This is a genomic window from Nostoc sp., assembly GCF_036917375.1.
In the GTDB taxonomy this organism is placed as follows: Bacteria; Cyanobacteriota; Cyanobacteriia; order Cyanobacteriales; family Nostocaceae; genus Nostoc.
Genome location: NZ_JBALDN010000063.1, coordinates 115344 through 171462 on the forward strand (window position 1 = coordinate 115344; position 56119 = coordinate 171462).

The 56119-nt window shown below is 39.9% G+C and carries 53 protein-coding genes (1 of these 53 running past the window's edge); 25 read left to right on the forward strand and 28 right to left on the reverse strand.

From position 1 onward, the window contains the following. The 4 genes from V7K45_RS17510 to V7K45_RS17525 all read right to left on the reverse strand — a co-directional run. Positions 1-819: the 5' portion of an O-antigen ligase family protein gene (locus tag V7K45_RS17510; RefSeq protein ID WP_335005528.1), read on the reverse strand. 396 nt of this gene lie to the left of the window's left edge; the window shows 819 of its 1215 coding nt (coding positions 1-819); it begins with the start codon at positions 817-819; the stop codon falls past the left edge of the window. A gap of 10 nt (positions 820-829) precedes the next feature. Beyond that, positions 830-1933: a glycosyltransferase family 4 protein gene (locus V7K45_RS17515; RefSeq protein ID WP_335005530.1), complete on the reverse strand. Its 1104-nt coding sequence runs from the start codon at positions 1931-1933 to the stop codon at positions 830-832. Between the two features lie 81 nt (positions 1934-2014). Continuing rightward, positions 2015-3448 carry an oligosaccharide flippase family protein gene (locus tag V7K45_RS17520; protein ID WP_335005532.1) on the reverse strand — a complete coding sequence of 478 codons (1434 nt, stop codon included), beginning with the start codon at positions 3446-3448 and terminating at the stop codon, positions 2015-2017. Between the two features lie 242 nt (positions 3449-3690). After that, complete coding sequence (locus tag V7K45_RS17525) at positions 3691-5133, reverse strand: sugar transferase (RefSeq protein WP_335005534.1); 1443 nt, start codon at positions 5131-5133, stop codon at positions 3691-3693. A gap of 1354 nt (positions 5134-6487) precedes the next feature. On the opposite strand from V7K45_RS17525, the gene V7K45_RS17530 reads away from it, so the two are divergent. Both V7K45_RS17530 and V7K45_RS17535 read left to right on the forward strand, forming a co-directional pair. Next, complete coding sequence (locus V7K45_RS17530) at positions 6488-12466, forward strand: amino acid adenylation domain-containing protein (RefSeq protein WP_335005536.1); 5979 nt, start codon at positions 6488-6490, stop codon at positions 12464-12466. Between the two features lie 37 nt (positions 12467-12503). After that, positions 12504-12629 (forward strand): hypothetical protein, encoded by a 126-nt coding sequence (locus V7K45_RS17535; RefSeq protein WP_335005538.1) that lies wholly within the window; start codon positions 12504-12506, stop codon positions 12627-12629. Here the strand turns inward: V7K45_RS17535 and V7K45_RS17540 are convergent. Next, positions 12613-13728: a hypothetical protein gene (locus V7K45_RS17540; RefSeq protein WP_335005540.1), complete on the reverse strand. Its 1116-nt coding sequence runs from the start codon at positions 13726-13728 to the stop codon at positions 12613-12615. The two genes, V7K45_RS17535 and V7K45_RS17540, sit on opposite strands and share 17 nt — an antisense overlap. An 846-nt stretch (positions 13729-14574) precedes the next feature. Here V7K45_RS17540 and V7K45_RS17545 point away from each other — a divergent pair. Further along, a complete protein-coding gene (locus V7K45_RS17545) occupies positions 14575-15756 on the forward strand; it encodes an aldo/keto reductase (protein ID WP_335005542.1) in 1182 nt (393 codons plus the stop codon). A gap of 42 nt (positions 15757-15798) precedes the next feature. Here V7K45_RS17545 and V7K45_RS17550 read toward each other — a convergent pair whose 3' ends face one another. Then, positions 15799-16839, reverse strand: a complete 1041-nt coding sequence (locus V7K45_RS17550; protein WP_335005544.1) for an acyltransferase family protein — start codon at positions 16837-16839, stop codon at positions 15799-15801. A 367-nt stretch (positions 16840-17206) separates the two neighbouring features. Then, on the reverse strand, positions 17207-18535 hold the full coding sequence (locus tag V7K45_RS17555; RefSeq protein WP_335005546.1) for a hemolysin family protein: 1329 nt from the start codon (positions 18533-18535) through the stop codon (positions 17207-17209). A gap of 240 nt (positions 18536-18775) precedes the next feature. Between V7K45_RS17555 and mfd the strand changes: the two genes are divergently transcribed. The 3 genes from mfd to V7K45_RS17570 all read left to right on the forward strand — a co-directional run bounded on the left by mfd (position 18776) and on the right by V7K45_RS17570 (position 23047). Next, positions 18776-22336: a transcription-repair coupling factor gene (mfd, locus tag V7K45_RS17560; protein WP_335005548.1), complete on the forward strand. Its 3561-nt coding sequence runs from the start codon at positions 18776-18778 to the stop codon at positions 22334-22336. Between the two features lie 125 nt (positions 22337-22461). Beyond that, the gene (locus tag V7K45_RS17565) at positions 22462-22725 is read left to right on the forward strand and encodes a hypothetical protein (protein ID WP_442942004.1); all 264 of its coding nucleotides are present in this window, start codon (positions 22462-22464) and stop codon (positions 22723-22725) included. After that, positions 22709-23047: a type II toxin-antitoxin system RelE/ParE family toxin gene (locus V7K45_RS17570; RefSeq protein WP_335005550.1), complete on the forward strand. Its 339-nt coding sequence runs from the start codon at positions 22709-22711 to the stop codon at positions 23045-23047. The genes V7K45_RS17565 and V7K45_RS17570 overlap by 17 nt, the downstream gene beginning before the upstream one ends. Positions 23048-23051: 4 nt before the next feature. Here the strand turns inward: V7K45_RS17570 and V7K45_RS17575 are convergent, their stop codons facing one another. Together V7K45_RS17575 and V7K45_RS17580 are read right to left on the reverse strand one after the other, a co-directional pair. Next, a complete protein-coding gene (locus V7K45_RS17575) occupies positions 23052-23234 on the reverse strand; it encodes a hypothetical protein (RefSeq protein WP_335005552.1) in 183 nt (60 codons plus the stop codon). A 107-nt stretch (positions 23235-23341) separates the two neighbouring features. Continuing rightward, on the reverse strand, positions 23342-23602 hold the full coding sequence (locus V7K45_RS17580; RefSeq protein WP_335005554.1) for a hypothetical protein: 261 nt from the start codon (positions 23600-23602) through the stop codon (positions 23342-23344). Between the two features lie 171 nt (positions 23603-23773). Between V7K45_RS17580 and V7K45_RS17585 the strand changes: the two genes are divergently transcribed. The 6 genes from V7K45_RS17585 (at position 23774) to V7K45_RS33005 (ending at position 26602) form a co-directional block, all read left to right on the forward strand. After that, entirely contained in the window at positions 23774-25390 is a 1617-nt protein-coding gene (locus tag V7K45_RS17585; protein ID WP_335005556.1) for a helicase HerA domain-containing protein, read from the forward strand. 188 nt (positions 25391-25578) lie between these two features. After that, positions 25579-25782: a type II toxin-antitoxin system HicB family antitoxin gene (locus tag V7K45_RS17590; RefSeq protein ID WP_335005558.1), complete on the forward strand. Its 204-nt coding sequence runs from the start codon at positions 25579-25581 to the stop codon at positions 25780-25782. After that, positions 25779-25988 carry a type II toxin-antitoxin system HicA family toxin gene (locus tag V7K45_RS17595; protein ID WP_335005561.1) on the forward strand — a complete coding sequence of 70 codons (210 nt, stop codon included), beginning with the start codon at positions 25779-25781 and terminating at the stop codon, positions 25986-25988. Before V7K45_RS17590 ends, V7K45_RS17595 begins: the two co-directional genes overlap by 4 nt. Positions 25989-26118: 130 nt before the next feature. Continuing rightward, positions 26119-26337 carry a hypothetical protein gene (locus V7K45_RS17600; RefSeq protein WP_335005563.1) on the forward strand — a complete coding sequence of 73 codons (219 nt, stop codon included), beginning with the start codon at positions 26119-26121 and terminating at the stop codon, positions 26335-26337. Beyond that, positions 26334-26531: a hypothetical protein gene (locus V7K45_RS17605; RefSeq protein ID WP_442942005.1), complete on the forward strand. Its 198-nt coding sequence runs from the start codon at positions 26334-26336 to the stop codon at positions 26529-26531. Before V7K45_RS17600 ends, V7K45_RS17605 begins: the two co-directional genes overlap by 4 nt. Next, on the forward strand, positions 26498-26602 hold the full coding sequence (locus V7K45_RS33005) for a ParE family toxin-like protein (RefSeq protein ID WP_442942006.1): 105 nt from the start codon (positions 26498-26500) through the stop codon (positions 26600-26602). The genes V7K45_RS17605 and V7K45_RS33005 overlap by 34 nt, the downstream gene beginning before the upstream one ends. Positions 26603-26680: 78 nt before the next feature. Here the strand turns inward: V7K45_RS33005 and V7K45_RS17610 are convergent, their stop codons facing one another. The 3 genes from V7K45_RS17610 to V7K45_RS17620 form a co-directional block, all read right to left on the reverse strand. After that, a complete protein-coding gene (locus V7K45_RS17610; RefSeq protein ID WP_335005565.1) occupies positions 26681-27112 on the reverse strand; it encodes an NUDIX hydrolase in 432 nt (143 codons plus the stop codon). An 8-nt stretch (positions 27113-27120) separates the two neighbouring features. Next, positions 27121-27573 (reverse strand): DUF3531 family protein, encoded by a 453-nt coding sequence (locus tag V7K45_RS17615; RefSeq protein WP_322673316.1) that lies wholly within the window; start codon positions 27571-27573, stop codon positions 27121-27123. A 112-nt stretch (positions 27574-27685) separates the two neighbouring features. Next, a complete protein-coding gene (locus tag V7K45_RS17620) occupies positions 27686-28618 on the reverse strand; it encodes a Sll0314/Alr1548 family TPR repeat-containing protein (RefSeq protein ID WP_335005568.1) in 933 nt (310 codons plus the stop codon). A 307-nt stretch (positions 28619-28925) separates the two neighbouring features. Between V7K45_RS17620 and V7K45_RS17625 the strand changes: the two genes are divergently transcribed. Both V7K45_RS17625 and rsmG read left to right on the forward strand, forming a co-directional pair. After that, positions 28926-29600, forward strand: a complete 675-nt coding sequence (locus tag V7K45_RS17625; protein ID WP_335005570.1) for an ABC transporter ATP-binding protein — start codon at positions 28926-28928, stop codon at positions 29598-29600. A gap of 98 nt (positions 29601-29698) precedes the next feature. Then, a complete protein-coding gene (gene rsmG, locus V7K45_RS17630; protein ID WP_335005572.1) occupies positions 29699-30433 on the forward strand; it encodes a 16S rRNA (guanine(527)-N(7))-methyltransferase RsmG in 735 nt (244 codons plus the stop codon). A 62-nt stretch (positions 30434-30495) separates the two neighbouring features. On the opposite strand, the gene V7K45_RS17635 is transcribed toward rsmG, so the two are convergent. From V7K45_RS17635 to V7K45_RS17650, 4 genes are all read right to left on the reverse strand, one after another. Beyond that, a complete protein-coding gene (locus V7K45_RS17635) occupies positions 30496-31275 on the reverse strand; it encodes a superoxide dismutase (RefSeq protein ID WP_335005574.1) in 780 nt (259 codons plus the stop codon). 111 nt (positions 31276-31386) lie between these two features. Continuing rightward, on the reverse strand, positions 31387-32484 hold the full coding sequence (locus V7K45_RS17640) for an ABC transporter ATP-binding protein (RefSeq protein WP_335005576.1): 1098 nt from the start codon (positions 32482-32484) through the stop codon (positions 31387-31389). Between the two features lie 311 nt (positions 32485-32795). Continuing rightward, positions 32796-32966: a type II toxin-antitoxin system HicB family antitoxin gene (locus tag V7K45_RS17645; protein WP_335005578.1), complete on the reverse strand. Its 171-nt coding sequence runs from the start codon at positions 32964-32966 to the stop codon at positions 32796-32798. Positions 32967-32991: 25 nt separating this feature from the next. Next, entirely contained in the window at positions 32992-33720 is a 729-nt protein-coding gene (locus V7K45_RS17650; RefSeq protein ID WP_335005580.1) for a GUN4 domain-containing protein, read from the reverse strand. 366 nt (positions 33721-34086) lie between these two features. On the opposite strand from V7K45_RS17650, the gene V7K45_RS17655 reads away from it, so the two are divergent. The 3 genes from V7K45_RS17655 (at position 34087) to V7K45_RS17665 (ending at position 37907) form a co-directional block, all read left to right on the forward strand. Continuing rightward, a complete protein-coding gene (locus tag V7K45_RS17655) occupies positions 34087-35508 on the forward strand; it encodes an NADP-dependent isocitrate dehydrogenase (RefSeq protein WP_335005581.1) in 1422 nt (473 codons plus the stop codon). 629 nt (positions 35509-36137) lie between these two features. Continuing rightward, complete coding sequence (locus V7K45_RS17660; protein ID WP_335005583.1) at positions 36138-36545, forward strand: VOC family protein; 408 nt, start codon at positions 36138-36140, stop codon at positions 36543-36545. Positions 36546-37001: 456 nt separating this feature from the next. Next, positions 37002-37907: a bestrophin family protein gene (locus tag V7K45_RS17665; protein WP_335005585.1), complete on the forward strand. Its 906-nt coding sequence runs from the start codon at positions 37002-37004 to the stop codon at positions 37905-37907. 19 nt (positions 37908-37926) lie between these two features. On the opposite strand, the gene V7K45_RS17670 is transcribed toward V7K45_RS17665, so the two are convergent. From V7K45_RS17670 to V7K45_RS17680, 3 genes are all read right to left on the reverse strand, one after another. Then, the gene (locus V7K45_RS17670) at positions 37927-38970 is read right to left on the reverse strand and encodes an XcyI family restriction endonuclease (RefSeq protein ID WP_335005588.1); all 1044 of its coding nucleotides are present in this window, start codon (positions 38968-38970) and stop codon (positions 37927-37929) included. A gap of 5 nt (positions 38971-38975) precedes the next feature. Beyond that, on the reverse strand, positions 38976-40424 hold the full coding sequence (locus V7K45_RS17675) for a site-specific DNA-methyltransferase (RefSeq protein WP_335005590.1): 1449 nt from the start codon (positions 40422-40424) through the stop codon (positions 38976-38978). A 120-nt stretch (positions 40425-40544) separates the two neighbouring features. Beyond that, positions 40545-41393: a M28 family peptidase gene (locus tag V7K45_RS17680; protein WP_335005592.1), complete on the reverse strand. Its 849-nt coding sequence runs from the start codon at positions 41391-41393 to the stop codon at positions 40545-40547. Positions 41394-41711: 318 nt separating this feature from the next. Between V7K45_RS17680 and dnaK the strand changes: the two genes are divergently transcribed. Both dnaK and V7K45_RS17690 read left to right on the forward strand, forming a co-directional pair. Beyond that, positions 41712-43781, forward strand: coding sequence for a molecular chaperone DnaK (gene dnaK / locus V7K45_RS17685; protein WP_335005594.1), 2070 nt, complete (start codon positions 41712-41714; stop codon positions 43779-43781). Between the two features lie 196 nt (positions 43782-43977). After that, positions 43978-44973: a J domain-containing protein gene (locus tag V7K45_RS17690; protein WP_335005596.1), complete on the forward strand. Its 996-nt coding sequence runs from the start codon at positions 43978-43980 to the stop codon at positions 44971-44973. A gap of 55 nt (positions 44974-45028) precedes the next feature. Here V7K45_RS17690 and V7K45_RS17695 read toward each other — a convergent pair whose 3' ends face one another. Further along, a complete protein-coding gene (locus V7K45_RS17695) occupies positions 45029-45331 on the reverse strand; it encodes a type II toxin-antitoxin system RelE/ParE family toxin (protein ID WP_335005598.1) in 303 nt (100 codons plus the stop codon). After that, on the reverse strand, positions 45328-45687 hold the full coding sequence (locus V7K45_RS17700) for a type II toxin-antitoxin system Phd/YefM family antitoxin (RefSeq protein ID WP_335005601.1): 360 nt from the start codon (positions 45685-45687) through the stop codon (positions 45328-45330). Before V7K45_RS17700 ends, V7K45_RS17695 begins: the two co-directional genes overlap by 4 nt. 139 nt (positions 45688-45826) lie before the next feature. Between V7K45_RS17700 and V7K45_RS17705 the strand changes: the two genes are divergently transcribed. Continuing rightward, complete coding sequence (locus V7K45_RS17705; RefSeq protein WP_335005629.1) at positions 45827-46351, forward strand: J domain-containing protein; 525 nt, start codon at positions 45827-45829, stop codon at positions 46349-46351. Positions 46352-46382: 31 nt separating this feature from the next. Then, positions 46383-46655 carry a DUF3143 domain-containing protein gene (locus V7K45_RS17710; protein WP_322668492.1) on the forward strand — a complete coding sequence of 91 codons (273 nt, stop codon included), beginning with the start codon at positions 46383-46385 and terminating at the stop codon, positions 46653-46655. Between the two features lie 70 nt (positions 46656-46725). Here the strand turns inward: V7K45_RS17710 and V7K45_RS17715 are convergent, their stop codons facing one another. Next, positions 46726-47844, reverse strand: coding sequence for a glycosyltransferase family 4 protein (locus V7K45_RS17715; protein WP_335005604.1), 1119 nt, complete (start codon positions 47842-47844; stop codon positions 46726-46728). A gap of 141 nt (positions 47845-47985) precedes the next feature. Between V7K45_RS17715 and V7K45_RS17720 the strand changes: the two genes are divergently transcribed. Next, positions 47986-48213 (forward strand): hypothetical protein, encoded by a 228-nt coding sequence (locus V7K45_RS17720; RefSeq protein ID WP_335005606.1) that lies wholly within the window; start codon positions 47986-47988, stop codon positions 48211-48213. Between the two features lie 225 nt (positions 48214-48438). Here the strand turns inward: V7K45_RS17720 and V7K45_RS17725 are convergent, their stop codons facing one another. The 3 genes from V7K45_RS17725 to V7K45_RS17735 form a co-directional block, all read right to left on the reverse strand. Beyond that, positions 48439-48996, reverse strand: a complete 558-nt coding sequence (locus V7K45_RS17725) for a methylmalonic aciduria and homocystinuria type D protein (protein ID WP_190240939.1) — start codon at positions 48994-48996, stop codon at positions 48439-48441. A 382-nt stretch (positions 48997-49378) separates the two neighbouring features. Then, positions 49379-49585 (reverse strand): glycogen debranching protein, encoded by a 207-nt coding sequence (locus tag V7K45_RS17730; protein WP_094351122.1) that lies wholly within the window; start codon positions 49583-49585, stop codon positions 49379-49381. Between the two features lie 147 nt (positions 49586-49732). Next, the gene (locus tag V7K45_RS17735) at positions 49733-50386 is read right to left on the reverse strand and encodes a MotA/TolQ/ExbB proton channel family protein (RefSeq protein WP_335005609.1); all 654 of its coding nucleotides are present in this window, start codon (positions 50384-50386) and stop codon (positions 49733-49735) included. Positions 50387-50565: 179 nt separating this feature from the next. Here V7K45_RS17735 and V7K45_RS33010 point away from each other — a divergent pair, with 179 nt between their 5' ends. Further along, positions 50566-50742, forward strand: coding sequence for a DUF6888 family protein (locus V7K45_RS33010; protein WP_442942007.1), 177 nt, complete (start codon positions 50566-50568; stop codon positions 50740-50742). Next, positions 50739-50963, forward strand: coding sequence for a DUF6887 family protein (locus V7K45_RS17740; RefSeq protein WP_335005612.1), 225 nt, complete (start codon positions 50739-50741; stop codon positions 50961-50963). Before V7K45_RS33010 ends, V7K45_RS17740 begins: the two co-directional genes overlap by 4 nt. A 3-nt stretch (positions 50964-50966) precedes the next feature. Here the strand turns inward: V7K45_RS17740 and rsmH are convergent, their stop codons facing one another. Then, a complete protein-coding gene (gene rsmH / locus V7K45_RS17745) occupies positions 50967-51851 on the reverse strand; it encodes a 16S rRNA (cytosine(1402)-N(4))-methyltransferase RsmH (RefSeq protein ID WP_335005614.1) in 885 nt (294 codons plus the stop codon). Positions 51852-52022: 171 nt separating this feature from the next. Beyond that, complete coding sequence (locus V7K45_RS17750) at positions 52023-53939, reverse strand: M48 family metallopeptidase (RefSeq protein ID WP_335005616.1); 1917 nt, start codon at positions 53937-53939, stop codon at positions 52023-52025. 330 nt (positions 53940-54269) lie between these two features. Between V7K45_RS17750 and V7K45_RS17755 the strand changes: the two genes are divergently transcribed. After that, on the forward strand, positions 54270-55454 hold the full coding sequence (locus tag V7K45_RS17755; protein WP_194041009.1) for an NAD(P)H-quinone oxidoreductase subunit H: 1185 nt from the start codon (positions 54270-54272) through the stop codon (positions 55452-55454). 317 nt (positions 55455-55771) lie between these two features. Here V7K45_RS17755 and V7K45_RS17760 read toward each other — a convergent pair whose 3' ends face one another. Next, a complete protein-coding gene (locus V7K45_RS17760; RefSeq protein WP_335005619.1) occupies positions 55772-56032 on the reverse strand; it encodes a hypothetical protein in 261 nt (86 codons plus the stop codon). Between the last annotated feature and the right edge of the window lie 87 nt (positions 56033-56119).

Genomic DNA, 56119 nt, shown 5'->3' on the forward strand with positions numbered 1-56119 from the left:
CAGCGTCGCATCTTTACCAATTGCATTGAACAGGACATTCGCGTTACTAGAGAACCAAAAATATAAGCTTTGGCTGATAGTAGCTATCATTATTAGGGTTGGTACCATGAACTGGTAAGACCAACGCCAAATTTGAAAAGCAAAAAATGTCAATATTATGATTAATAGGTTAACTAAAGATGAACCGGAAGCAGAAAGCCGTAAGAGTAGTATTGACAAGCCAAACCCTGCCCAGAAAAGCCAACTACGTCTTTGAGTTTGATAACCAAGTATAAAAAAAGTCATACTACTTGTTACCATTCTTGCTCCCAGACCGTTTTTGTGCGTGAATACTCCACGCCACTTTGAACCATCCAAATCGCTTTGTATTCCGTATTTAGGCAAAGCTATGGCAAAAACAAAACTGAGTATTATAATAATTGCAAAGTTACAAGCGAGTAAATGTAACTGCTGTTTTAAGCTATATCGCGAAGCAAAATATAGTCCAAATAAACTGGAATTAATCAGGGAAAAACTATTTTTTAATGTTGTTGATGGTTCAAAAGACCAAAGAATAGAAATAGCTGCCAATAAAATTAAAAAATAAAGCAAAAAGTCTTTACTAAGTAAATAAAGAGTTTTCTTCCAACGTAAAACTAGTAGTGCTACTGTAACTGCGTAGATTAAAGAAAAAATAACCCGGATCGCAGAGCTATCATATTCTACTAAATCACTCTGTCCTGCTCCTCCTGACAGTATGAGAACAAAGATTGCCCCTGAATACATCAGTAAGCTCGCAATTGTGAATCCCTGTTCAGCAAAAATTAGTATTTTCCTCATAATAGTTAAACTAATATTTATTTTGCATATTCAGTTCTTTATAATAAACTTGAGCTGTTTGAGCGGCAATATTTGACCAATTTAAATCTTCTTGACAACGAGCTAATGCCGCAGTTCGCATACTTTGTTGCAAATCGCGATCGCTTAACAAATAAATAATGGCATCAGCTAAAGATTGGACATCACCAGGTGGGACTAACAACCCATCTTTTTTATGCTGAATTATCTCACTTAATCCCCCTACTTCAGAGGCTACAACTAAGGTTCCCATCCCATAAGATAAGGCTGCTACACCACTTTGAGAGGCTTCTATGTATGGTAGAACTGTTACCGTACTGCGTTGAAATAGATTACTTACTTCTTCAAGGGGAATAAAGTCATTGATAATTTCGTAGCGTTTCTCATCATAACCATTAGGGAAATATTGCTTTATGTTTTCTCCCCGTCCAGCGATAATCAGCTTGACTTCAGGTATCCGTTCAGCAATTAAAGGCATAGCCTGAAGTAAATATTTCAATCCTTTGTAGGGCCAGATGCGTCCAAAGAATAGTAATGTATTTGGCTCGCGAGTCTGACTATTCCGCCTACCCCGACGCTGATACAAACTACCAAGTTCCCCATGCGGTAAAACATTGACTCGCTCTTGAGGTATGCGAAATTGTTCAGTTAGAATCTTTTTTAGTTGATGAGTATGGACAATCAATTGTTGGGAACGATAGAAGGCAATACGCCTGGTATACTCTGAACCGAATACAGCCATCCTATCTCCTGGGTGACGGAATATGTCGTGGATAGTTGTCACCAATGGCGGCATTTTGTTAAGTAACAAAGTCCAATCATACCAAGGATCGTTGGTTTCTTGTACATGCAAGACATCCGGCTGTATGTCTTTGATAATACGCATCATGGCGTACATTGACAATAGGTTTCGCGGGTCGCGAATCCGTGGTTTTTTAAAGCTAATTACGCGAATACTGGGATCTAGAACATTGCTACAGACATTTGAGACATTTTCCGGGTGAATTAGTGTTAAATCAACATGTTTAACCAGGCTGTTTGCTAATTCGATGGTGTAATCTTCAAAGCTAAAATGTAATAAAGCAACTTTAATCATAATTTAAATTATACCCTCCCTCTTAAATTATTTATTTCATCAGTTTTTATGAGTTAATGATAATAATTTATTGGAAACGAATTACTGCGATCTTACTAGTTTTAACCATAAAAAGCGAAACCCTCCAAATGCACGAATACCTAAATAAATCACAAATAAAGTATAAATAAAAGTTGCAATAATTAGAGTTAATATAAAGTCTAAGCTAAGTTTTTGTAATAATATTAATACAGGTAACATTACAATAGTTATTATTAATGGTCGGCGAATAATTCGCCATAAATTTAATGAAAATAGGCGAGTATAAGTGAAATAAATATACTGGGTAAACCCGGAAATAGTCATGAATAATGCCATTAAAGCTGCACCTAGTAACTGATAGTGCGAAACTAATATCACACCTCCTAAGCTCCCTAATGTACTGGTAATAACTACTTCACGTAGGTTCACTATCTCGAAACCATTGGCTACAAGTAAATAACTCAGTGAACGTGTAAACGGCAAAAAAATGAGTGACGCAGCGCTGATCGTAAGAGCTATATTTGCTTCGGCAAAGCTAGCATTATAGAGAAAAACTAATAAATCTTTGCCAAACAATAAGATCCCAATAAATAAGGGTAATGCAATTATTAGTAGGATTTCGATAATATTTTCAGCTATCTGCTTCTGCTTTTCCTTTCCTTGCTCTACTGCTTTTGAAAGTCTTGGAAATATTGCTAAACTCATACTGTTAGCAATAATCATAAAGGGTTGTAATAATTGTGTTATTCCGCCAAATAAACCTACTAAAAACTCATTTCCTAATAATGAAAGGATCAGTATTTGAATTCTGCCAATTACTACAGCTATTGCTTCAATAGCAAAAAATGTGCGTGCATTTTTGATTGTATTAAAAACAAAATTCCGATCGATTTGCCATTTTATTTTTACTAAACGAGCGATAAAAATCCATTCAATTACCCAAATTAGTGTTTCAGAAAAAACTAGGATTGCACTCAAATATTCAATTCCATATTTTAGTTGCATCGCCCAAATCATCATTATTAGGCGTAAAATATAAACTGGCACTGTAGCGATCGCAATCAGATGCATCTTTTCTTTCGCTTGAAAAATTGCCTCTGTAATATTAGAAAGCGCAAAGGGGATGATTGTTAAACCCATTATGTAACAAACAGTCGAGGTTTTTGCACTATAGGGAAGTAAAAAGACTACAATCACCAATGCCCCATAACTGAAAAAACTAAATATTAGCTGTAAGCAAGTACCACTCATTAAATAGACTGCTGTTTTTTGTGGCTCACGAGCTAGTTCTCTAGTAAACAATGTTTTTAGCCCTTGTGAAGCAATGCCTACAAAAATAAAATAGTAGCTATATGCTAGTAGATACTGCCCTAAAGCCTCAGCTCCTAGAGTGCGAGCAATCGAAGCGGTTAACACAAAGGCTGTAACACTTTGTGCTAACCGATTGAGTATCATTGAAAAGGAATTACTTATGAATTTGTACTTTTCTACCATTCTTATAATTCTTAGTTCAGCTTAATTCTTTCATTTTGAATCACCATGATTTTATCGGATATATCCTTATAGATTTTTCTAGAGCGTCCTCATGCAAAACAAGTAACTAATTACTCAGTCTAATGTAGAAAAATCTAAATTTAATCCGCCGCAAATTAAACTGAAAACTGCAATAAATTTATTGGTTGATACGGAAAGTCAATTTTCTAATCATAGCTTAACAGCGATGGATTTTCTTTATGTTAGTAAGCACCATCTTTGTTCAAAACCACCATAACTGTTTTAAGAAGAATTTCAAAGTCCAACCCAAGCGACCAATTTTCGATATAGCTAATATCGAGATGAATCACTTGTTCAAAATCTAAAATATTTGAGCGACCTGAAACTTGCCAAAGACCGGTAATACCAGGTAGAATTTCATGTCGAATAAAATGATGTTCAGAAAACTTTTCAACATCTCTGGTAGGTAAAGGGCGAGGTCCTACTATACTCATTTCTCCAAAGATAACGTTAAAAAGTTGAGGTAATTCGTCTAAACTGTAACGACGGAGAAATTTTCCAACACGGGTAATGCGAGGATCATCTTTAATTTTAAAGATAATTCCATCTTTTGTTTCATTTAAAGCTTCTAATTCTTTCTGTAACTTTTCCGCATCAGACCTCATTGTTCTGAATTTCCATACTTTAAACTGTTGACCATGCAAACCTATACGCGTTTGTTTATAGAACACTGTGCCTGGAGAGTCAAGTTTTATAGCTATAGCTATAGCTATATAAATGGGGAATAATAACATTACAAATAAAGTCGCAAAACAAAAATCACAGCTACGCTTTATCCAAAAATCTTTACCTGTAATTATCGGACAATCCAAACTTAGACAAGGCATTCCCCCTATTTTGTTGAATTGTACGTTTTTATAAATTGGTTTTAATTCCATCGGTAAAATATGTACTTGTATCCCAGATGCTTGAAATAACCAGCACAAAAACATTCTATTTTTTAGCGCATCCCAAGATATAAAAACCTCTGTCACTCCTAGCTGATTAAGCTGAGTCAATGTTTGCTGACGCTGATATCTGTCTAGTGAATTGGCATTCGCCGTTCCAGATATAATATAATGCTTTTCTTTTTTTATAAAACTTGCAATCTGCTCGCGATCTTGAGGATCGCAAATAATGAAAACAGAAGAACGAACTATTTTTTTTTGCTTGCGTAGATATTCAAGAGTAATATTTACAGCATACCTACCAGTACAAATAAAAAATATACTTAGCAACAAAGGTAATAATATTAATTTTGGACGTGTTATATCAACAACTGGTTTATACAAAAAACTAACTAAAAGGATTAATCCATGAGCAAAAGTTAGCGATTTGATAATATTGAAATAGTCATAACGTTTTTGACCTTCTCGATAAATACCTTCAACAGCTAGCGATCCTATTTGAATTCCAATAGCTGTTAAAATCGGGAAATAATGACTTGGTATATACCAAGTAAAGTGTTCATAAGTAGATTGATATGCGGCTAAAATCCAAGCTAGAAATAAAAGAGTACAGTCTACTAAGAATAATGTTGTTAATCTCAACCACCACGAACCCTTACGTACCGTGACAAATGTCGATGCACGTAAATCTAAAGGTACTTCGCTGAATTTATTTGTTGTAATGCTTTGATTACTCATAGTTAAGAACAGTTGGTGTAGGTAAAATTTGATAGGAGCTTAGGTATACAAGACAATTTGCGTATCTCACTATTTTTATTTACAAAGAAAGCTTGACTTTTTATTCTTAAATCTTAACCATTTTTTTGGGAGTAACTTTAAGTTCTCGAACAAAAGCATTTTTCCGGTCGGTTTTAGTGCTGTTTTACTACCGAGATACTTAGGTTTGATTGCACTCTATAATCACATTTTAGTATGTAAAAATTAATGTTAATGAAAAAAGGAGTTGTTGGTCAATTTAGATTTAGTAGTTAAACGAAAACGCTGATGTTAATGATATCAAGCAAGTAAGCGCAATAAAAATATTATAATTTTTGAGGTTATCAATACATCGACATGAATTAATTGTGTATATCGCACATATCTTGGAGAGTTTCACTTCTTAAAGGTATAGAATGATTTCTCTCACCTCAGAAATTACTCTAGCATATTTATTTATACTAATTCAGCTTTGAATATAAAGTTGTCTTATTGTATTTGTTTTACGCATAATTACTGATTAACAAAATCTACACATAACTTATAACAGTATGCATTAAAAATTTGCTCTTTGTAATAAAACTTAACATTTTGAATATTTCTGGTTAAATTTGAGTTAGTTTCATGGATATTTCTAAATGAAGTCTTAAAGGGGCAGCAACCTTAACGACGAGACTGTAGTTTACAGGAGAAGACTGATGTTACAAAGGTAGTTGGGTTTTATAAAGTTTGCCTAAATTCTTCAAAAAAATAATATTATGACTTTACATTAATTTTATATAATTCAAGACAAAATGAAGATTTTGTAAAAACTATTTTTCATTCAGTAGATTTTACTGAGATAGGATAATGTATTTTTAGAGTTGCGTGTAAGTTTTGTATTTATTGGCTAAAACATAAATTTGATCTTTTGGATTCAATTGTAATCATTTAGAGTTTCATTTAAATCAATAAAACATAGGGAGAAAGAAAGTTATTAGAGATGGAAAACCTGTGCAATACCTCAAAAAAATTATCATTAGCCTCTTATCAATGCTGAAATGAAGGCACTGGTAATAGTTAAAAGCTAAATAGCAACTTTTGATGGTAAGTATTATAGCAGTTTGCAATTGCTTGGAGTCAAAACAATTAGTAGGGGCGCACAACATATATGTGTGCTACTAGCATGTATATCAATCAAAATTGCTATCTGTTGGTATGTGAAAATAATAGTATTTTGCTTATTTTCTATAGATTGGGGGCTGTATTTGCTTACATTTTTTTAGTATAAACTTTTAATGATTTACGTTCTCATTAAACTTTAATTATTTTATGCCCACTGACCTTAATATAGAAAATGCAGATAAATAGTCAGACATCAGCATATAAGCAAGATATTACCTTAAATACCTTAAATAACATCATCGAAACTCAAGTTTTACAGGAGTTGAATGACACCCAAGTAGTTCATCATCAGGATCTGTGCATTCATCAAATGTTTGAAATGCAAGTAGAGCAATCGCCCCAAGCCATTGCAGTAGTATGTGAAAATACACAACTTACTTATCAACAGTTAAACCAGCGGGCGAATCAACTAGCGCACCATCTACGTGCTTTAGGCGTTGGGCCAGAAGTACTTGTAGGTATATGCTTAGAGCGCTCCTTAGAAATGATTGTAGGACTACTAGGCATTCTCAAAGCTGGAGGCGCTTATGTGCCTTTAGATCCGGCATATCCCTCAGAACGTTTAGCTTTCATCTTGGAAGACACTCAGACACCAGTATTGTTAACCCAAGAAAAATTGGTCAAGAACTTACCACCCCATCAGGCACAAGTGGTTTGTCTGGACTTAGACTGGCAAGGGAATATTCAAAATAGTCAAGAAAATCCTGTAAATGAAACTACGGCTGATAACCTCATCTACGTAATCTACACATCTGGTTCTACAGGACAGCCCAAGGGTGTAATGATCCCTCACCGTGGTATCTGCAATCAACTCCACTGGAAGCAAACAACTTTTGGATTAACTCACGCAGACAAAGTTCTACTGACTATTTCTTTTAGCTTTGATCCCTCAGTGTGGCAGATATTCTGGCCATTGTGCTTTGGGGGGCAATTATTTATGGCTCGCCCTGGTGGACATCAAGATACAGCCTATCTTGTGAAGGTGATTACTGAGCAGCAAATCACAGTTCTGGCTCTAGTACCTTCTATACTGCGTGTCTTATTAGAGGAGAGGGGAATTGAAAATTGTCGATTCATTAGACACATTACCTGCGGTGGTGAAGCTTTACCTAGCGAACTTATAGAACGCTTCTTTGCCCAACTGAATTTGGACAATGTTTTACATAATTGTTACGGCCCGACAGAAGCTTCTATTGATACCACTTTCTGGAGTTGCCAACGTGACACTAATTATGCTATCGCACCTATTGGGCGTCCGATTACCAATGCAGAGATTCACATCCTCGATGACAATTTGCAGCCAGTGCCTGTTGGTGAATCAGGTGAACTGCATATTGGCGGTATTGGTCTAGCGCGAGGCTATCTTAACCGTCCAGAATTGACCACAGAGAAGTTTATTTTTAACCCCTTTAGCTCTGAACCTGGGGCACGCCTTTACAAAACCGGGGACTTGGCACGTTATTTGAGTGATGGTAATATCGAATTTCTTGGTCGTATTGACGACCAAGTTAAAATACGTGGCTTCCGAATTGAATTAGGAGAAATTGCAGCTATATTAGCTCAACATCCGGCACTGACACAGACTTTAGTCATAGCCAGAGAGGATGTTCCTGGGGACAAGCGACTTGTAGCATATATTGTTGCCCGTCCAGAGCAAATTCCTAGCCAGGCTGAATTGCGTCGCTTTTTGGAAACTCAGTTGCCTGAATACATGGTGCCTAGTTTCTTTGTCTTTTTGGACACCCTACCATTAAATCCCAACGGTAAAATAGACCGCCGCGCCTTACCTGCACCGGATACATCTGATATTAAGCTGTCAACTAACTTTGTTCCACCTCAGAATTCGACAGAAGAAGTTTTAGCTGGCATTTGGGCGAAAGTTTTGCGTCTGGAACAAGTAGGAATCAACGACAATTTTTTTGAATTGGGAGGGCATTCACTGCTGGCTACTCAAGTGATGTCTAGAGTTCGCCAAGCTTTTCAAATAGAAATACCGTTGCAACTCTTATTTGAGAATCCCACGATCGCTACTTTAGCTCAAGCGATGCCTACGGCAACCCGAAGCGGGAACGCTCAAAACCAAACTCCAGAAAATGCTCCCCAAAATCAGACTATTTCTCAAATAGCCAATCGGCAATCAGCACCTCTATCCTTTGCCCAGCAGCGAGTCTGGTTTTTGGAGCAGTTGGAACCCAATAGCCGAGCGTATATTGTCTCCAATGCACAGCGCTTAACGGGCAAGTTAAACCTGGGTGTATTGCAACAGTCACTAGATGCGATCGTTGTCCATCATGAGGCATTGCGAACCAACTTTATGACATCACTTGATGGTAGCCCCATACAAGTAATTGGCACGCCTCGGCCAGTGGAACTTAAAATTATTCAGGTAACAAAGGAGCAAGTAGAATTTCTTCTAAATCAAGAGGTGCAACGCCCCTTCAACTTAGAATCTGACTTAATGCTGCGTGCTACTTTGCTCCAAGTAGAGGAGCAGGAGCATATACTCTTGTTAATGATGCACCACATCGCTTCAGATGGTTGGTCAATTGGTATTCTTTGGCAGCAGTTAACAGCGCTTTATGAAGCCTTTTTGAGTAGTAAGCCTTCCCCCTTGGTAAAATTGCCTATTCAGTATGCAGATTTTGCTGTGTGGCAGCACCAATGGCTATCAGGTGAAGTACTTTCCAGCCAAATTAACTATTGGAAAACTCAATTAGCAGGTGCTAATACTGTACTGGAATTGCCCACTGACCGACCACGGCCACCAGTGCAAACTTTCCAAGGAGCAGCTCAATCTCTGATGCTACCGCCGACTTTGAGTGCATCACTCACAGAACTCTCGCATCAGGAGGGTGTCACTCTATTCATGACATTGTTGGCAGCTTTTGGAACAATACTGCACCGCTACACTGGGCAAGAAGACATTCTTATCGGTTCTCCCATTGCCGGACGTAACCGTTCTGAGATTGAAGAGTTAATTGGATTTTTTATTAACACCGTTGTTTTACGGACTGATTTTGCCGACAACCCCAGTTTTCGTTCAGTGCTAAATCGAGTTCGCCAGATGGCATTAGCTGCTTATGCCCATCAAGATATGCCTTTTGAGAAACTGGTAGAAGAACTGCAACCAGAGCGAGATACCAGTCGCAACCCACTATTTCAAGTGTGGTTTAATATGCTCAACTTAAGGGACATCCAACTAGAACTACCTGGAGTGGCTATCGAACCAGTCTCGCTCCTAGAAACAGCTTCTAAGTTCGACTTAACCCTTTACGTTACAGAACAAAATCAAGGAATCCAACTTGATTTAGTTTACAACACCGATCTGTTTACTTCAGAACGGATGATGGAAATGCTTCATCAATTCCATCACTTGCTGAATCAAATTGTTGCTGCTCCAGAGAGGAAAATTAGTTTATATTCCCTGGTGACACCAAAAGCGCAACTTTTGCTGCCAGAACCAAGGGCAGTTTTGCCAGAACCACAGTATGAGTTGACGACAACAATGTTTACCTCTTGGGTAAATCGTACCCCAGAACATTCATCACTTCGTCAAGGAATTCGCACTTGGAATTATGGGGAGTTGGGCAAAACCGCTCAAACTTTAGCACAGGTTTTGTTATCTCACGGAGTAGAGCAGGGAGATGTCGTAGCCGTGTTTGGGGCACGCAGCTTTGGGCTGATTGCCAGTATGCTGGGCGTACTCTTGAGTGGCGGTGTGTTACTCACCCTCGATCCGAAACTTCCCAGCCAACGCCAGCGGCTCATGTTACAAGAAGCTAAAGCTAAATACATCTTATATATTGATGGTCAACATCCAAAAGACGGAAAGATATGGGAGTCTTTAACTAGTATCTGTGTAAACCCAGACACAGGAAAAACCATAAATTCATTTAACAAGAGCATTGAAGCAGTAAACCTGCCTGAAATCGCTCCTAACGATGCAGCTTATATTTTCTTTACTTCTGGCACTACTGGTGTACCAAAAGGGGTGCTGGGGTGTCATAAAGGGTTGGCACATTTTCTGAACTGGCAGCGACAGACTTTTGAAATTAATCAGCAAGACCGCGTTGCCCAATTAACTGGTCTTTCTTTTGATGTCGTTCTTAGAGATATCTTTTTACCTTTAACTAGTGGTGCAACCCTATGCTTGCCAGAAGAAGAGGATAACTTAGAACCTACGAGAATTCTGCGTTATTTGGAAAACGAGCGAATTTCTGTACTGCATACCGTTCCTTCGCTGGCGCAATTATGGTTAGCGAATGTGCCATCAGGCGTCTCTTTACGTAACTTACGCTGGTTATTCTTGGCTGGAGAACCTTTGAAAGAAACCCTTGTAGTTCGCTGGCGGGATGCTTTTCCTGAATCAGGTGACATTGTTAATCTCTATGGCCCGACAGAGACAACCTTGGCGAAATGTTATTACCAAGTACCTGTTAACTGTAGCCCTGGTGTACAGCCAGTAGGATTGCCGCTGCCGCAAACCCAAGCACTGGTTTTCACACCAAATCAACAACCGTGCGGTATCGGCGAACCAGGCGAAATTGTAATCCGAACTCCATTCCGCAGTTTAGGCTACATCAATACCCAGCAAGAAAACCGTTCTCGCTTTGTCAAGAATCCTTTTCGGAACGATCGCCACGATTGGCTTTATTATACAGGCGATCGCGGATGCTATCGTCCAGATGGCTCTCTAGAAATTCTCGGTCGCCGAGATCATCAAGTCAAGATCCGGGGGATACGCATTGAGCCAGGGGAAATTGAAACGGTGTTAGCCCAACATCCAGATATACTCCAGACTGTAGTGATTGCTCGTGAAGACGTTTCTGGCGATCGACGTTTGGTAGCTTACATTATACCGAATCAAGACTCAGTAATTGCAATTACTGATATCCGAGGCTTCCTCTCGACAAAATTGCCACAGTACATGGTACCTTCGGCTTTTGTGGTGCTGGACACCATGCCCTTAACCCCCAACGGCAAAGTAGACCGTCGCGCTCTACCAGTACCAGACTTATCGAGGCAAGAGCCAGAAGCCAGCTTTGTTGCTCCCCGCAATGAAGTGGAACGTCAATTAACCCAGATTTGGGAACAAATTTTAGGTGTCCAACCCATTGGTGTTAGGGATAACTTCTTCGAGCTAGGAGGACATTCTATCCTAGCGGTAAAACTGTTTTGGCAAATTGAAAAGACATTTAGTAAAAATCTGCCGCTTGCCATTCTTTTCCAGTCAGGGACTGTAGAGGCTCTAGCCAAAATAATCTGCCAAGAAGAAGATTTAACAACAAACTCGGTTTTAGTAAATACCTTAGACCAATCAAAATCTAGCTGGTCATCCTTGGTAGAAATTCAACCCAACGGCTCTAAGCCACCTTTCTTCTGTATTCACGGGCTGGGTGGAGAAGTCTTATGTTTCCGTGAATTGGCATTACATTTGGGGACAGAACAACCATTTTACGGATTACAACCACGAGGGCTAGATGAAAAATACCCTCTCCATACCCGCATTGAAGATATGGCAGCGCACTACATTCAAGAAATTCAAACCCTTCAACCTCATGGCCCTTATTTTCTCGGAGGTTATTCCTTTGGGGGTACAGTTGCCTTTGAGATGGCTCGGCAACTCCAAAAGCAAGGCGAACAAATTGGCATTTTAGTTATGCTTGATAGTTGCCGTATAGGTTATAGCTGGCAGTCGCCATTTTTCAAGCGAGTTTTTTTGCATTTAAATAATATTGTTCAACAAGGGCCTAACTACCTTTGGCAAAAGGTTGTGAGATGGAGTTATTGGCGTAAACAAGAACTGCAAAATACATATAACCGTTACTTGGAAAACGTACTTCACGTACCTGAAACTGATAAGCATTTAAAGGTTATAGATACTAACACTCAAGCCCTCAATGACTATATTTTTTCACCTTACCTTGGTCGAGCTATTCTTTTGCGGACAGAGGATAAAAATCGGGACGAAGCTATAGGCATAGAATACGCTCCTCAATTCGGCTGGGACGAGGTAATAGTTGGAGGATTAGATATCCATTACATTCCCGGATCTCACCTTGACATACTTAAAGAACCTCATGTACAAGTGTTAGCTGAAAAATTGAGAAATTGCTTAACTCAAGCGCAGTCTCAGTCTGCAAAGAATTAAAATGAAAAACCACAATGCAAAATAGTCAAAAATTTAAATGGCAACGGATTCTATTGTTGCTGTGGTGCTACTAGAAACCGTTTACCACGAATGGCAAAAGCGCTCTGGGCTGGTGTATACGTTTCAATTAGTTTGGTTTAAGAAAATTAAACAGCTACACTAATTGCAGCAGCGCTCGCAGCAGCAGCAGCAGAGAAAAAAGCCGTGCTAAACAGCCACCAAGCAGCAGTTTCTGCCACCTTTTGGGTAGCTTCCGCTTGCTGTCTAGCTTGCTGCTGGCTAATTTGGTTAATTAATTGCTCTAGCTTGGCACTCAGTCGCTCGGGCTTTAGCTCTTCTGGTTCGCCAGACTTTAGAGCGATCGGCAATCCATTAGTTTGCACTTTCTGGGGTTGCTGACCCCAAATTTGCTGCCAAAAGCCTTCAAAAGAGTCTACAAACCAATTAATGTCTTGTTTTGACAAATCTGTGCGGCTATCGACTATATCCACAAAGGTTTTACGACCGATATTGCGTAAGTAATTCTCCTTACTGAGAGATTGCATTTCTGGTTGGGCGACTAATTTTTCAAACTCATCTTCAATTTCTAGTCGCTCTTGCTGAGATAGTTGTAGCTGGTTTAAATAATTGTCTATTGCCTTGCGGATACTGGTTCGATCTACCGCTGAACCTAGTTCGTTACGGACTGCCGCTGCCGCTGCATCTGCTGTGGAAACAACGCGATCGCCGATCGTCTTCGCACCAAAGGCTATAGTTGCTGTACCGATAATGCCTTGCAAGCCAGAAGTTGCCCGATCTAAAACAGAACTAAGTACCGAGCCTACCGTAGTAGCACTGACCCATACCAGTAAAAAGAAGTAGGCTGCCCAAATGATCAGACCAATAATTGCTGCCAATAGCGGGTCATGTAATGGACAAAGTTTCACCGCTAAAAAACAAGCCAGAAATAATGTAATGCTTACAGTTCCTAACGTTCGCAACCCAACTATTATCCCAACTTGATTAATCTTATCGTCCATCAATGCTTGGCTGTTAGTATCTAATTCATGCTCTGGAGTGGAGTATGAAATTCCCAAGGCAATGAAAAAGTTAGCTAGCAGCAGCTGAAAGGCAAAGGCCAGTAACAGTCCAGCTATCAAGACTAAAAAACCTTGAGTGCCTGAGAAGAAAAGCGCAGCATCTTTTGAAGCCGTAAATTCTTGAGCGATGACAAGCTGTGCTCTCCAACCCTGCGTGCTGCACAGTCTCACTATTGTATCCATACCCACCAAAATAGTAAAATGTCAGTCTTGCTACTGTTTATTTATTTATTGTTAATATATTTGCTGTTGATTTTTATCTCTCTAACGGTCTAAGCTCGACTTTATCCATTTTTGATTCAATCAAGCAGCGTAAACAGCAATATCTCTCAAACGCTCGAATAAAAGACGAGGGACTTTTATCATTTGAGTGGTTTCGGGAGAAGTTGAAAAAGTGCTAGCCTAAAAAAATCGCCTAATTATAGCCTAATACGGTTCAGTTAGGACTACGCGGTGCTAATAACAAGAAAAACAGGAGGATTTGTTTTAGTACTAATACCTCGATGTTTAGGCTTTTTTGAGCGGAACTTTGATACAGGTTTTTTGATAACTCAAGGATTGGTTCGATAAACATGCTCAGGCAATAAAGTGTCGAGAATTTCGACAGTTAACCAACTTAGAAAAACTAGAGCGGCAAAGTTTGCTAGAGAATGTGAGATATTCAAGTAAACTAACTAGAGAACGCAGAGAATATTTGGTGTATGAATGGCAAGAAAAAGCCCTCAACCAAAAGCGACATTATCTGAAGTACTAGAATGCGTGCGGCAGAATTGTCCGATGATGCACGCATTAAGCTTAAACGACTCTATCCCTCGTTTCAACCCTGACAGACTACTAGGATGAGATAATTATTCTGCGGAACTGGAATATTGGTAGGTAAAAATCCAATAACCAAAGACCTGGCTGATTTAAGAATGCGATGAATATTGCTAGTGTCACAGATTGAACAGAGGAAATAATTGTGGCACTAAAAGCTGCAATGACTATCGTTTTTAGATTTTAAGTTGGTAATAAATCCACAATCCACTGATGCTATATAGAAGATTTGGACGCACAGAATTACAGATGCCAGTGTTTTCCTGCGGTGGCATGAGATATCAGTTCAAATGGGAAGATGTTCCCAATCATGAAATTCCTGCTGATAACCAGGCAAATCTGGAAGCGACTATTAGAAGGGCAGTCGAGGTTGGAATTAATCATATTGAAACTGCTCGTGGTTATGGCACTTCTGAAATGCAATTGGGGAGAATATTGCCCAAATTTCCCCGCGAAAAGTTAATTGTTCAGACCAAAATCGGCCCAAAGGCAGATGCAAAGGAATTCCGAAAGACATTTGAACAATCCTTGAAAAATCTCCAGCTAGATTATGTTGACCTTTTAGGGTTGCACGGCATTAATCATCCTGAGTCGTTAGATGAAAGCATCCGTCCCGGCGGCTGTTTGGAAGTAGCACAGCAATTGCAAGCAGAGGGAAAAGTTAGATTTATTGGCTTTTCCACACACGGCTCGACAGATATGATTGTGCAGACAATTAATACCAATCAATTTGATTACGTTAACCTGCATTGGTACTACATTAATCAATGGAATTGGGCGGCAATCGAAGCAGCTAAACGCCACGATATGGGGGTGTTTATTATTAGTCCATCTAATAAAGGAGGTTTGTTGTATGAGCCTCCCCAAAAATTAGTAAATCTTTGCGCCCCGTTGAGTCCAATGGTGTTTAATGATTTGTTTTGTTTGAGCCATCAAGAGGTACATACTCTGAGTTTGGGAGCAGCAAAACCACAAGATTTTGATGAACACCTGAAGACTTTAGAATTACTAGATCGAGCATCAGAAATTTTGCCACCAATTTTAGCAAGGTTGGAAGAAGAAGCGATCGCTACTTTGGGAGAAGATTGGGTAAAATCCTGGGAAACAAATCTACCAACCTTTGACGAAACCCCTGGTGAAGTAAATATTCGGGTGATTTTGTGGCTGCGGAATTTAGCGATCGCCTACGATATGGTAGACTATGCCAAAATGCGCTACAACCTGCTTGGCAATGGCGGTCACTGGTTTCCTGGTAACAAAGCCGATCGGCTAAATCAATTAGACTTGCGGCAATGTCTCGCTCGTCATCCCTACGCCGATAAAATCCCCCAACTTTTGGAACAAGCGCATGAGTTATTGGTGGGTGTAGAGGTGAAACGATTATCCCAGAGTTGAGGATCAAAAACTTAGTATATTTGATGATATACGATGTCTAACTTATACTTTTGATTTCTCTAGAGTTTTTACTACTGCATCGGTTGGAAAATCACCCAAGAAAAGCTGACGCATAATTGAATAATTGATGATAATTTTGTAGATAATATATGAAATAATCAATGCACCTATTACCCTAATTCCTGGAAATGCGAATATTGAATAATTTTTCATAGTTATTTGTATCGGTTGATGCAAATACATAATCAGCATAGAAGAATTACCAAGTTCACGCATGGCATTTCCTATGTGAGATATCTTATGCAGTAATACTGCCAATTGCTGTGTAATAATAATACCAGATAAAGCTATGACGAAATTCAAAATTAATACTCCATAGCTTGTATTTTTCATGTTAAAAGGGAAATGCAGCAGATTCCCTTCGTCTAGTAAAATTGCGGACAAAAATATTATTATTCCTAATATAAGGAGTTTATGATTAATTAATAATGATTTAGCTGCCATATGTCCTAACCAGTAATATGGAAGTGCCATTACAACTACATTGATATTCCAAGGAAAGACAACATTTTTTATCAAATAATAATTAATCATTGCTAAAGAATAACAGCAAAGCATAATTTTTAACATCAGCAAATTATTAGAGCCAAACTTTATATATATCAAGTTATATAACTGCTGCGTAAAAAACAAACAAGTTACAAACCAAAACACACCGAACCAAAGTACCAGATTTGCTCCACCATAGAATTTTTTACAGATAATTAAAAATGTAAATATTATAATTTTATCTATCGGCAAGAATTGTTTTTGCTGCCAACTATTCATTATTAATGGTAAATACTGAAATAGACTAAATAAAAAAAGAAATGATAAATAGGGTACTATAAGATTAAAAAACTTTTTTTTTAAAAAAGCAGAGTAGTCAGTTTTTTCTCTATAAAGATATCCACTGATAAAGAAAAAAAGCGGCATATGAAACCAGTAAATATATTTCGCTCCTGGGCTTACTATGTGTCCTACAACAACTGTAATTATGCCAAGACCTTTCCAACAATCAATCCATTCAATTCTTTGTGACATTAATGATACCTCTTATATAATCTGTCTCCTGTTTTAGTCTTTCTAAGAAATGTCTATTTAGTGTATAGAACTTAGTGACGATAGGAAAATACGCAAGATGCGACCGAAAACCTTATTCTTACGTAGTGGTAATTCATGAATTACCGCTACTTTCATTATCTTTTGCGTAAGTCTTGATAAAATAGCTCTCATTCGCCAAAAAACGGAGAAAAAGCTTATTTTAGCTGTACCACAAAAACTCTAAGTTACCGAAGCAAAAGTACAAGATACAAGGGTGCGTTAGGCTAAATCTGTAACGCACCATGTTACATTGAGCATGGTATGTGGAAAATAATCAACAATAATTACCAATACCCAATACCCGATATTAATCAGATTTTGCCGTATCCAATGATTTATTTCCCTTAGGTACAACTAGCACCTTATCAACGCGATTACCATCCATATCCATCACTTCAATTCGCATACTTTGCCATTCAAAATGATCTGCTGCGGCAGGAATACGACCTAGATGGGTAATCACAAAACCGCCTAATGTTTGATAACTGCCGCGTTCTTCAGATTCCCACTCTTCCATCCCAAAAAGTTCCAAAAACTCCTCTACAGGCAACATCCCATCCAAAAGCCAGGAACCATCTTCGCGTTGTACAGCTTGTGGTTGATCTTGTCCATCTGTTGAAGGAACGTCACCCACGATTTCACTCATGATGTCGTTGAGAGTGACTAATCCTTGAATTACGCCGTATTCATCCACTACCAGCGCCATGTGAGTGATCGTTTGCTTGAATAATTCCAAAACTTTCAAACCACGGGTACTTTCTGGCACAAATACGGGCTGTCGCAATCCGATGGTCAAATCTAGCGATTCTCCTCGGAAACTCCTGGCTAATAAGTCGGTAACTGGCATAACACCCAGCACATTGTCAAGTCCTCCCTGACAAACCGGATACCGAGAATAGGCACTATCAACCATTTTTTGGCGATTTTCTTCGGCAGTATCATCCAAGTCTAGCCAGACAATATCTGGACGGGGTGTCATTAAGTAGCTGACGGGGCGATCGCCTAAACGAAAGACTCGCTCCACCATATCCTGTTCGGCTTCCTCAAAGGTTCCCGCCTCGGTGCCTTGCTCGATTAAGATTTTAATTTCTTCTTCAGTGACTTGCGGCTCTGTAGAAGCTGTAATTCCCAGTAGGCGCAGGATCAAATCTGTAGAAGCGCTTAAGAGAAACACTACAGGAGAAGCGATCGCCGCCAAGGCTTGCATCGGAATCGCTACAATCGAGGCAATCCTTTCTGGGTTGTTTAATGCCAGACGCTTCGGTACCAATTCGCCAACAATCAGTGACAAATAAGTAATGATTAAAACCACTATTCCGAAAGATACAGGCTCACTATAAGGTGCTAACAAGGGCACAAGTTTTACATAGATTGCCAGTCGGTTGGCAATTGTTGCCCCTCCAAAAGCACCAGTCAGGATACCAATCAGAGAAATACCTACTTGGACGGTTGACAGAAAATGATTTGGAGATTCCGCTAGTTTCAATGCTGCCTTTGCCTTGGCATCTCCTTGATTGGCAAGCTGTTGTAGCCTAACTTTCCGTGCCGAGACAATCGCCATCTCAGACATAGAAAACACGCCGTTGGCAATAATTAGCACCAAAATGATTAAAATTTCAAAATTTATGGAGGACATGTTTAAAATTGCCGCTTATCAGAGCGAACGTAGCTCAGTACCTAGTATCTAGTATTAAAGGTGCTTCTATAAATGCTTTTACTGTACACAAAGTAATAGTTATAGTTCTTAAGTTTATTCGTCGCCGTGCATTATTCTTCCACCAAAAGAATAAGAAGGCTGTTAACACTTTTAAAATAGTTGAGATAAACTGCCTCAAGATTTCCCGATTCACAAAGACTCCCACCGCTAGTAGTACTTATGTCATTTTCTTCTATTGTGCGTGCCTTAGCGCGATCGCCGCTCACCACTGAATTTATTTCTAAGCTGAATCGACAACAAGAATTGCGGTTAAATGGCGTTCCCAGGCTGCCCAAGACTCTAGTGGCTTCGGCATTAGCGCAGTCTCAGGGCAAGGATTTGTTTGTGGTTTGCGCCACCCTAGAAGAAGCTGGACGCGTTTACGCACAACTGGAGGCAATGGGATGGCAAACAGTACATTTTTACCCCACCTCCGAGGCTTCTCCCTACGAACCTTTTGACCCGGAAACTGAAATGAGTTGGGGGCAAATGCAGGTTTTGGCAGATTTGGGAATGGGGCATTGGGCATTGGGCATGGGGCATGAGGAAGAAAAATCCCCAAATTCTAATTCTCAGTTACCCAAGATGGCGATTGTGGCTACTCAAGGGGCACTACAACCTCATTTACCTCCGCCAGAAGCTTTTGGGCAATTCTGTCTTACCTTAAAAAAAGGGATGGAATTAGACCTGAATAGTTTCAGTGAGAAAATAACTATTTTGGGGTATGAAAGAGTTCCTTTGGTGGAAATGGAAGGGCAATGGAGTCGGCGGGGCGATATTGTTGATGTGTTCCCAGTTTCCTCGGAATTTCCAGTCAGGTTGGAATGGTTTGGTGATGAAATCGAGCAAATGCGAGAATTTGACCCAGCAACTCAACGTTCCGCCCTCGACAAAGTTGACCAGTTAATTCTTACCCCCACTAGCTTTACTCCCATCGTGATGGCTGCACTGAAAAATAGTACTGAGTTTCGAGTGCTGGGTGCTGAGTTAAATTCTGACTCAGCACCCAGCACTCAGCACTCATCGCTGATTGAAGGTAGTCGTCGCTTTTTGGGGTTGGCTTTCGAGCAACCAGCATCTCTGCTAAACTACTTAGCAGAAAATACCTTGATTGCCATTGATGAGCCAGAACAGTGTCATGCTCATAGCGATCGCTGGGTAGAAAATGCTGAGGAACAATGGGAAATTGGGCATGGGGCAGTGGGCATGGGGCATGGGGAAGAATCTGCTCCCGTAACATTGCCGAAAATTCACCGTTCTTTTGATGAGTGTTTGGCTGATGTTGCCAGATTTAAAACATTATATTTGTCGGAACTGTCAGAGGAAAATGATGGGATCAATCTTGCCAGCCGTCCGGTTCCAGCCACGCCACACCAGTTTGCGAAACTAGCTGAAACTATCCGCCAAGAACGCGATCGCAATTTCTCGATCTGGCTGCTTTCTGCTCAACCTTCGCGTTCTGTCTCGCTATTGCAAGAACATGATTGTCCGGCTCAGTTTATCCCGAATCCCCGCGACTACCAAGCAATAGATAAGCTGCAAATTAACCATACTCCCATAGCTCTCAAATATTCTGGTCTTGCGGAATTAGAAGGTTTTATCCTGCCTACGTACCGATTAGTAATTGTCACAGATCGGGAATTTTTTGGGCAGCATTCCTTGGCGACTCCCGGCTATATTCGCAAGCGCCACAAAGCTACTTCTAAACAAGTCGATCCCAATAAGCTGCGTCCAGGCGATTATGTAGTTCACAGAAATCATGGTGTTGGTAAATTTGTCAAGCTGGAAAGTTTGACGATTAATAATGAAACCCGTGATTATTTGGTGGTGCAGTATGCTGATGGGTTATTAAGAGTCGCAGCCGATCAAGTAGGGGCTTTATCCCGGTTCCGTGCCGCAGGTGATAAAGCACCGGAACTTAATCGGATGACGGGTAAAGCTTGGGAAAATACCAAGAATAAAGTCCGCAAAGCGATTAAAAAATTGGCAGTGGACTTGTTGAAACTGTATGCAGCGCGATCGCAACAACAAGGTTTTAGCTTTCCAAGTGATATGCCTTGGCAGGAGGAATTGGAAGATTCTTTCCCCTACCAACCCACAACGGATCAGCTCAAAGCGGTACAAGATGTAAAACGCGATATGGAAAGCGATCGCCCAATGGATCGCTTAGTTTGTGGCGATGTCGGTTTTGGGAAGACGGAAGTGGCGATTCGTGCTGTTTTTAAAGCAGTCACCGCCGGTAAACAAGTGGCACTCCTTGCGCCAACGACTATTTTAACACAGCAGCATTACCATACACTCAAAGAACGTTTTGCACCGTACCCCGTAAATGTCGGTTTGCTCAACCGTTTTCGGTCTGCTGAAGAACGCCGCGATATACAAAAGCGATTGGCTACGGGTGAATTAGATGTAGTAGTTGGTACACACCAACTTTTAGGTAAAGGCGTGACATTCCGAGATTTAGGACTGTTGGTAGTAGATGAAGAACAACGATTTGGGGTGAACCAGAAAGAGAAAATTAAAAGCTTGAAAACTCAGGTGGATGTGCTTACCCTCTCAGCCACTCCCATTCCCCGGACTTTGTATATGTCCTTGTCGGGAATTCGGGAAATGAGTTTGATTACCACACCACCCCCAACCAGACGACCGATTAAAACCCATCTTTCACCAATAAATTCCGAAAGTATCCGCACTGCAATTCGTCAAGAATTAGACAGAGGTGGACAAGTATTTTACGTAGTTCCACGAGTGGATGGGATTGAAGAGACAACAGCCAATTTACGAGAAGTGATACCGGGAGCTAGGTTTGCGATCGCTCACGGTCAAATGGATGAAAGCGAGTTAGAATCAACCATGCTCACCTTCAGCAATGGCGATGCAGACATCCTCGTTTGTACGACAATTATTGAATCTGGCTTAGATATTCCGCGAGTCAACACCATTTTAATTGAAGATGCTCATCGCTTTGGATTGGCTCAACTGTATCAATTACGCGGTCGTGTGGGACGTGCAGGGATACAAGCTCATGCTTGGTTATTTTATCCGAAGCAACGGGCATTATCTGATGCAGCACGGCAACGATTACGAGCGATTCAAGAATTTACTCAGTTAGGTTCTGGGTATCAACTAGCGATGCGCGATATGGAAATCAGAGGCGTGGGTAACTTGTTAGGTGCAGAACAATCCGGTCAAATGGATGCCATCGGTTTTGATTTATACATGGAAATGCTAGAAGAAGCAATTCGGGAAATCCGAGGACAAGAAATTCCGAAAGTGGAGGATACCCAGATTGACCTCAACCTAACGGCGTTTATTCCGGCTGATTATATCACCGATTTGGATCAAAAGATGAGTGCATATCGGGCGGTAGCGACAGCTAAATCTAAATCAGAATTAAAACAGATTGCAGCTGAGTGGAGCGATCGCTATGGTAGTTTACCAGTGCCTGCAAATCAACTTTTGCGGGTTATGGAACTCAAACAGCTAGCGAAAAAACTCGGATTTAGCCGGATTAAACCAGAAAACAAGCAGCACGTCGTTTTAGAAACACCGATGGAGGAACCTGCTTGGAATTTGTTAGCGGCGAATTTACCAGATAATCTAAAGACGCGGTTTGTGTATTCTCCAGGTAAAGTGACAGTGCGCGGATTAGGAGTTTTTAAAGCAGATCAACAGTTGCAGAATTTGATTGATGCTTTCGGGAGAATGCAGGGTGCGATTCCAGAAGCGGTTGGTGTTTGATTGGGAGAAAAAGATTAGTCATTATTAAATGAAAACCTATGTCATTTTGAGAAGGCTGGAATTCCAGACCCAGCCTTTTGAGCCTATTTAGTAGAATTAAAGGAAATACTAACCAACTTCAACTCATGATAAAAACTATCGAAGGTATTTATCAGGATGGAGAAATTCATCTCACCCAGCTACCGCAAGATGTTAGCGATCGCTCCCAAGTTCTCGTCACCTTTCTAGACCCTGCCAAAATCGACCCCACGAAATTACGCCAACTGATCGATCAGTTAGAGACAATTGCTGGAATTGGACAAGGTTTCGAGGAACTCAACGCTGGTCAAACTCGCCCCATTGGGGATTTCGTCCAAGAAATGCAGCAAAAGTATGGCATTTCAGGTTGAGATTACTCCAATCGCAGAAACTCAGATTGAGCAAGCTTATCGCTGGTATCGAGAGCGGAATCCTGAGTTTGCCGATCGTTGGTTTCGAGGATTGATGAATGCTATTGCTACCCTACAAAAGAAGCCCCAACGTTGTACTTTAGCAGTCGAACATGAAATTTTTCCAGAAGAAGTACGTCAACTCCTTTATGGGAAAGCCAAAAACGTATACCGAGTACTTTTTACAATTCGAGGTACTACAGTTAATGTATTGTATGTGCGCCACAGTGGCCAAGCACCACTGACTGTAGATGACCTAGAGGAGTTAGAAGGTGGAGTTTAACATTTCAAGGCGATCGCAATCGGATCAGCAAGTTGCGTAGTACAACAAGTCGCCGCACCAGAACGTAGGTATTTGCACAACTGGAGTCTAACAATTTGGTTAGAGCGATCGCGATTATGTGAGTATTATCTAAAGCGATCGCTTTGTAGGATTTAGCCAGTAGTGAACGTTGCTCAACTAAATGCAAGATTGGATTAATGGCAGGAAATCCAACTGCTACTCAAACTCTACAACTTCTATTATTTAAGCAATGTATTTGCAAAAGTGTTGTAGGTATGATTGCGCTATTTGATTCTAGATATCTTTAAGTAGCTCAATTACATCAGTACTCCATTTCACTTGAAAGCCAGAATGCTTGTTTTTGCCAGTGTAGGGCAGAATTACGCTTAATTTCTGACCTAATATTGTGGGTTCCCATACATTACTAACTTTACACTGTAATTGTAATGCTTGCAGTAGTCTGTTGACCTGCATCCCACTCATTTTTTTACCTGTAATTTTTTCTAATTCTTTTCCTATCTCTGTGGGATTCAAGAATTGAGTTTCTACTGTCATTCACTTCGCCTCAGTATCAATAGTATGAGGTTATAGTTTGGGAACTTCCCAATGGAACACGGTGCTAGCTAAAGGATTAAAGTCTTTTAGAATATAGAGATAGAGTATTTAGGAACATATTTTTATTTGGGGCATTCCCAAACTTTTTTGGAAAATTATTATAGTTGACCTATGCCAAAAGTTAGCTGGAGTTTTGATGTTCAACAGCGCGTAAGAGGCTTGTTAAAAGAATTGCTCTGTTACGTCTTTGATTACCGCAATGACCTCCATCTGTTATATAGATGGGAGCAGGAGGAAACTGATAGACCTAAGTTAATTGTTGAAACTCAGAGAAGATTTCTTGTAGAACTAGCTTGCTTTGATCAACAAGGTCACTTTTATGAAGCTATCAACCGTCTTAAAGACTTGAATATTTTTGAAGACAAACGCTTTCACAAAAGGGGAAAAGACTACTGGCACTTTGCTTTAAAACTTTGGGATAAAGATCCGCAAATAAATATGAGGGAGTTTGATAGGGAATGGGAATACAGAAAAAGTGATAAATCTAAAAATTTGGAGGAAAAAAATAAGCCTAAACTTAAAAATTATAATGTCAGCTATCATGATTCTAAGTCTGTTTTTAGCAGAGAAGACAATATTGATCAGCGTAGCTTTGCAATAGGAACACACATTGATACAAATAGTATTATCTATTTAGATTTTGATCGCCTTTTACAAACTAGTGTTGGGGTATTTGGTAACTCAGGAACAGGTAAGACCTTCCTGACTAGATTAGTGCTATCGAATTTTATTCACCAACAAGCAGCTGTGAATTTAATTTTCGATCTCCACTCAGAGTACGGAAGGGAAGCTGTAGTGCGGGATCAACAATTTAGTACAGTTAAAGGTTTGTGTAATATGTTTCCTAGTGCAGTGGAAATTTATGTCACTGATCCTGACTCTATACTTCGCCCAGGTGTGCGTGATGTACAAGAACTCTATCTTAGTTATGACCAAATTGAAGTTGAAGATATAAAGTTAGTCAGTCGAGAATTAGGAATATCTGAAGATAGCCTGGATAACGCCAACATATTATATACGGAATTTGGCAAGTTTTGGATTACTCAGTTATTGAATATGACTAATGATGAAATCCAAATTTTTTGTGAGGAAAAGCGAGGAGACAGAGATTCGATTATGGCATTGCAGCGCAAATTGCTGCGACTGGATAGTCTGAAAAATATGAGAGCTGTTCTGCCGCATAATTACATCCATCAACTTTTATACTCACTGGAAGCAGGTAAGAATGTTGTGGTGGAGTTTAGTCCCCAGTCGGATATGCTCTGTTATATGTTGATGGCAAATATGATTTGTAGGCGCATTCACATTTACTATGTCAGGAAAACTAAAAAGTTTTTGCAGACAAAAGATCAGAGCGATACACCTCGCCGACTAGTGATAACCGTTGAAGATGCCCATCATTTACTAAACTCCAACACAGTTCACCACAATATTTTTAGCACTCTGATTCGACAATCGTGGAAGTTCTACATAACTTTATTTGTAATAGAGCGATATCCCTCAAGGATTGACAAAGAAGTCATGTCTGAGCTTGGTACTCGTATTACTGGTTTTCTTAATGCTGAAGAGATTGATGCTATTTTTACTGATGTTGCTAGCAATCAAAGTCTACGTTATATGATGTCCAGGCTAAATTCTAGACAACAAGCTCTCATCTTTGGTTACGGTGTTACTGAGCCAGTAGTGGTACAAACACGATCTTACGACGCAAAATTTTATGATGAATAGTGATCGCCTTCGCCGTAGTTTAGGAAACCCAACACTTGCTTCTACTCAAACCCTACGAATTCTGCTATAGAGAGCGATCGCAGAAGCAGCTGTTGTTTGAACTGTAGCAACATTAATTTGAGTAGTCACAGTTAAGAGCAAACAGGTATGGTTGTTAGCATATTCTTACAAACTAGCTCAATAGGTTTATGAAAATCAGAGCAATCATTCATCCAGCAGAAGAAGGCGGCTATTGGGCAGAGGTTCCCGCGCTTCCTGGTTGTATTACCGAAGGAGACACCATAGAAGAGGTAATGACTAACTTAAAGGACGCTATTGAAGGTTGGCTTGAAGCTGCCAACAGTCGTAATGTAATTGAGTCAACAGATCAAGTTGTCGAAATTGCTGTATGAAATCGATTTCTGGCAAGCAACTTTGTAAGATTGTGGAGCAAAAAGGTTGGGTTTTGCAAAAAATTACTGGCAGTCATTATATTTATGAAAACCCCGAAGTAGAAAAAATCCTGTCAATTCCTGTTCACCGCAATCAAGATTTGAAAGTTGGAACCTTGAAAGCCTTGATGAAAATAGCCCAGCTATCTGAAGAAGATTTACTTTAATGGAATCGTTTGAGCGTTGATTAGAGCGATCGCCTTTTTTCTAAGTACTACAAGCGATCGCACCCTAACAAACCCAACAGAGTGCAAGCAGAGATAATTTATAGTATGACTTTCGTAACGATTAACAGCTATGACAGAGTTACTTGAAGAAGCGATCGCTAAACTAAAAAATTTACCTGCCAATGAACAAGATGCGATCGCGGCGATGATTTTAGAAGAACTAGAAGATGAACGCCATTGGGATGAAACTTTTGCCCGTTCTCCAGACATACTTGCCAAACTTGCAGCCGAGGCAATGGCTGAATACCGTACAGGTAAAACCCAAGAGTTAGACCCAGATACATTGTGAAATCACGTATAACCGTTCAGTTTCGTCAAGGCTTTGGGGATCTACCTGAGCAAGCTCAAGAGCAAACGCGTGAGGCATACCGCCTCTTCAAACAAGATCCGAGCCATCCAAGCTTGCGCTTCAAAAAAGTTCAACAGAACTACCGATTTATTCAGCACGGATTAGCAAAAATTATCGAGCGGTTGGACAGTTAGATGGAGATACTGTTATTTGGTTTTGGCTTGGTTCACACGCAGAGTATAACAAGTTGCTTTCTCAGTTGTAGCGACGCAGTGCGATCGCCGCATACTCCATTTGGATCAAAAGATGAGCGCTTACCATAAAGTTGAAATTTTCAAATGACTTATAAATAGTCAAAAAATACTTCAGGTACTAATCTTAATTCTCCAGATTTTAAGCGAGAGATATCTATCCATAATGCTCTATGTTTATGATGTGGTGATTCGGAAAAAACTAAACTTTCCAGTTGATAAAATTTTGAATCAGCAAAGTCACATTGATAAAGCTGAATAATTTCATGACCTTGCCTACCATTAAATGTAAACAGGTTCTCTATACAACCTAGATATTTAATATTCGTTAATTCTGCCTGAATTTCCTCTTGAAATTCTCGTTTTAAGGCGGCGTGGCTGGTTTCACCAAAATCAACACCACCGCCTAAAGCCCGATAAAATGTTTCTTGTTTTACAGGGTCGTAACCTTCAGAAAGAAATATGCGGTCGCCATTCCGAATTAACCCCAAGGCTATTAGCCGAATTTCGCCAGCTTTATTCATTTTTGTAACTAATTATCATAAATAGACTGAGGACGACTTTCGCTATCCTCAATAGGCCAATCTGGATTTTCGCCACCGATGTACAATTCCTCAATGGTCACATATTCCTGACTTAGCTGGGTGAGAGCGTTGATTAAAATATCTAGAGCGATCGCATCACTGGTTCCTAAGTCAAACCAACAACGCCCCCACTGGCCCTCATATTCAAACTCACCAATGTTGTGCATCAGTGCTAGCAAGCTTTTATCATAGCCTTGCTCATCATAATTCATGTAGCTGATATCGAGTCCAGTGTCCTGCACCTGAAGATTCTCTGCATTAAATGCACCCAATTTACCCAGATAAAACCAGGAATTGAAAACTTCTTCTACATACTGTTTTTCACGCGCAGAAGGATTTGTGCTGAATTTCAGCCAAATCCACACATCAAAAGGATTAATTTCGCGGAACTGAATCTCCATTTTCGTCTAGTATCTCAATTACTGTTCTGCAAATAAGCATATCAAAGTAGGGCATGGGGAAATGGGGCATAGGGCATAGGGGATAGAAAAAAACTTAATCGCCAATGCCCAATTACCCAGGATTGCTAAGGCTAACAGCACTTCTGCGTTCACGTTCAATTTGTTTGACTAAATCGCCTGGGAGTTGGGATTTTTTAGTCAATGCTTTGTCAAAATTAGCGATCGCTTCCTGGATCATCTGCTGGCTTTTTTCTCTTTGCCCTAGTTGTTTCAGTATTTGGGCTTTGAGATAATAAATTTCTGGATTATCTGATGTGGTTTTAATCGCCCGGTTGACATACTCTAGTGCCTGTGGATACCGTTTTAAATCTCGGTAAGCAAGAGCAATACCCCGATCCACTAGATATTGAGGAGCAGCATTTTTTTCTAAGCGTCCAATTGCCTGATCTGGACTAGCAAAAGGCAAATTAACCGCCAACAATAAATCCATATAACCTTTGATTAAATTCAGTTCTGGATCGTTGGCAGAAATTGCTTCGGCTTTGTCTAAATATTCATAAACTTGCCGCAACCGAATAAAAGCTTGTGGCACACCGTTGACAGTACCTTCACGGGTGATAACTACTGCTCCTTCTAAAAAATGACCAACAGCAGTGTATAAATTACCACGCAATGGATCGCTAGAAATCAGTTTTTGTCCAGTTTCTAGAGTTTTTTGGCTGTAAGTATCTAGTTTAGCCCAATCCTTATTTCCGTATGCTAAAGATGCGCTCATGGCATAAGCTAGAGGTTCATTTGGCTCTTTGGATAGTGCTTGTTCTAGATAACGCTGTGCTACTGGATAATTGCCCTGTTGGAAAATCGCTTTAAAAGCTGCTTCTGTTTGGTCGCCAATTTGATGAGGTTTGCGATCGCGAAACGGATCGCCAGCCAGCGAGGGATTTACCCAGACATTAAGTGCCAAAGCAGCTGCAAAAGCAGTCTGAGCAAAGGTAATGAGTTGAGCAGACACTACTAATTGAGGCAAAGAAAACCTTTTAGTCATTTTAACCCTCAGAATAATTGCGGTTGTAATAGTTGTATGTGTTACTTAGAATGCAAAAATAGTTAATTTAAACTTGCCTTTGCTTCAGCCAAAATTTTCTTATATATTGGTAATCTTTCCATGTTTCCAGGCTTGCTCTAGCGATTATTTCAGGCTAGTCTGCCACAATGGAGAAAAAGTGGATAATTCTTGCTGCTAAATTAAGGTGTTAATCCAGGTAATGCGCTGTAAATTTTTTTCTAGAATTTTCCAGACACTCTCAGTGTAGCTAATTAGTAATTTGCTGACTTTTTGGTAATCTTAACAAATGCTCTATCTCCGAAATGTAAATTATCACCCCACAGCGTGCCCAACAGCGATTCTCAAATCGATCAATTTAGAATTAGCACCCCAGCAGCTAGGTCTGATTATTGGCCCAAGTGGTTCGGGTAAAAGTACCTTACTAGAAATTTTGTCGGGACTAGCCGAACCCACTACTGGCGCACTCTTCTGGCGGGAACAAGAACTTCTAGCCGAACAGTTACAACAATTAGCCGGGTTAGTATTTCAGTTTCCAGAGCGGCACTTTTGCGGTGGTTCGATTTTAGAAGAATTGCGTTTAGGACATCCTGAGTTAGGGTCAGAACGAGTCAAACAAGCCCTGAGTGAAGTGGGATTAGAGCATTTATCGCTTTCTGCTGCTCCCTATGCTTTGAGTGGTGGACAGCAACGACGTTTAGCTTTGGCAGTCCAATTAATTCGCCAGCCAAATTTACTGTTATTAGATGAACCCACAGCTGGTTTAGATTGGTCAATGCGTCGGCAACTGGTAAATTTATTAGCGAAACTCAAACAAGATTGGACATTGTTAATTGTGACACACGACGCTGGGGATCTGTTAGCGATCGCAGACCGTTGCTGGACACTCAATCACGGCGAACTAGAATCAGTAGATCCAAAGTCACTAGAATCCAAAGTTAAAGAACCTCTACCAACGGTGTGAGAAAAGAGCAGGGGAATAAAGGGACAAGGGGACAAGGGGACGAGGGGACAAAGAGAAAAACTATGCCCCCATATCTCATACCAAATGACAAATGACAAATGACAAACTTATTGCCTGAGATGGCACAAATCTGGCAGAAAACTCTCAATTGGCAACCAACTCTTCAACAACAAGCGCAATTTCAAAAGCTTTATGAGTTAATCCTAGAAGGTAATCGCCAACAAAATTTAACTCGGATCGTTGAACCCCAAGAGTTTTGGGAAAAACATCTCTGGGATTCTCTGCGAGGAATTGCACCTCTGTTATCAGCAAATTTCTCCCCTAGTTCCCCTACTATCATTGATATTGGTACAGGTGCGGGTTTTCCAGGTATTCCAGTGACAATTACTGTACCTAATTGCACAATTACTCTTCTTGATTCCACTCGGAAAAAAATTACTTTTCTCGATAATATATTAAGTGAACTTGCCCTTACCAATGCCAAAACTCTTGTTGGTAGGGCTGAAGAAATCGGTCAGCATCCCAAACATAGACTAGCTTACGATATTGCATTGATCCGTGCTGTAGGGGCAGCCTCTGTCTGTGCAGAATATACCCTACCACTGCTCAAACAAGGAGGTTTAGCTATAATTTATCGCGGTAATTGGACAGAGGATGAAACAACAGCTTTGCAGAATGCTGTGAAGCAGTTGGGTGGTGTCATTGAATCAATCGAACAATTTACAACACCCCTGAGCCACAGCATCCGGCACTGTGTGTATTTGCGTAAGGTAGCCACTACACCAGTTCAGTTTCCCCGTGCTATTGGTATACCTACTCAAAAGCCTCTTTGACCGAAAAAGCAGGAGCAGAAGATAAACTTTTTATTTTTTTCTATCTCTTCTTGTCCCAATGTTTAAGCAAGTTTACTTGCTGCTGCAAATCGTTTGTTAATCTCATCCCAATTAACTACGTTCCACCAAGCATCTAAATAATCGGCGCGGCGATTCTGGTAATTGAGATAATATGCATGTTCCCATACATCATTACCCAGGATGGGATATTTACCTGCACTTAAGGGAGTATCTTGGTTAGCTGTAGTTGTCACTTCTAACTTGCCACCTTTGTTACGCACTAGCCAAACCCAACCACTACCAAAACGGCCAGCACCAGCTTCATTAAACTGTTTCTTGAAAGCTGCAAAAGAGCCAAAATTTTGATTAATTGCGGAGGCTATATTTCCTGTTGGTTCTCCCCCACCTTTTGGCTTCATAATTTGCCAGAACATTGAGTGGTTCACATGACCACCGCCATTATTACGTACTGTTCTGCGAATATCTTGTGGTACATTGTCAAGTTTTTGCAACAGTTCTTCAACAGTTTTACCTTTGAGTTCTGGGTGTTTGGCTAACGCTGCATTCAGGTTTTTCACATAAGTTGCGTGGTGTTTATCGTGGTGAAATTGCATCGTTTTAGCATCAATGTGTGGTTCCAGTGCTTCGTAGGCGTAAGGTAAAGGCGGTAATTGGATAGCACCTGTTGTATTTGCTGTTATATTGGGTGTTGTATTTGGTGTTGCATTGGGATTTGCAGTATTTCCATTAGGAGATTTCTCTGCTAATGCACAAGCGTCTAATGCAAAAGCACCAGCACCTGATGTAAGTAAAAACAAGAAATGGCGTCGATTAATAGTCATATAAGTTTTTGCAGCTAATCCATTAAGTCTCTATTGCAGTTTTTATTTTCTTAGATTCTGGCTACAAAAAATTAGAAATTGGCGATTATTTCTGGCAGTTTAAGAAACTCTTTATAAGATTCTGTCCCCAGTTTTGGGATCAAATACAAACAAGTAATTTAAATCGAGTTGTAGAGAAAGGCGATCGCCTGGACGAAGACGCACATCACCGCCTACTTGAATATTCATCATCACCGCCGAACTAGGTAAACCAGCACGAATCAAAGTTTCCCTTCCCAAAGGCTCCACCACCTTAACTTCCACAATCAGCTGACTCTCATTTACCTCTTGGCGGGTTGGCAGTTCGTTAATAAAAATATGCTCTGGACGAATCCCCAAATCATAACTGTATCCCTGGCGCAGCTGTAATTTCTCTTTTACAACTGCTGGAATTGTTAATAACTGTCCACTTACATCAAAACCGTTATTTTCATAGATTGCAGGCAAAATATTCATTGGTGGACTACCTAAAAAAGTTGCCACCATCTGATTAGCAGGACTTGCATAAATACTTTGGGGATCGCCGATTTGTTGAATCCGTCCGCGATTTAGGACGACAATTTTATCAGCCAGAGTCATGGCTTCAACTTGATCGTGGGTGACGTAAATTGTTGTAATGCCTAATTCTTGATGTAACTGTTTCAATTCTGCCCTGGTATCATCGCGCAATTGGGCATCTAAATTAGATAAAGGTTCATCAAGTAAAAATACTTGGGGTTCACGAGCGATCGCTCTCCCTAATGCTACCCGTTGTTGCTGTCCCCCAGAAAGTTGTTTGGGCTTACGATCTAGCAAATGATCTAGAGAAAGCGATCGCGCCACATTCATCACCCGTTCTTGAATGATTTTTCGGTCAACTTTCCGCATTTCCAAGCCGAAGCCGATGTTTTGCGCCACACTCATGTGAGGATAGAGAGCGTAGTTTTGGAACACCATCGCCACATCCCGTTGTCTGGCTGGGATATTATTTACCAAGCGATCGCCAATAAAGAGTTTGCCAGATGTAGCGGTTTCTAAACCTGCGATCGTTCGCAAAATTGTAGATTTACCACAACCCGATGGCCCAACTAAAACCCAAAACTCGCCATCAGGAATTTCAAAGGTAATGTCCTCAATAGCGGTGACATTATTGAATCTACGTTTAATATCTTCTAAACGAACGTTTGCCATTATCTAATTTGATATTTTCAGTTTGGGATCTGCGGCACTTCCAATCTAAGCGCTAGGAGATTTTATCCGCACCCTTCAAGGAACTGTGAGGCTGCTTTGTAAATGCAGCAACGTGGTTATCCTGCACAACTCTAATCAGAAATTTTAGAGCCTCATTCACTGCATCGGCATTGGGAAAAACCTGTGCAGAATAAGGTTCTAAACAAATTTCTGTCTTCCCAAAGCTTTTTCGTTCAGGGTCAAACTTTCTGACCTTTAGACTCTTTAAGTCATACTCCGATCGCAGACGACAGCATGATATTTTTGACTTTTCACACATCCTCTAAACAAAGTTCAATTACTTGTTTCATATTAGCCATCAACTCATCAATTGTTTCTCCCTGACTGTAACAGGCTTTTAACTCAGGAACTTCTCCAACATAGTAGCCATCTTCATCCCGTTCAATGATGATGTAGAATTTTCGGTTGCTGGGATTAATCATAAATTACTTGTACGTAGGCTCAAAATCATTTTTCTAGATTCTTCGACCAAGCTGGGTGAGAGAGTAAAGAAGCAAAGACTCGTACTCCCCGAAGTTGATTAGAAAGGGGTAAATGACCTCTGGGCGCACTCAAATTCCAGGTAAACTCGTTAGGGTATCGCGTCCAGTTATTACCTGCTTTCCAGCCAATTTTCGGCCAGAAATTCTCCCAGTTTTTACCCAAACTTAACCAGATTTCTCGCTGCACTGAAAAACCAAATTTACCTTCCGAGTGGACTAACCAGAGGTTGTTAATGGTTTGCAAGTCAACAGCCGAGGTATTTTCTACCTCAGTAAAGTACAACCATTTTCGTTGTACAGCCGTTGGCCCTGATAGTTCGCACATTTTTTCGATGGTGACGCGATCGGCTGCTTGGAAGTCTTGAGCAGCAAGTAGCTGTTGCAAAGAATTGTAGTTAATCCCGCACTCTGATTTTAGAGGTACAATTCCTTCAGGAAAACAGGAGCGCAAAAATTCTTTGGCTTGAGGTGCATCAGAACTGTAAAGGACTTGGTAAGCTTTGCCATCAATCCAAGTCGCTGGGTTTTCACGTCGTTTCAGTAAAAATTCCATCAACACGTCTAATCCCTCATTACCCAACTCAGCTAACTGTGGGATTATCTGTTGTTGGACTTTTTCAGACCCAGCGATTAACGGTTGTCGGAGGGAGTCGATGTCATTTGCAGGGCCTGATAAAATCATTGGGTCTGTCATGCCATTCTTGTGTTAACGGTCAGTGAAAGAGCGGTAAGCTATCGGGCATTCTCTAATGTGAAGCATTGATAGCGAAAAGTAGTTTACTATTTTTGATCGTACAAAATTGCGATCGCTTCACTGAATCCCACACTAAATCCCCAAATAATGTACAAGGGGAATAGGGGGAAAATCTGGAGACTAGGGACTAGGGACTGGGGACTGGGGCTAGAGACTGGGTACTACGACTGAGGGGATCATAGAAGACAAGGGTGAATTATTGAAAAAATCACTTCGTGTCTCTTCCCAATCCCCAGTACCCAATATACAAGCCTGCCACATAAGGTTTTTTTGAATAGCAGCGTATCGATTAGGAGTGTGTGAACGATGTACGAAAAGATTACCCCCCCCGCAGCCGGAGCAAAAATCACCTTCAAAAATGGTGAACCAATCGTACCGGACAATCCAATTATCCCCTTTATTCGTGGCGACGGCACAGGTATAGACATCTGGCCTGCTACCCAAAAAGTTCTCGATGCTGCGGTAGCCAAAGCATATAAGGGTCAGCGTCAAATTAGCTGGTTTAAGATTTACGCTGGTGACGAAGCTTGTGATTTATACGGAACTTACCAGTATTTACCTCAAGATACTCTAACAGCAATTGAAGAATATGGTGTAGCTATTAAAGGGCCTTTGACTACTCCTGTTGGGGGAGGAATTCGTTCTTTAAATGTGGCATTACGGCAAATTTTTGACTTGTATGCCTGTGTGCGTCCTTGCCGTTACTATGCGGGTACGCCTTCACCCCACAAAAATCCTGAAAAACTGGATGTAATTGTTTATCGGGAAAATACAGAAGATATTTATTTAGGCATTGAGTGGCGACAAGGTAGCGAAATTGGCGATCGCTTAATTAAAATTCTCAATGAAGAACTAATCCCCGCCACCCCAGAACATGGGAAAAAACGAATTCCTCTTGATTCTGGTATTGGCATCAAACCCATCAGCAAAACTGGTTCCCAGCGCCTAGTTAGACGTGCCATCAAACACGCTTTGCTATTGCCTAAAAACAAGCAACAAGTGACTTTGGTGCATAAGGGCAACATCATGAAGTACACCGAAGGCGCTTTCCGCGATTGGGGTTATGAACTAGCAACCAGCGAATTTCGCCAAGAAACTGTCACCGAACGGGAATCTTGGATTTTGAGTAACAAGGAAAAAAATCCGAATATTTCCTTGGAAGAAAACGCCCGCGAGATCGATCCTGGGTTTGATAGTCTCACTGAAGAGAAGAAAGCGCAAATTGTCAAGGAAGTTGAAACTGTTCTTAACTCAATTTGGGCAACCCACGGCGATGGTAAATGGAAAGAGAAAGTTTTGGTGAATGACCGGATTGCTGACAGTATTTTTCAACAAATCCAAACCAGACCGGATGAGTATTCGATTTTGGCGACGATGAACTTGAACGGGGATTACTTGTCTGACGCGGCGGCTGCGATTGTTGGGGGATTGGGAATGGGGCCAGGGGCGAATATTGGTGATTCTAGTGCCATATTTGAAGCTACCCACGGTACTGCACCCAAACACGCCGGATTGGATCGGATTAATCCTGGTTCAGTGATTTTGTCTGGTGTGATGATGCTGGAATTTCTGGGTTGGCAGGAAGCCGCAGACCTAATTAAGAAAGGTTTAAGCGATGCGATCGCGAGTAGTCAAGTTACCTACGATTTAGCCCGGTTGCTAGAACCGCCTGTTGAACCATTAAAATGTTCTGAATTTGCCGACGCGATTATTCAACATTTTGGTTAGATATACTAGGGCTAATTAGATAAAAAGACCTCTCCCTGGTTTTACTACGCAAAACCTGTCCCTCTCCGAGTTGGAGAGGGTAAATACTCGAACTTTAAAGATAAAACTCACATTCTACAGATGTGACTTTTATAATTATTCAATCCGCTTCAATATCTGCGGAATGTGGGTTGTAATGAAAAAACTCCAGAAATGTTTGTGACAAATCTGGAGTCAGGAAAGATACGCATTTACCTATACCAAATTTTCACCCTGAGAGAATACTACGTCATCAGGGTATACACTCAAATGTAGATAAAAGTGTTTGAGAACTCTGGTTTACATTCCTTCTCTGTGGGAAGTAACGCAAAACAGCCCCAGATAATCTGAGGCTGTTTTGCAAGAGTTGTTTGGCAGGAAGGGTACATCAATAAGTGATGCCCGTGTTAAATATAGATAATTTAGTATGCATCCTTATTCAGCCATGTTTTGCCATATCAGGATGATTGGGAAAATTTTTATGGCTTTTTCCAAAAAGAAACTCCAGATGCACTTAAGGCATTCTGGAGCAGTAACAGGTTTCTAACATCAATCAATTTTTACATCTGCGATCGCCCGATGTCGTTAGGGTTTATACTCAAATGTGTTTTATGTCTACTCATCCGCAAATAGACCAGCAAATTACCTTCTTTTCTACCTATAACCTCAATACATCTACAGAATTCTACGAACAAAAACTAGGTTTGGAGTTATGGCTTGACCAAGGAACCTGCCGAATTTATACTATTAGTAGTTCTGGATACTTAGGATTTTGTCAAGCAAGTGAAAAATCAACTCCTCCAACCGACAAACACTCAAGCGTCATTTTTACCCTCGTAACACAGCAGGTGGATGAATGGTTTGAATATCTCAAAGAACGTGGCGTCGAATTTGAAAAGCCACCGACACTAAATGAAAAGTACAATATTTACCATTGCTTTTTCCGCGATCCTGATGGTTATTTGATTGAAATTCAACGTTTTGAGACTAATGACAACAAAAAAGACATAACCAAATAAGTTATGTCTAGACATTTAATGTATAGGGCAGGATTTTTACAGGCTAGAACTTTTTGATTTACTGGGGTACATGATACCGATTAATGCTAGATGAACATTATCGATAGAAATATACCTTTTCTTCCATAGATTTATCGGGATCAAATGCGGAATTTATGCTGCCACTGGGAAATATTTACATTTCTTTACAATTATCGGTTAGTGGTAGCCAGCCCTAGCATTGCTTTTGACTTTTATATAATGTTTGCTTTAGTTCTAACAATAAGTATTTAACACGGGCTTTAAATTGTATAACATAAACTAGAGTAGAATACATAGTCAAGAGTATATTATATTCTTCTTAAGAAGAGTTTTGTAAGTATTTCTTTGCTAATTATGCTGGTTTTATAATGCTTGTTTTTAAGTTAACAAATATTGAACTGATATGTTCAATAAATATTTTATTAGGGTGAATACATGATGAACGAAAAAATCAAATGGTTCCGCACAGCATTACAACCTAAAGGTTCAGTAATAAAAGCAATTTTCAAACATGTTTTATGGTGTGGAGCTTTTGGATTTTTAATTTCTCTGCTTCACCATTTTGAAAAACCTGTATCCCAGCCTATTTTAGTAAATGTGATTCCTAGTATTGTTTTAGGTTTGTTACTTGTCTTTCGTACAAATACTGCTTATGAGCGATTTTGGGAAGGAAGAAAATGCTGGGGTTCTATAGTAAATAACGTCCGAAATTTAGCGAGGCAAATTTGGGTATCAGTTGATGAAATTTTACCAGAAGATAAAGAAAATAAAATTACGGCATTAAACTTATTGGTAGCGTTTGCTGTAACAACTAAACTACATTTGCGAGGAGAAGCTGTCAATAGCGAGTTAAAAGACTTAATGCCATCTACTAAATACATAAAACTGAAGATTATGAATAATCCTCCTATAGAGGTTGCTTTTTGGATAGGAGATTATTTACAGGAACAGTACGATCGTAATTGTCTTAATAGCTACCAGCTAACATCAATGCAAGAATTATTGAATAGTCTTGTGGATAATTTAGGTGCTTGCGAACGTATTTTAAAAACGCCTATGCCGCTTGCTTATGCTATTCATTTGAAGCAATTACTGATACTATATTGCTTTTTGCTACCATTTCAAATAGTAGACAGCCTCGGTTGGTGGACAGGTTTAGTTTCTGCTTTGGTTGGGTTCACTTTGTTTGGCATTGAAGCCATTGGCTTAGAGATAGAAAACCCCTTTGGTTATGACGCTAATGATTTACCATTAGACACAATTTGTGAAACAATGAAGCGCAATATTGATGATTTAATTACTTTGACTCCCAATGCGCGATCGCATACAGAAAGTATATGATTAAAGCAGATATTACAAATTAATATAGTATTGAAAATACTTCTTGAATAAACTGATCATATAGTATTGAGTCTTCGCTCAATACTTCTGTTAAGTTAAAATAGGTGGATATTATTGGATCATTCTGAATACGGGTGTGTACTTCAGTAGTGATACAACTGGCAATTAAAATAGATTTAACTTTTGGGTTCCTCCGAAAAACTTCTTCAAAGGATTTTTTAGCAGCACCATAACGTTCTAATGCTCCCGCAGGATCAGTTCCTCCTTTTATTTCAATGACACCGACTGTTGTACCTTGATTGTTTAAAAGTGAAATATCTGGCTCACTAGAAAAAAGTATAGAGGTTTGATTAGCCAACATTACACCCCGATAGTCCTCAATATTTCCTAGTTGTTCTTCAAGTCTGCCAGGATTATATACTTCAATTCCTGTACCATGACGGGGAATAAAAGCAGCAAGAAGATTGCGTTCTTTAAGCTCTTTGATAAGAAGTCGCTGTACAACTTTTTCTGCTTCTTCCCCAATAGCATTACGCCAAGAACCGTCTATTTGTGTCCCTGTTGAGGCTAGTAGTATTCCATATAGTTCTTCCTCAGTCAAACTTTCTATAGAACTATCAATTATCAACGATATATGCTCGTTAAAAAGTCGAGAAAGAGCTAAGGCTTTATCTTCTGCTAGAGAATATTTATTTTCTTGATCAAGTTCAATTCTCTTTACATCAATTGCTACTAAATACTTAACAGCTTTCTGAGAAAGTGCCGCAATATTACGATAGTAAGCTAACAATGAAGTGTGTTCTCGAATTAACCTGGGATGACAAAATACCTGAATTAGTTGTAAGTTAGGATGTTCATTGATGTAGGTAAATGCTTCTTCTCCAATACCCCATTCTGCCCAATTTTCCCACCTATATAAATGATTAACTGGTAACAATGCATTAATTTTAGTTTGCAAAGAAAGCGTTTTGTATTCTTTAAGCTTGCGATAAAAGAAGGTTGAACGCAAGCGATAGTTTATACGATGCGCCTCAGTTAAAAGGTTTGTTTCATCTAATGGCACAGTACTCACTTTTCCCAAATATAAACACATTTCCGTAGTTCTGTGCGCCCATGATTTCCCATTTGCTGGCTACTATTTCCTTTACCTCTTCCTAATGTCCAAATATATCGTGTTTTCAGTCCAAAAGACTCTGCTATATCTGATAAAATTAGGTCTACAGGAACTTCTTCTCCAGCATACCTGACGTTATCATTTACCATTGCGACTATACCACCAGGTTTAAGAATACGAGCTAATTCATAAATTACAAAGCACATTTCGTAAAAGTAATTACTTACCATTCTGACAATGTTATCATTATTTAATTTACCTTGTTTTTTATAATTTTCTAGTATTATTAATACTTCTTGTAAAGCAGTCTGATTTTTAAAGGTAGAATCTATCTTTAAGAAATCCTGATATCGTTTTTTAGCAGTATAATATTGTTCTAAATAATCACGCTTGTCACGGTTTTCTACAGTGCATGATAACATTTGCTGACGTAAATATTTTACTTTTTCTTCACTACATCCCAAAAATGCTAGTTCAAGAGCATACGTGCGAGTGTAATCATATCTATTAACATAGGGTGGAGACGTAACGACAAAATCAATACTATTTTCTTGGAGAGTTGGAAGAATTTCTAAACAAGAACCTTCGTAAAGGTTAGGTTCTATATTGTTAACAATATTAGATTTATTGGTTGTCAATTCTAATAGTAAATTATTACTAAATAAATTTAGTTGGACAGGACTGATGTTTAAATCTGATATAATTTTTTTTAGTTTTCCATTAATTGCATCTTCAAAAGATAAAATTTCTCCTTTATTAAATTTGCTATTTCCCTTTGAGCGACCTGAACGGCTATCCCAGCGCAGATATTGTCCATCTTTTCTAGTGTAGCTAATATCCTCCAAAATACAAAATGCAGCATATATAAATATAGTGCTGATATCTTTATTTGGAATAATATTATTACAATAAGATATGTAAGCAATTAGTTGTTCCTCATTTATCGAAGAAAATGCTCCACGGGTTATTGCTAAATGATTAAATATGAAAAATTGATCGTAATAGTCGTGAAAATTGATTTGTTTTAACTTTGTAATTTCTAAATTTAATAACTCTACATCTATTTTCTGAGCAATAATTCGAGCTTGTGTAGCAAAAAGCCCAACAGGTAACAGTTCAATTCCCGTAGTTTGCCACCCTAACGCACTTGCAGCAAATAAAGATGAGCCAACTCCTGAAAATGGATCTATCAGCACACCTGGTTCTGGTTTAAATTCTTGAAGAAGATAGGTAACTAGACGTTCCGAAAATCCTTCTCTATATTTGAACCAAGAAGAAAATGGAGTTTGTTTATTACCCTGATAACTCACTAAGGTTCTATCTAAACAAGAATTATGAATAATCTTTAATTTAAATTTTTCGTAAAGCTCGTTTCTTTGATTTGAAGAAGATATAAATTGCATCAAATTACTTAGACATTAAATTTTTATTGATAAATTTATTAATGTTTATTAGCTGCTTGATAGTATTTATTGAGGATCAACAAATATAATTATTATCAATACATCTTTATATTAACTTTTTTATAGACTCCGAATCGCAATTTCCAACCCTTCACATACACGAGTCAGAAAATCTAAATCCAAAGTAGCGATCGCATCACTAACTTTGTGATAATGTGGATTTCGCAAGAATGCCGTATCTGTCACCATCATTGCCGGATAACCTAAATCCCAAAATGGTGCATGATCGCTAAGTCTGGTTTGGGGAACTATTAAACCTCGATTTGGCACGGGTAGCCATTGACTAGATACGCCAGCTTTGCGAATATTACGGCTCATCCCAATTAAGTCAGGCAATGTCCGCAAATTGCCAATTAAAGCAATAAAATCACCTGTATCTGGGTAGAAGCGTTCCAGAGGAGGGGGATAACTTTGGGAACCAGGTGTAGAATCCTTATAGCCCAGCATTTCTAGGGAGATCATTAAGCGTAGCTGTTGCTTTTGTTGATGCAACAGGGCTGCATAATCAGCGCTACCCAGTAAGCCGTATTCTTCCATATCAAAAGCAACCAGTCTTAAGGGATATCTCGCAGGTTCGGCAGCGAATTTTCTTGCTAATTCCAGCAACACCGCTACACCTGTAGCATTATCATCAGCCGCAACTGTTCCTGGAACGCCATCATAATGAGCGCCAATTAAAATTGGTAGTAAATCCTTTTTTTGCTTTTTAGCTTGGGATGGTAAATTTAATATCAAGTTATTGCAAGTTTTACCTCTGACTTCAAAGGTGTGGATTTCCACACTCCCCCATTGAGAAAATTGCTGGCGGATGTATTCTTGGACAAAAAAATGTCCAGCCGTTGCCATGTAAGGATCGCGTTCTCGCGCTATCTCACTCAGGGAAGTCTGTAATCGCTCTGTTAAATTCAAATCTTTTAAGTAGTAGCAATAATATTAGAATTTTCAGGCACTCAAAAAAGCAGAGCAAGCGTTCTTAAGGTTAACTTACCAATTTGCAGATAACTTAAACAGAAGTAGGCGGATATCAAGAATTGAGGCTGCTTGGGCACACCAACCGTCTCAATGCTATTCTAGTCTTGCAACTATCTCCTCTAGCTGCACTTCTTAGCTTACTGCCTTAATGATGAGTATTATACATTGAGGTGTTTTTATCTTGTAGCACAAAGCTAGAGGTAGTTCCGCCCAATCATAATAAATATATAAGACACTTTAGGAGAAGAGTAACGCATGGGCAAGGTAGTCGGCATCGACTTGGGTACAACCAACTCAGTAGTCGCCGTTATGGAGGGTGGCAAGCCGGTGGTGATTGCCAATGCAGAAGGAATGCGAACAACCCCCTCCGTAGTTGGCTTCAGCAAAGAAGGTGAAAGGGTGGTTGGGCAAATGGCACGGCGACAAACCGTCCTCAATCCTCAAAATACCTTTTTTGCAGTTAAACGTTTCATTGGGCGGAAGTATGGCGAACTTAATCCAGATTCTAAGCGTGTGCCCTACACCATCCGCAAAGACGAAGTAGGTAATATTAAAATTGCCTGTCCTCGTCTGAATAAAGATTTTGCCCCAGAAGAAATTTCGGCAATGGTGCTGAAGAAATTGGCAGACGATGCTAGTCGCTATTTGGGTGAACCAGTCACAGGGGCAGTGATTACAGTACCCGCCTATTTTAATGATTCTCAGCGGCAGGCAACCCGCGATGCTGGCAGAATTGCTGGTTTAGAGGTGCTGCGGATTCTCAATGAACCGACGGCGGCATCTTTGGCTTATGGATTAGATCGGGGCGACACGGAAACTATCTTAGTCTTTGACTTGGGTGGTGGCACTTTTGACGTGTCGATTTTAGAAGTAGGCGATGGGATCTTTGAAGTCAAAGCTACCAGTGGGGATACGCAACTTGGTGGGAATGACTTTGACAAAATAATCGTAGATTGGTTAGCAGAACAATTTCTGGAAACAGAAGAGGTAGATTTAAGACGCGATCGCCAAGCTTTGCAACGTCTCATGGAAGCGGCGGAAAAAGCCAAAATTGAGCTTTCTGCTGTCAGTGTCACCGAGATTAATTTACCCTTCATCACTGCCACGGAAGATGGCCCCAAACATCTCGAAACTCGTTTAACTCGTTCCCAGTTTGAAGGTTTGTGTGGTGATTTGGTGGGAAGATTGCGGACACCAGTGAAACGCGCCCTCAAAGATGCCGGACTTTCACCTAGAGACATTGAAGAAGTTGTGTTAGTTGGCGGTTCTACACGAATGCCAATGGTAAAGCAGCTTGTACGGGACTTAATTGGTACAGAACCAAACGAAAACGTCAACCCTGATGAAGTCGTGGGTGTGGGTGCAGCAATCCAGGCAGGAATTCTTGCAGGCGAACTCAAAGATGTGCTGCTTTTGGATGTCACACCCCTCTCTTTGGGATTGGAAACCATCGGCGGCGTGATGAAAAAACTTATTCCCCGCAACACCACTATCCCAGTACGCCGTTCTGATATTTTTTCCACGTCTGAAAATAACCAAAACACTGTGGAAATTCACGTAGTCCAAGGCGAACGGGAAATGGCAGCAAACAACAAGTCTTTAGGACGGTTCAAGCTGTATGGCATCCCACCAGCACCACGAGGAATTCCTCAAGTTCAGGTGTCATTTGATATTGATGCTAATGGTATTTTACAGGTAACAGCCCTAGATAGAACCACTGGGCGAGAGCAGAGTATCACCATTCAAGGCGCTTCCACCTTGAACGAGTCGGAAGTGAATCGGATGATTCAAGACGCTCAAAAATACGCCGATGTCGATCGCGAACGTAAAGAAAGAATAGAAAAGCGGACTCGTTCTGAGGCGTTGATTTTTCAAGCAGAACGACAACTCAGAGAAGTCGCGCTGGAATTTGGTATGCAGTTTGCCCGCAGCCGCCGCCAAAGAATTGATAATATTTGCCGACAACTGAAGGAGAGTCTTCAGGAAAATAGCGATCGCGGTATCGATCAAGCCTACGCCGACTTGCAAGATGCTCTCTACGAGCTAAATCGGGAAGTCCGCCAGACTTATGCTGAAGATGAAGACGATGACTTGTTTGGGACTATCCGTGACATCTTTACTGGCGGGGAGAAAGAACGAGAACGCGAATTTCCCAGAGATACATATCGAGAACGCGACTCATACAGTAAAGACTATGGCAAAGATTACGGTAGAGATTATAGCCGCGATAATCGTTCTTCCTCTTATGAAAGCCGTCCTCCACGCAAATCCCGCCCCAGCTATCAAGATAACTGGGATGATGAAGAAGACAATGATTGGTTGTAAGTAGAAGGCAGGAGGCAGGAGGTAAAAGCTTCTCAGGGAAATGATTTCACTGGTTGGCATTTTATGTTTAATTTATGTCTACCTGATTAGTACTTCTGATAAGAGTTAAGAGTAGAAAAAATTAAATCTTTCAACTTTTAACTCCTAACTCTTCATTAATCCAAAATCTAAAATCTAAAATTTAAATAACTGAACTATGCAAAATTTGCCGAACTTTCGCGATTACTATGAGATTTTAGGAGTATCTAAAGATGCCTCTGCTGAGGAAATTAAAAAGGTTTATCGGCGGTTAGCAAGGCAATATCACCCCGATCTGAATCCGGGTAACAAAGAATCTGAGGAAAAATTTAAGGATATCGGCGAGGCTTATGAAGTTCTTTCCGATCCAGCCAAGCGATCGCAGTACGACCAGTTTAGCCGCTACTGGAAGCAAAAAGGCTTTGCAGGTAACAAACAGACGCCAAAGGCTAAAACTTGGCAGAGTAGCGCTAGCGATCGCAACGGGAATCAAGATGTAGATCCCAGCCAATTCTCGGACTTTGAAAGTTTTATTAATCAAGTTATTGGTGTCAAAAATAAGAGTGCGGCAAATAACTCCAGTAATGGCAATAATAGCGATCCGTTCCGTTCCCCCAGAACAAAAGTTGCTTACACAGTTAACACTCCACCTCGTACAACCCGCCGAGATATAGAAGCCAGATTAACGCTTCCACTAGAAAAAGCTTATCAAGGTGGTAATGAACGCATTCGTTTGGAAGATGGGCGATCGCTAGAAGTTAATATGCCTCCAGGGATGGTAACAGGTCAAACCATCCGTTTGCGGAACCAAGGCGTTGGTGGTGGCGATCTTTACTTAAAAATTACCGTTGAACCTCATCCATTATTTAAGTTAGATGGTTTAAATATCGTCTGCCAAGTTCCAGTTACTCCCAGCGAGGCAGTTTTAGGAGGACAGGTAGAAGCACCTACTCTTGACGGCCCTGTGAAAATGACCACCCCTCCTGGAGTTAGGTCTGGTCAAAAATTTCGACTAGGTAATAAAGGTTATCCTAATGATGACGGAAAACGTGGCGATCAATTAGTAGAAATTCAAATAGTTACACCGAAAAATATTAGTCCAGAAGAACGGGAACTTTACGAAAAGTTACGCCAAATTGAAACCTTTAAACCCCGTGCTGATTTAATACGTTAGGGATAAGATATCAATCTTAATGAAGCTATTAACCAGAACAATGACTAATTTGTAATTAGTCTTCGTCATTTTGAAAAATAGTTTCTATATCTTGTGAGCCGTGCAAGATACGTACAATTTCTATGCCTTCGTCTATTGGACGATAAAAAATTAAATAATTTTTCACTGGGAAACTTCGCAAAAAAGGAGCCAATTCATCTCGTAGTCTGCCCATTTTAGGGAATTTGGCTAGTTTTGGAAAGCTTTCTCGCAGAATATCAAAAAGTGTGTCAGCAGCTTTTAAGTTATTTGGAGCAAGATATTTCCATATATCCTCAATATCTTGCGCTGCTTGAGTAGAAATCCGAAATCGACTCATACAGAATCGCTGTTAGCCAAATTTTGCTGTCCTCGTGTTTTAATATTTGCAAAAAAAGCTGGAAGTGACTCGTCGTTATATTCAGTATACTGTCCACTGTCGAGTTGCTTAATACCAACGTCAATCTGACTGCGTAATGCTTCTAACTTAAGTTTTTGCAGTTCTTCTTCAAGGCGCTGGAGTTCATCTATCATCTGTTGAAACGCTTGCGCTTCATGCACTACAACCTCAGCTTTTCCATTCACCGTTAGTACAAGCGGAGACTTTGTTGCCTTGATCTTCTCTACGTAATCTTTGGCATTGCGTTTGAAGTCGGTAAGAGTTTGAATATTTTCGAGATTAATTTTGATCTGCATCGCATCTAATTAAATGCTTTATTAAGCAATCTTATCAAATGCTAGACCTGCTGTGTCTTCTCCAATTCATAAAGGATTTAAAATATAAAAAATATCTTTGAGCAAAGTGACTCAAACAGATGTGAATCAAAACGGGGCAATGCCACAAAGCAGTAAACCAACTTATTACTCCCTGCTAGGACTGCATCCCTGGGCATCGGTAATTGACATTCGTCGCGCTTATCGGCAACTGAGCAAAGTCTATCATCCTGATACTACAGACTTGCCGACTGCGATCGCTACTCCCAAATTTCAGCAAATCAACGAAGCTTACGCGACCCTTAGCCATCCAGAACGCCGATTAAGCTACGATTTGAAAATTGGCTATTCCCGCTTTGGAGTGATTCAACCACCCCCTGATTTGAATCATCCCGTCTCGCATTCTCATGACTGGTCAAAATCAGCTTACCTCGATGCGAGCGATCGCCCCTTATCATCTGGCGAAATATTTGCTTTATTTATGCTGGTGTTAACATTTGTAGGTTGTCTGTTATTAGCAGTTGCCATTGGCTTAACTCGTGGTGAGGCTGCTTTCCCAAGCCATTTACTGCAACCAAATACATCTGTACAACAGCAGATTAGCTATATGTCGCAACTAATTGCCCATCCGATAATTAAAAATTAAACAATTCCCTAATCCAAAATCTAAAATTCCTATGGCTCTTCTTCCCTCTGATACTCCTTTATATAATCATCCCCTGCCACAAATTGAGCAGTGGCTAAAAGACCAAGGCTGTCAACAAGATGAAACGCAAAGGCATTGTTGGCGCGTACAGCGACCTAATTGGCAAGCTGAATTATGGCTTGATGTTGAGCAAATTGTAGTGCGATATCTTCAATCTGGAGAAAATGGACAAGATATCCAACGCTCATTCAAGTATTCTCTTAGTCGAGATGATGTAGAACAAGCTGTCTTTTCTGGCCCATAAGGAAGGGCTTATGTACTATTGGTAGAGGTTCCAATAAGCCTGTTACAGGACAGCAACCCGATAACGGGAATTATGTATCAGATTTTGTTACCAATGCTTTAGGAGTAAGTTGGCTACAAATTTCCAGTAGTCTATTAACAGCACGCGCAGCCGAAAACTTTTCCGCAACATATTGGCTGGACTGAAAACCCCGGTTAATTGCTTCATTTGGATTATCTAAGCAATATCGCATACATTTGGCTAATTCTTCTGCATCTTCATTTTCAAAAAATAGGCTGTGCGGCCCTCCTACTTCTGACAATCCTCCCATTTTTGAGACAATCGAGCAGGTTTGAACGCTAGAGGCTTCTTGCACTACGTAAGGTGCTGGATCTTGCCAACGAGATGGAGCAATTAAAGCCAAAGCATCTTGAACTTTTAGAAGTACTTCTTTTTGAGGAACTTTACCTAAAAAATTAACTTTGTTGGCAATTCCTAAATCAGATGCTAGCTGTTTTAATTCCTGAGATTGTTCGCCATCGCCAATAATAGTAATTTTAAATTCTTTATTTTCATCTTGTAAAATCCGCGCTGCTTTTAATAAAATATCTACGCCTTTGTCTGTAGCTAATCTCCCGACAAAAATAAAATTATATGGCTGAGATAAATTTTCTAAAGTTTTAAGCTGGTTTTCCGACTTGATTTCAATTGGATTATATAAAGTATCAACAGGCCAAGGAAAAGCAGAAGATTCTCCTAAAAAGTTACTACAAGCTGTATGATAATCGGCTAAGAAGGCAGTAGAAAGCCGGGTGCTTAGGCGTGCCCATTTGATAAAAGTGTGTAATTTCCACTTTAATGGATAATTAGCTTTCGGCAATGTGTGTTTAAATTCAGCTTTTAAACGTTGCGTCAAATTCATCTGTTCATAACTAGTATGAGTAGATTGATAAAGAGAATAATGGTATTTAATAATTATCTTTTTTCGCAAGGTTTTACATAACAAAGTAAACAATAAATCATTGGAATTCATGTGTACTATATCTGCCCAAACAATATAACTAAACCATTTAGCGATATTATCTTGTCTGGTAGAAATAGTTTTAACTTCAATTAATCTAGCTTCTAACTCAGGAATAATAGAATAAATGTAAGTTAAAACTCCGCTAATTTCATTGTCATAATGACGGTGTTGAATTAATATTTTCATACATTAATGGGAATTTTGTATTTATAGGAATTGTGTTTGAGCATAACTATGAAACAAGTATTTCAGTTTGCTCAGAATCAACTTGGTTTCTAAGATAGGTAAGTACAAATAAATCTAACTATCTAGCAAGATATAAAAAGCTTGAAACCCTTGCGATTGCTTCTCTATGAGACGCTACGCGAACACTTCGGCAAGTCCCAACAAGACACGCTTTGCGATCGCTACAGACATAGTTATAAATTTCCCCACCCATCTACTTATATGCAGAAAGTTGGGAAAAGGATTTTTCTCGATAGTTATAGTTATATAATTCCCGCAGATGCTGCTAAAGTACCATTCTCTTCGCCACAGGCTAAAAGTTTAGTCTGACAGTAGTGGGTAAAATTATCATCAATTTGAAATACCTACCGATCAACCTGAGATGTCACCCAAACAGCAACCAAAAACCACTATTCCCGGTTTGACTTCGTAGCATCTACTCATGAGAGAGAAGTAACAAGCCGCACTATCGCTTCGACTATCCTAGCTTCTTGAAAAAATTTATTTGGAGACACAAGTGCTGATATACGTCTTTACATACCCAATGACCAATGACTAATAATTAATTTCTTTCCACCCATGCATGGATGCTATGCCTTTTGTAACCCATTCGATGACAATTGGGGGAGCTTCTGAGATCAAAATACTAGGATAAACTGCTGCACCCCAATCGGGATGAACTAACACACGGCATTGATTTTTAATCACTGGATAGTTGAGCAAAGCTTTGACAACTGCTGTGTCATCGTGGGGAATTGCTCCGGGATGAGACAGTAAGGGATAGCCTGTACGAGGGTCAATCAGGTCAGTTAAATAGCCGCGATCGCGCAGATTAAATGCTAAATCACAGCCAAATCTCATAAACTTTTCTCGTAAGCGTTCTTTCTCTGACTCTACTTCTGCTGTCTTTTCGACTAATTGATAACGCGATTGTTGTAATACAATCACTACTCGTAAAAATGGCTGCCGTTTCCAATCTGGTAATATCCGTTCGCAGTTGGCACAGATATATTGACTGGGAGCATGAATTGAAATTTGAACCGCTTGTCCTGTTTCGCCAACTAAATTAATGGGACAGGCTTGCTCCGAAGTGTAAACTTTGGGATAGTTCACTAAATTGATTCGGCTTATACAAATTTTTTAATTTAATCTACGGTATAGATGATACCTCTTAAAAGTTAAGAAAAATCATCATTTTTCTATAATATGTTACTTTTTTTAGAAGCAGTTAATAATAATTTGAGAAATTTAATCCGAATTTTATCCTTTATTAACCTGTTCTCATGGAATTTGCTGCGATCGCTCTGGGTATTGGCATAGATACAGCGTGTACTAGACAAACGATGCCTATGGTGAGTTACGCCTACGCAGATGAAATATATTGGCTCAAAATCCCAAAAAAGCAACGCAGGTTGGCGTAAGCAGAAAATAACAAAAGTAATTATGTCTGCCAGAAGATATTTCAGCTATGTAGGCTAATTTCTATAGCACCCAATTAATTGAGTTTTAAAGAATTCACCGGCACTTCATCCCAAGAATCGACTGTCCGTAATCGCGCTACCCAACCTGCGGCCTTTTGCGTTTTGGTCAAATTATTCTCAAAAGAATCATGACAATCTTTAGCTTGAGATTCATTACGAGTGGCAATACAGGCATGAATCATCCCAGACGGATCGATTTGCTCATTTACCCAAATAGTCATGGAATATTTCCTCAATAACTGTAGCGAACAAAGCTATTCGTCATTTTAGAATACTATTAAAGTCAAAAGTGTTAGAGCAAAATTCAGTAACAAATAGTGAACTAATCCCAATTACCGAGTACTAATTTACAAATACCCAGTTCCGCTTCATTTATTCGGCAGATATGATTTATCTCCTCTTTCGTAGCGACGGCGATAGAGTAATTCTAACTGTCCACCATATTCTTGAATCCAGGCAATCTGGCGCTGGTAGAGTCCTCGGAAGGTATTAGCAAATAATAGTGTAAAGATTGCCACTACCAACCCTGATGCTGTAGATACTAAAGCTTCACTAATTCCAGCTGTCACACCTGTTGTTTTACTACCTCCCACATCTCCGATATTCAGAGAAGCAAAAGAGTTAATTAATCCTAATACAGTGCCGAGAAGTCCTAAGAGGGGCGCAAGACCAATAATTGTCTCAAAAATATTTTGGGAGCGTTTGAGCAAAGGGATTTCGGCTTGTGCTTCACTTTCTAATGCCAAACGAAATTCCTCTGGTGTCGGCTCCTCCAATTCTAAAGCTGCTAAAAAAATCCGAGCCAGGGGTAAATCAGCATTTTTCTGCAATTTATCTAAAGCACTAACTACATTATCAAGGCGATAAAGGTGTAGCACCTCTCGCACCACCTTGTTTTGCCGATTATTTATCTTTACCCAAAAGATGATACGTTCGATAATCAGCGCTACCCCTAACAAAGAGAATGCCAGCAGAGGCCACATGACCACGCCACCTGCTGTAAATAGATTACTAATTTCCATTTATTATTTTTCAACTCTTCAACAACGCTAGATTAGCAGATCGTTGAGATGGAGTATTTTAACGCTGCGTTGTAGTTACAGCAGCTTTTGGGCTATCCTCAGTTTGGCCGATCGCGATCGCAGCTTATTGAAAATTTCTTTTTAGCGCTAACTTTAATAAATGTTAAGGAGTTCAAATTATTCCTACACCAGAACAAAAAACACAGTGCTACATATTGTGCTGCTGGTTTACTAAGCTTTACTTACCTATTAATATCGTTCGTATGGATGAACGGACAAAAAATCTATTTTTCTTGGCAGGTGAGGAAAATATTATAGAAATATACCCTAACGGTAGATGGAGATACATAGGATGAGCAAGCCTAATTTTCATGCAATGAGCCAGAAAGAGTTACATGATTACGTTCTTGCTCATCGGGAAGATCGGGAAGCTTTCTACGCTTATGTGGATAAGCTGCATCTCGAAGGTAATTGGATTGAAATGCCACCGTTAGAGTCAGAACAAGATTTAGAAAATTATCCCAAGTTCATTGAGCGTATTCGCAGCAGTTCTGAACCACGAGATGGAGCAGTTTAAGGCTTACAGCAGCTTTTCTGCTATCCTCAACTTGGCCGATCGCGATCGCGGATTCTGACTAATTTCCTCTTCTTGCGCAATAATCGGTTTTTTTGTCAATACCTTTAATAAAGGTGAATTTCTTAAACCATGTTTCACTGGGCGGTCTTCCAAACTGTGAAAACTGATAATTGCAATTCTGCCGCCAGGAACAAGGGCATTTGGCGCTTTATCCAAAAAGGTTTCTAGGGATTTTAACTCATCGTTGACGACAATTCGCAGAGCTTGAAATACACGGGTAGCTGGGTGAATTCTCCCATAACGGTATTTTGGGGGAACTGAAGAAGCGATCGCCTCAGCTAATTCTGTAGTCGTGTGCAATGGTCGGCGTTCTACAATGCGTCTCGCAATGCGCCGCGATAATCTCTCTTCGCCGTACTTAAAGAAAATATCTGCTAATTCTGCCTCATCCCAATTATTAATCACATCAGCAGCAGTTAGCGATCGCCCCCGATCCATTCGCATATCCAAATTCGCAGCTTGGCGAAAGCTGAAACCCCTTTCTGCTTTATCTAAATGGTAAGAACTTACCCCCAAATCAGCTAAAATACCATCGAAAGTGTTGGGGGGAAACTCGTAGTCAGCAAAATTGCAATGGATAAATTGTATGCGATCGCCAAACTCTGCTAATTCTTTCCTCGCTGCTGCTAAAGCATCCTCATCTTGGTCAATCGCCGTTACCCGCACATTTGGCGCAGCTGCTAAGATTAGGCGACTATGACCACCACCACCTACAGTCGTATCTAGATAATGACCTCCTGGAGATACCGCTAAACCTGCGATCGTTTCTTGCGGTAACACTGGTAGATGGGAAAATATCGGTTCTTCAAGAGCTAGCTGACGATTCATGAGACTTAGGGCAAAAAACCACAGATGAACTTTAATTATGTATTCTTTTGTTTGTGTCTTTATGGTTCCTAGCTAAAAAATAGTTTTTAAACCACTAAGACACAAAAGAAAATATCATAAACTCAACACTCAGCGTCAGCTTAGAATGTTGAGCTTTAAGCATCTGTAGTGCTATTTTTTACCTTTTTTCTGGTAAATCATCGAATTTGATATCCGTTTTAATTTTTTCTCCATACTTAAATTACTATTTAAAATAAAAATGAATACATTATCAGGCAATTCATTTTCCTTTAATAAGCCCTGAACAATTTTAGAGTTATCGGTTTCATAAATACGACTACCTTCCCAAAAACTAAATCCACGCTTTACAGCTAGAACATAAAGTGGTTTTTCAGGAAAATATTGCAGATTCTTTTTAACTAAATAAGCAGTTATTATTTGCGGGTAATGAGATAACTGCTGACGAAGCTTATTTACCTCTATTTCAGAGATATTATGAGGGTCAAATTTATCATTTTTTTTCAAAATAGAGCGCTCTTTCTGTCCTTTTAAAATCAATTTATGATAATTTTCTGCACGTTCTTGATAAGACTTTGCCTCCTTATTTTTACCTTGGTTTTTAAGAAAATCGCAAATTATCTGACAACCTCCTATGACTATACTTGAGTCTTGATCTATTGCCTTATCAATGTATTTTATTCCAGTCGCATCTTGTTTTTTTAATAATATTTGACCTAATAAATAATTAGCTGATGCATGATAAGCATCACGATGAATAATTTCTTGTAATAGAGGTATAACAGCTTCTTCGCCTTCAAGTTCCAATGTCAAAAATGCTTGCTGACTAGCTTCTTCTAAAGTTAGCTGTTGTTTTTGCGATTTGTGACTTAAATCTTTTAATGTAGCTATCGATTTTTGAACCTCAGCATATTTTTGTCGCCAAGGTGTTGCTATCTTCTCTCGCCATTTTTGACTAAAATAATCAATAAAACTTTCTAATTTATCTCCTAAAAATTCTTGGGCAGCACTAATTTCAATTGGTGCAAAGATAGCTAATTCCTGCTGAGTATCAGCAATATATCCAAAAGCTTTTAATCTATCTGTCAGGCAAGGGTGAGTATCAGCATTGTTGGTTTTTTTCGATAAAGCTTCACTTAAATAAATATTTGTGATTTCTTGATTAAGTCTCTGACTTAAAGCCTCCCTCATATCCATATAAGTCATTTTTGGTGGTTCGATTTCTGTCTGTATTTGTTTATAAATACTAGACCAGAAATATCTTTCTAAAAATCTAGATTTGACCTGAAAACTTATCAAAGCTTTAGCAATATTTTGTTCTCCCGTTAAATCAACAGCACATCTATCTGCTTCATATTCATCCATTCGTGCCAATACAAAAGAATAGGCATTAAAAAATGGAATGTACCATATCAAAAACAGTTGAAAAATTAACAATGATAGATCGTGTCCACTTTGTTGGAGTCCCTTAAGAATGCGATACCAAGTTTCGCGTTGGCGATAAATCCAACCACTAAAACGGCTGTGATTTCCTGATAAATGTCCCAGTTCATGGGCTAAGACGGCACGAAATTGTTCGGGTGGCAGTGCTAGCATCAGTGGTAGACCCACAATTAAGTAATTTTGCTGCCATCCCAGCAAACCTAAGCGTGGTATTTGGACAACTGCTGCATTAAAATCGTTGGTCAGTAGAATGTGGTGAAACCGTGGAGCTTTTAGCTTCGATGAGATTTCGTTAATTAAACAGTAGAGATTGGGTACATCTTTGGATTGTAATGGTAAACCTGTTGGTGGGGGAAAAGAAACCCAAAGCGATCGCACTAATACAAATGCTAACGTCACGCAAAACAGAAGACCTGTCAAAGATAACTTAGAAATTGACTGAGCATTAAGTATCCCAAAGATAATACGTGCCAACAGAGCCAATGTTACAGCTAGAACCAAAAATATATATGCGTAGCCCAAAGTAGCCAAAAAAGCAACGTGCAATTTATAAAGATGCGGTTGTTTGTTAGCAAAAACTTCTAACTTCTGAATTAACCGATCAAAACGCTCTTGATTGAAAGCCATAAATATGTATCAGCCTCATAAAACTGTAATATAGCTGACACAATATCCCTATAGCTTACGTAGAAACTCAGAAGTCAATAGTTATCATTGAGAAAACGCATCTTCTTTCACCCCGTCCTTCCAGCACCATGAGATAAAAAAATTCGATGCCTTAATTAAGTGCATATCGAGCTTCCATATAATAGTTGAAGAAGTGCAACAAAATTAAACATCAAATCAAATCTCTCTTCCCACAACCCTTACTTTGGCTTGACAAACAAGATAAATTGGGTCTAGTTGGCATCTGCGCGGTTGAATTCAATATTTTCACGAACGGAGAACACGAAATCTATGACCAGACTAGAAACGCGCACTGAACCAATGGTGCTAAACATGGGGCCACACCACCCCTCGATGCACGGGGTTCTGCGGCTAATCATGACTCTGGATGGCGAGGATGTTGTTGACTGTGAACCGGTCATCGGCTATTTGCACCGGGGAATGGAAAAAATTGCTGAGAACCGCACTAATGTAATGTACGTCCCCTACGTTAGTCGGTGGGACTACGCTGCGGGAATGTTCAACGAAGCCGTCACTGTTAACGCCCCAGAAAAGCTTGCAGGTGTCGCTGTCCCCAAACGTGCTAGCTACATCCGCGTCATCATGCTGGAGTTGAACCGCATTGCTAACCACTTGCTATGGTTTGGCCCCTTTTTGGCTGACGTAGGCGCACAAACTCCCTTCTTTTACCAGTTCCGGGAACGGGAGATGATTTATGATTTGTGGGAAGCTGCCACAGGTTATCGGATGGTGAATAATAACTACTTCCGTGTTGGTGGAGTAGCAGCCGATTTACCTTACGGTTGGGTAGATAAGTGTCTGGAATTCTGCGACTACTTATTACCTAAAGTTGATGAGTACGAACGCTTAGTAACCGATAACCCTATCTTCCGGCGACGTGTTGAGGGTATTGGGACTATCACCCGTGAAGAAGCAATTAACTGGGGACTTTCTGGCCCAATGTTACGCGCATCTGGCGTGCAATGGGATTTGCGGAAAGTTGACCATTACGAATGCTACGACGATTTTGACTGGGATGTGCAGTGGGAAACAGCTGGTGATTGCTTTGCCCGTTACGTAGTGCGGATGCGGGAAATGCGCGAATCTGTGAAAATTATTCGCCAAGCAATTAAAGGACTTCCTGGCGGCCCTTACGAAAATCTGGAAGCCAAGCGTTTAGCCGCAGGTAAAAAATCCGAGTGGGACGCATTTGATTACCAATTCATCGGCAAAAAAGTTTCCCCGACTTTCAAGATGCCCAAGGGTGAAATCTACGCCCGTGTAGAAAGTGGCAAAGGTGAATTGGGAATTTATTTGGTTGGCGATGATAATGTCTTCCCTGCACGTTGGAAGATTCGCGCCGCAGATTTCAACAATCTCCAAATTGTTCCACATTTACTGCGCGGGATGAAGGTTGCAGATATTGTGGTGATTCTCGGCAGTGTTGACGTAATTATGGGGTCTGTGGATAGATAGAGTAAATATCTATCTCAGTAATTTTTAGAGCAGTTGTATTACAATGCAACTGCTCTATTTTTTTGATTTTTCAGTAGTTATAGCAGGAGGCAGGAGGCAGTGGTTCGGCTTCGCTCACCAACCGGGCAGGTGGTCACTGAGCGTAGTCGAAGTGAGGCAGGAGGTAAAACTATTGCTAACTCTAGCATTCACCCTTTCCAAATGTCCTAACCTGTGTGACTACGGCTATAACTGTGTCACTAATCGAGCAAACGCGCTTACCAAACGAATATACATTGCTGAAGATTTGCCAACCTGCCATTTTAGTCTACTGAAAGTTAGACAGTTGGTTCCTGGTATTTGACTCCTCGTTTTTGATGACGGTCATTAGCAACGATAGGATAAACAATGCTGCGTAATCGATTGATTGCGCCGACCGGACGATGTACTGCTAGACCGTTCCCAGGAGAAAAACTGAGATTTTCCGCAAAGTCATTATTAGCAGAATTAACTTTCTGATGCTTAATTGTTAGGCGACCAACTGTAACGAAGGGTGATTCCTCTTCACTCCAAACAATAGTAGTATCATCAATAGACATCTCCAAAATAGTATTATTCTGTGATAAAAGAAGATTAAAGAGTTATTTTTACACAGAAGCATGAGCAATATACTGAATTACATTGAA

Excerpts from the sequence above, each read along its gene's own strand:
- V7K45_RS17760 (WP_335005619.1), bottom strand. The coding sequence starts at position 56,032 with ATGTCTATTGATGATACTACTATTGTTTGGAGTGAAGAGGAATCACCC.
- V7K45_RS17625 (WP_335005570.1), top strand. The coding sequence starts at position 28,926 with ATGCTCTATCTCCGAAATGTAAATTATCACCCCACAGCGTGCCCAACA.
- V7K45_RS17735 (WP_335005609.1), bottom strand. The coding sequence starts at position 50,386 with ATGGAAATTAGTAATCTATTTACAGCAGGTGGCGTGGTCATGTGGCCT.
- V7K45_RS17635 (WP_335005574.1), bottom strand. The coding sequence starts at position 31,275 with ATGACTATTAATCGACGCCATTTCTTGTTTTTACTTACATCAGGTGCT.
- V7K45_RS17615 (WP_322673316.1), bottom strand. The coding sequence starts at position 27,573 with ATGGAGATTCAGTTCCGCGAAATTAATCCTTTTGATGTGTGGATTTGG.
- V7K45_RS17660 (WP_335005583.1), top strand. The coding sequence starts at position 36,138 with ATGTCTACTCATCCGCAAATAGACCAGCAAATTACCTTCTTTTCTACC.
- V7K45_RS17640 (WP_335005576.1), bottom strand. The coding sequence starts at position 32,484 with ATGGCAAACGTTCGTTTAGAAGATATTAAACGTAGATTCAATAATGTC.
- mfd (WP_335005548.1), top strand. The coding sequence starts at position 18,776 with ATGTCATTTTCTTCTATTGTGCGTGCCTTAGCGCGATCGCCGCTCACC.
- V7K45_RS17565 (WP_442942004.1), top strand. The coding sequence starts at position 22,462 with ATGATAAAAACTATCGAAGGTATTTATCAGGATGGAGAAATTCATCTC.
- V7K45_RS17690 (WP_335005596.1), top strand. The coding sequence starts at position 43,978 with ATGCAAAATTTGCCGAACTTTCGCGATTACTATGAGATTTTAGGAGTA.
- V7K45_RS17695 (WP_335005598.1), bottom strand. The coding sequence starts at position 45,331 with ATGAGTCGATTTCGGATTTCTACTCAAGCAGCGCAAGATATTGAGGAT.
- V7K45_RS17715 (WP_335005604.1), bottom strand. The coding sequence starts at position 47,844 with ATGAAAATATTAATTCAACACCGTCATTATGACAATGAAATTAGCGGA.
- V7K45_RS17655 (WP_335005581.1), top strand. The coding sequence starts at position 34,087 with ATGTACGAAAAGATTACCCCCCCCGCAGCCGGAGCAAAAATCACCTTC.
- V7K45_RS17530 (WP_335005536.1), top strand. The coding sequence starts at position 6,488 with ATGCAGATAAATAGTCAGACATCAGCATATAAGCAAGATATTACCTTA.
- dnaK (WP_335005594.1), top strand. The coding sequence starts at position 41,712 with ATGGGCAAGGTAGTCGGCATCGACTTGGGTACAACCAACTCAGTAGTC.
- V7K45_RS17645 (WP_335005578.1), bottom strand. The coding sequence starts at position 32,966 with ATGATTAATCCCAGCAACCGAAAATTCTACATCATCATTGAACGGGAT.
- V7K45_RS17740 (WP_335005612.1), top strand. The coding sequence starts at position 50,739 with ATGAGCAAGCCTAATTTTCATGCAATGAGCCAGAAAGAGTTACATGAT.
- V7K45_RS17540 (WP_335005540.1), bottom strand. The coding sequence starts at position 13,728 with ATGGATACAATAGTGAGACTGTGCAGCACGCAGGGTTGGAGAGCACAG.
- V7K45_RS17580 (WP_335005554.1), bottom strand. The coding sequence starts at position 23,602 with ATGACAGTAGAAACTCAATTCTTGAATCCCACAGAGATAGGAAAAGAA.
- V7K45_RS17610 (WP_335005565.1), bottom strand. The coding sequence starts at position 27,112 with ATGAATAAAGCTGGCGAAATTCGGCTAATAGCCTTGGGGTTAATTCGG.
- V7K45_RS17545 (WP_335005542.1), top strand. The coding sequence starts at position 14,575 with ATGCTATATAGAAGATTTGGACGCACAGAATTACAGATGCCAGTGTTT.
- rsmG (WP_335005572.1), top strand. The coding sequence starts at position 29,699 with ATGACAAACTTATTGCCTGAGATGGCACAAATCTGGCAGAAAACTCTC.
- V7K45_RS17665 (WP_335005585.1), top strand. The coding sequence starts at position 37,002 with ATGATGAACGAAAAAATCAAATGGTTCCGCACAGCATTACAACCTAAA.
- V7K45_RS17705 (WP_335005629.1), top strand. The coding sequence starts at position 45,827 with ATGCCACAAAGCAGTAAACCAACTTATTACTCCCTGCTAGGACTGCAT.
- V7K45_RS17730 (WP_094351122.1), bottom strand. The coding sequence starts at position 49,585 with ATGACTATTTGGGTAAATGAGCAAATCGATCCGTCTGGGATGATTCAT.
- V7K45_RS17675 (WP_335005590.1), bottom strand. The coding sequence starts at position 40,424 with ATGCAATTTATATCTTCTTCAAATCAAAGAAACGAGCTTTACGAAAAA.
- V7K45_RS17535 (WP_335005538.1), top strand. The coding sequence starts at position 12,504 with ATGGCAACGGATTCTATTGTTGCTGTGGTGCTACTAGAAACCGTTTAC.
- V7K45_RS17550 (WP_335005544.1), bottom strand. The coding sequence starts at position 16,839 with ATGTCACAAAGAATTGAATGGATTGATTGTTGGAAAGGTCTTGGCATA.
- V7K45_RS17650 (WP_335005580.1), bottom strand. The coding sequence starts at position 33,720 with ATGACAGACCCAATGATTTTATCAGGCCCTGCAAATGACATCGACTCC.
- V7K45_RS17520 (WP_335005532.1), bottom strand. The coding sequence starts at position 3,448 with ATGGTAGAAAAGTACAAATTCATAAGTAATTCCTTTTCAATGATACTC.
- V7K45_RS17595 (WP_335005561.1), top strand. The coding sequence starts at position 25,779 with ATGAAATCGATTTCTGGCAAGCAACTTTGTAAGATTGTGGAGCAAAAA.
- V7K45_RS17700 (WP_335005601.1), bottom strand. The coding sequence starts at position 45,687 with ATGCAGATCAAAATTAATCTCGAAAATATTCAAACTCTTACCGACTTC.
- V7K45_RS17525 (WP_335005534.1), bottom strand. The coding sequence starts at position 5,133 with ATGAGTAATCAAAGCATTACAACAAATAAATTCAGCGAAGTACCTTTA.
- V7K45_RS17710 (WP_322668492.1), top strand. The coding sequence starts at position 46,383 with ATGGCTCTTCTTCCCTCTGATACTCCTTTATATAATCATCCCCTGCCA.
- rsmH (WP_335005614.1), bottom strand. The coding sequence starts at position 51,851 with ATGAATCGTCAGCTAGCTCTTGAAGAACCGATATTTTCCCATCTACCA.
- V7K45_RS17600 (WP_335005563.1), top strand. The coding sequence starts at position 26,119 with ATGACAGAGTTACTTGAAGAAGCGATCGCTAAACTAAAAAATTTACCT.
- V7K45_RS17590 (WP_335005558.1), top strand. The coding sequence starts at position 25,579 with ATGAAAATCAGAGCAATCATTCATCCAGCAGAAGAAGGCGGCTATTGG.
- V7K45_RS17750 (WP_335005616.1), bottom strand. The coding sequence starts at position 53,939 with ATGGCTTTCAATCAAGAGCGTTTTGATCGGTTAATTCAGAAGTTAGAA.
- V7K45_RS17570 (WP_335005550.1), top strand. The coding sequence starts at position 22,709 with ATGGCATTTCAGGTTGAGATTACTCCAATCGCAGAAACTCAGATTGAG.
- V7K45_RS17620 (WP_335005568.1), bottom strand. The coding sequence starts at position 28,618 with ATGACTAAAAGGTTTTCTTTGCCTCAATTAGTAGTGTCTGCTCAACTC.
- V7K45_RS17515 (WP_335005530.1), bottom strand. The coding sequence starts at position 1,933 with ATGATTAAAGTTGCTTTATTACATTTTAGCTTTGAAGATTACACCATC.
- V7K45_RS17555 (WP_335005546.1), bottom strand. The coding sequence starts at position 18,535 with ATGTCCTCCATAAATTTTGAAATTTTAATCATTTTGGTGCTAATTATT.
- V7K45_RS17585 (WP_335005556.1), top strand. The coding sequence starts at position 23,774 with ATGCCAAAAGTTAGCTGGAGTTTTGATGTTCAACAGCGCGTAAGAGGC.
- V7K45_RS17755 (WP_194041009.1), top strand. The coding sequence starts at position 54,270 with ATGACCAGACTAGAAACGCGCACTGAACCAATGGTGCTAAACATGGGG.